General features: G+C 71.8%; 39 protein-coding genes (1 of these 39 running past the window's edge). 20 read left to right on the forward strand and 19 right to left on the reverse strand.

The features are described from left to right. Nucleotides 1-491, forward strand: partial view of a glycoside hydrolase family 28 protein gene (locus ETD85_RS04360; RefSeq protein WP_138688278.1) — the 3' end only. Its footprint begins 937 nt before the window's first position; only the last 491 of its 1,428 coding nucleotides appear in the window; its start codon lies beyond the left edge, outside the window; its stop codon occupies nt 489-491. Nucleotides 492-670: 179 nt separating this feature from the next. Next, entirely contained in the window at nt 671-3,568 is a 2,898-nt protein-coding gene (locus tag ETD85_RS04365; RefSeq protein WP_170246491.1) for an AfsR/SARP family transcriptional regulator, read from the forward strand. A gap of 175 nt (nt 3,569-3,743) precedes the next feature. On the opposite strand, the gene ETD85_RS04370 is transcribed toward ETD85_RS04365, so the two are convergent. The 3 genes from ETD85_RS04370 to ETD85_RS04380 form a co-directional block, all read right to left on the reverse strand. After that, nucleotides 3,744-4,649: a hypothetical protein gene (locus ETD85_RS04370; protein WP_138688280.1), complete on the reverse strand. Its 906-nt coding sequence runs from the start codon at nt 4,647-4,649 to the stop codon at nt 3,744-3,746. Nucleotides 4,650-4,739: 90 nt separating this feature from the next. After that, nucleotides 4,740-5,099 carry a nucleotidyltransferase domain-containing protein gene (locus ETD85_RS04375; RefSeq protein WP_206058069.1) on the reverse strand — a complete coding sequence of 120 codons (360 nt, stop codon included), beginning with the start codon at nt 5,097-5,099 and terminating at the stop codon, nt 4,740-4,742. Nucleotides 5,100-5,137: 38 nt separating this feature from the next. Further along, on the reverse strand, nt 5,138-7,099 hold the full coding sequence (locus ETD85_RS04380) for an oxidoreductase (RefSeq protein ID WP_206058070.1): 1,962 nt from the start codon (nt 7,097-7,099) through the stop codon (nt 5,138-5,140). Nucleotides 7,100-7,221: 122 nt separating this feature from the next. Here ETD85_RS04380 and aroQ point away from each other — a divergent pair, with 122 nt between their 5' ends. From aroQ to ETD85_RS04410, 6 genes are all read left to right on the forward strand, one after another. Continuing rightward, on the forward strand, nt 7,222-7,659 hold the full coding sequence (aroQ, locus tag ETD85_RS04385) for a type II 3-dehydroquinate dehydratase (RefSeq protein WP_138688282.1): 438 nt from the start codon (nt 7,222-7,224) through the stop codon (nt 7,657-7,659). Continuing rightward, nucleotides 7,659-8,504, forward strand: a complete 846-nt coding sequence (locus tag ETD85_RS04390) for a shikimate dehydrogenase (RefSeq protein WP_138688283.1) — start codon at nt 7,659-7,661, stop codon at nt 8,502-8,504. Before aroQ ends, ETD85_RS04390 begins: the two co-directional genes overlap by 1 nt. An 18-nt stretch (nt 8,505-8,522) precedes the next feature. After that, on the forward strand, nt 8,523-10,358 hold the full coding sequence (locus ETD85_RS04395) for a bifunctional sugar phosphate isomerase/epimerase/4-hydroxyphenylpyruvate dioxygenase family protein (protein ID WP_138688284.1): 1,836 nt from the start codon (nt 8,523-8,525) through the stop codon (nt 10,356-10,358). 9 nt (nt 10,359-10,367) lie between these two features. Further along, on the forward strand, nt 10,368-11,036 hold the full coding sequence (locus ETD85_RS04400; RefSeq protein WP_138688285.1) for a TetR/AcrR family transcriptional regulator: 669 nt from the start codon (nt 10,368-10,370) through the stop codon (nt 11,034-11,036). Between the two features lie 115 nt (nt 11,037-11,151). Next, the gene (locus ETD85_RS04405; RefSeq protein ID WP_276617167.1) at nt 11,152-12,453 is read left to right on the forward strand and encodes an MFS transporter; all 1,302 of its coding nucleotides are present in this window, start codon (nt 11,152-11,154) and stop codon (nt 12,451-12,453) included. After that, nucleotides 12,450-13,226 (forward strand): N-acyl homoserine lactonase family protein, encoded by a 777-nt coding sequence (locus ETD85_RS04410; RefSeq protein ID WP_138688287.1) that lies wholly within the window; start codon nt 12,450-12,452, stop codon nt 13,224-13,226. Before ETD85_RS04405 ends, ETD85_RS04410 begins: the two co-directional genes overlap by 4 nt. Before the next feature lie 6 nt (nt 13,227-13,232). On the opposite strand, the gene ETD85_RS04415 is transcribed toward ETD85_RS04410, so the two are convergent. The 7 genes from ETD85_RS04415 to ETD85_RS04445 all read right to left on the reverse strand — a co-directional run bounded on the left by ETD85_RS04415 (nt 13,233) and on the right by ETD85_RS04445 (nt 23,294). Then, complete coding sequence (locus ETD85_RS04415) at nt 13,233-15,296, reverse strand: outer membrane protein assembly factor BamB family protein (RefSeq protein ID WP_138688288.1); 2,064 nt, start codon at nt 15,294-15,296, stop codon at nt 13,233-13,235. Nucleotides 15,297-15,448: 152 nt separating this feature from the next. Then, nucleotides 15,449-16,162, reverse strand: coding sequence for an ABC transporter ATP-binding protein (locus ETD85_RS04420; protein ID WP_138688289.1), 714 nt, complete (start codon nt 16,160-16,162; stop codon nt 15,449-15,451). Beyond that, the gene (locus ETD85_RS04425; RefSeq protein WP_138688290.1) at nt 16,159-17,955 is read right to left on the reverse strand and encodes a branched-chain amino acid ABC transporter ATP-binding protein/permease; all 1,797 of its coding nucleotides are present in this window, start codon (nt 17,953-17,955) and stop codon (nt 16,159-16,161) included. Before ETD85_RS04425 ends, ETD85_RS04420 begins: the two co-directional genes overlap by 4 nt. Continuing rightward, complete coding sequence (locus ETD85_RS04430; RefSeq protein ID WP_138688291.1) at nt 17,952-18,821, reverse strand: branched-chain amino acid ABC transporter permease; 870 nt, start codon at nt 18,819-18,821, stop codon at nt 17,952-17,954. Before ETD85_RS04430 ends, ETD85_RS04425 begins: the two co-directional genes overlap by 4 nt. A 1-nt stretch (nt 18,822) precedes the next feature. After that, nucleotides 18,823-19,965, reverse strand: coding sequence for an ABC transporter substrate-binding protein (locus tag ETD85_RS04435; protein WP_138688292.1), 1,143 nt, complete (start codon nt 19,963-19,965; stop codon nt 18,823-18,825). Between the two features lie 156 nt (nt 19,966-20,121). Further along, complete coding sequence (locus ETD85_RS04440) at nt 20,122-21,849, reverse strand: thiamine pyrophosphate-binding protein (RefSeq protein ID WP_138688293.1); 1,728 nt, start codon at nt 21,847-21,849, stop codon at nt 20,122-20,124. Further along, entirely contained in the window at nt 21,846-23,294 is a 1,449-nt protein-coding gene (locus ETD85_RS04445) for an aldehyde dehydrogenase family protein (protein ID WP_138688294.1), read from the reverse strand. The genes ETD85_RS04440 and ETD85_RS04445 overlap by 4 nt, the downstream gene beginning before the upstream one ends. A 204-nt stretch (nt 23,295-23,498) precedes the next feature. On the opposite strand from ETD85_RS04445, the gene ETD85_RS04450 reads away from it, so the two are divergent. From ETD85_RS04450 to ETD85_RS04460, 3 genes are read left to right on the forward strand one after another with little or no spacing between them, the layout of a single operon-like run. Further along, complete coding sequence (locus ETD85_RS04450) at nt 23,499-24,257, forward strand: IclR family transcriptional regulator (protein ID WP_138688295.1); 759 nt, start codon at nt 23,499-23,501, stop codon at nt 24,255-24,257. A 15-nt stretch (nt 24,258-24,272) separates the two neighbouring features. Then, entirely contained in the window at nt 24,273-25,436 is a 1,164-nt protein-coding gene (locus ETD85_RS04455; protein ID WP_138688296.1) for a CaiB/BaiF CoA transferase family protein, read from the forward strand. Continuing rightward, complete coding sequence (locus ETD85_RS04460) at nt 25,433-26,200, forward strand: citryl-CoA lyase (protein ID WP_138688297.1); 768 nt, start codon at nt 25,433-25,435, stop codon at nt 26,198-26,200. The genes ETD85_RS04455 and ETD85_RS04460 overlap by 4 nt, the downstream gene beginning before the upstream one ends. Before the next feature lie 49 nt (nt 26,201-26,249). Here the strand turns inward: ETD85_RS04460 and ETD85_RS04465 are convergent, their stop codons facing one another. Then, nucleotides 26,250-28,379: an outer membrane protein assembly factor BamB family protein gene (locus ETD85_RS04465; protein ID WP_170246492.1), complete on the reverse strand. Its 2,130-nt coding sequence runs from the start codon at nt 28,377-28,379 to the stop codon at nt 26,250-26,252. Nucleotides 28,380-28,552: 173 nt separating this feature from the next. Between ETD85_RS04465 and ETD85_RS04470 the strand changes: the two genes are divergently transcribed. Continuing rightward, nucleotides 28,553-29,494, forward strand: a complete 942-nt coding sequence (locus tag ETD85_RS04470; RefSeq protein ID WP_138688299.1) for a ThuA domain-containing protein — start codon at nt 28,553-28,555, stop codon at nt 29,492-29,494. A 27-nt stretch (nt 29,495-29,521) separates the two neighbouring features. Here ETD85_RS04470 and ETD85_RS04475 read toward each other — a convergent pair whose 3' ends face one another. Then, the gene (locus ETD85_RS04475; protein WP_138688300.1) at nt 29,522-29,959 is read right to left on the reverse strand and encodes a MarR family winged helix-turn-helix transcriptional regulator; all 438 of its coding nucleotides are present in this window, start codon (nt 29,957-29,959) and stop codon (nt 29,522-29,524) included. 94 nt (nt 29,960-30,053) lie between these two features. Between ETD85_RS04475 and ETD85_RS04480 the strand changes: the two genes are divergently transcribed. The 7 genes from ETD85_RS04480 (at nt 30,054) to ETD85_RS04515 (ending at nt 39,967) form a co-directional block, all read left to right on the forward strand. Then, nucleotides 30,054-30,416, forward strand: a complete 363-nt coding sequence (locus ETD85_RS04480; protein WP_138688301.1) for a VOC family protein — start codon at nt 30,054-30,056, stop codon at nt 30,414-30,416. A gap of 145 nt (nt 30,417-30,561) precedes the next feature. After that, nucleotides 30,562-32,799 carry a GH92 family glycosyl hydrolase gene (locus ETD85_RS04485; RefSeq protein WP_276617168.1) on the forward strand — a complete coding sequence of 746 codons (2,238 nt, stop codon included), beginning with the start codon at nt 30,562-30,564 and terminating at the stop codon, nt 32,797-32,799. Beyond that, nucleotides 32,796-34,070: a glycosyltransferase gene (locus ETD85_RS04490; RefSeq protein WP_138688303.1), complete on the forward strand. Its 1,275-nt coding sequence runs from the start codon at nt 32,796-32,798 to the stop codon at nt 34,068-34,070. The genes ETD85_RS04485 and ETD85_RS04490 overlap by 4 nt, the downstream gene beginning before the upstream one ends. Nucleotides 34,071-34,142: 72 nt before the next feature. Continuing rightward, the gene (locus ETD85_RS04495; protein WP_138688304.1) at nt 34,143-34,622 is read left to right on the forward strand and encodes a formylglycine-generating enzyme family protein; all 480 of its coding nucleotides are present in this window, start codon (nt 34,143-34,145) and stop codon (nt 34,620-34,622) included. Nucleotides 34,623-35,447: 825 nt separating this feature from the next. Continuing rightward, nucleotides 35,448-37,601: a transglycosylase domain-containing protein gene (locus ETD85_RS04505; RefSeq protein ID WP_170246493.1), complete on the forward strand. Its 2,154-nt coding sequence runs from the start codon at nt 35,448-35,450 to the stop codon at nt 37,599-37,601. Nucleotides 37,602-38,059: 458 nt separating this feature from the next. Next, complete coding sequence (locus ETD85_RS04510; RefSeq protein WP_138688307.1) at nt 38,060-39,451, forward strand: ATP-binding protein; 1,392 nt, start codon at nt 38,060-38,062, stop codon at nt 39,449-39,451. A gap of 174 nt (nt 39,452-39,625) precedes the next feature. Continuing rightward, entirely contained in the window at nt 39,626-39,967 is a 342-nt protein-coding gene (locus tag ETD85_RS04515) for a hypothetical protein (RefSeq protein ID WP_138688308.1), read from the forward strand. Here the strand turns inward: ETD85_RS04515 and ETD85_RS04520 are convergent. Beyond that, entirely contained in the window at nt 39,936-40,727 is a 792-nt protein-coding gene (locus ETD85_RS04520; RefSeq protein ID WP_138688309.1) for an SAM-dependent methyltransferase, read from the reverse strand. The genes ETD85_RS04515 and ETD85_RS04520 overlap by 32 nt on opposite strands. Nucleotides 40,728-40,863: 136 nt before the next feature. Here ETD85_RS04520 and ETD85_RS04525 point away from each other — a divergent pair, with 136 nt between their 5' ends. Next, a complete protein-coding gene (locus ETD85_RS04525; RefSeq protein WP_206058072.1) occupies nt 40,864-41,415 on the forward strand; it encodes a CGNR zinc finger domain-containing protein in 552 nt (183 codons plus the stop codon). A gap of 178 nt (nt 41,416-41,593) precedes the next feature. Here ETD85_RS04525 and ETD85_RS04530 read toward each other — a convergent pair whose 3' ends face one another. From ETD85_RS04530 to ETD85_RS04555, 6 genes are all read right to left on the reverse strand, one after another. Beyond that, entirely contained in the window at nt 41,594-42,460 is an 867-nt protein-coding gene (locus ETD85_RS04530) for a hypothetical protein (RefSeq protein WP_138688311.1), read from the reverse strand. Nucleotides 42,461-42,594: 134 nt separating this feature from the next. Further along, complete coding sequence (locus ETD85_RS04535) at nt 42,595-44,190, reverse strand: FGGY family carbohydrate kinase (protein ID WP_138688312.1); 1,596 nt, start codon at nt 44,188-44,190, stop codon at nt 42,595-42,597. Further along, complete coding sequence (locus tag ETD85_RS04540; protein WP_138688313.1) at nt 44,183-45,136, reverse strand: transketolase family protein; 954 nt, start codon at nt 45,134-45,136, stop codon at nt 44,183-44,185. Before ETD85_RS04540 ends, ETD85_RS04535 begins: the two co-directional genes overlap by 8 nt. Further along, nucleotides 45,133-46,023: a transketolase gene (locus ETD85_RS04545; RefSeq protein ID WP_206058073.1), complete on the reverse strand. Its 891-nt coding sequence runs from the start codon at nt 46,021-46,023 to the stop codon at nt 45,133-45,135. The genes ETD85_RS04540 and ETD85_RS04545 overlap by 4 nt, the downstream gene beginning before the upstream one ends. Next, entirely contained in the window at nt 46,020-47,033 is a 1,014-nt protein-coding gene (locus tag ETD85_RS04550; protein ID WP_138688314.1) for a sugar phosphate isomerase/epimerase family protein, read from the reverse strand. The genes ETD85_RS04545 and ETD85_RS04550 overlap by 4 nt, the downstream gene beginning before the upstream one ends. 55 nt (nt 47,034-47,088) lie before the next feature. Continuing rightward, nucleotides 47,089-48,198 carry an aldo/keto reductase gene (locus ETD85_RS04555; RefSeq protein WP_138688315.1) on the reverse strand — a complete coding sequence of 370 codons (1,110 nt, stop codon included), beginning with the start codon at nt 48,196-48,198 and terminating at the stop codon, nt 47,089-47,091. Nucleotides 48,199-48,252 lie beyond the last annotated feature (54 nt).

The following is a 48,252-nucleotide window of genomic DNA, read 5'->3' on the forward strand; positions in this document are numbered from 1 at the left end:
CCAGCGAGTACATCCTCGTCGAGGGCTGCACCTTCCGCGACGGGCACGGCGGCATGACGATCGGCAGCGAGATGTCCGGCGGCGTGCGCGAGGTCTTCATCAGGGACTGCGCGATGTCCAGCCCCGACCTCGACATCGCGCTGCGGTTCAAGACGAACTCCGTGCGCGGCGGCTTCATCGAGGGCTTCCACGCGAGGAACCTGGAGATCGGCCAGGTCGGCGGCTCGGTCATCGACGTCGACTTCTCCTACGAGGAGGGGCCGGGGCACGGCTTCAACCCGGAGGTGGGCGGGATCGACGTGCGGGACGTGACCGTACGGACCGCCAGGCGGGCGCTCAACCTGCGCGGTTACGCCGACGCGCCGATCCGCGAGGTCAGGCTGACCGACGTGGACTTCGGCACGACCGCGGAGCCGAGCGTGGTGCAGCACGTCGAGAGCCTGGTGCTGGAGAACGTCCTGGCCAACGGCGTGCCGCTGGTCGTGCCCTGACCGGCGTGCCGATCGCGCTCGCCGAGGGGATTCGTCCGATAGTCCGGGCATTGCCGGATGTGCGTCCCCTATGATGCATCACCTGATCAGGTAACGCCTTCGCGAGCGGGATGCGGTTCTCGCCGATTCGCGGCAGGCGACAGTCCGCGGAGGAGACGAGCGCGTCGCCGTGTTGCCCGATGAGTGACCCTGAGCTGCGATTCTCCGTGCTGGGCCCGGTACGCGCGTGGCGGGGAGAGTCGGAGCTGGAGCTCGGCTCACCCCAGCAGCGGCTGGTCCTGGCGGTCCTGCTGCTGGCCAGGGGCCGGGTGGTGGGCCACGAGCACCTGCTCGACGCCCTCTGGGGAGAGGATCCGCCCCGCACCGCCACCAGCACCCTGCGCACGTACGTCTCCCGCCTGCGAGCCGTGCTCGGCGCGGACGCGGTCGTCTCGGCCGGCAACGGGTACGCCCTGCCCACCGGAGCCTGCGACCTCGCGGTCCTGGACGAGCTGTCACGCGAGCACAGCTATGCCGCGGCACTCGCGCTCTGGCAGGGCGAGCCGCTCGCCGGGCTGGCCGGCGGCTACGCGCACGCGCAGCGGACCCACCTCGCGGAGCGGCGGCTGGCCCTGCTGGAGCGCAGGCTCGCCGAGGACGTCGAGGAGGGCAGGCACGCGGAGGTCGTCGCCGAGCTCACCGTGCTCTGCGCCGAGCACCCGACCAGGGAACGCCTCGCGGGCCTGCTGATGCTGGCGCTGTACCGGTCAGGCCGGCAGGCGGAGGCGATCGGGGTGTTCACCGACACCCGTGATCTGCTGGCCGAGCAGCTCGGCATCGACCCGTCCCCGGACCTGGCCGAGCTCCACCGCAGGATCATCACGGCGGACCCCGGGCTGGAGGCGGAGCCGGAGCAGGGCGGGGCCACGGCCGGGCAGCCGGTGCCGCGCCAGCTCCCCGCCGACATGACGGACTTCACCGGCAGGGAGCCGGACATCGAGCAGGTGCTGCGGGCGCTGCGCTCGGGGAACGGATCGGCGCTCGTCATCTCGGCCGTGGCGGGCGCGGGGGGCATGGGCAAGACCACCCTGGCCGTCCACGTGGCGCACCGGCTCGCCCCCGGCTACCCCGACGGCCAGCTCTTCGTGGACCTCCAGGGGGCGGGGCCGCACCCGCTGGCGCCGGAGGCCGTGCTGGGCGCGTTCCTGCGCTCCCTGGGCGTGGACGTCACGGCCGTCTCCGAGGATCTGGGCGAACGGGCCGCCCTGTACCGGTCGGTGCTGGCGGAGCGGCGGGTGCTGGTGCTGCTGGACAACGCGGCGAGCGCGGTGCAGGTGCGCCCGCTGCTCCCGGGGGCCGCCGGCTGCGCGGTGCTGGTGACCAGCCGGGCGCGGCTGGCCGGGCTCTCCGGCGCGCACCACCTCGACCTGCGGGCCATGCATCCGGACGAGGCGCTGGCGCTGCTGGCCAAGGTGGTGGGCGAGGAGCGGGTGGCGGCCGAGCGGGAGGCGGCGTACGACCTGATGAGGGCGTGCGCGTACCTGCCGCTGGCGATCAGGATCGTGGCCTCGCGGCTCGCCGCGCGGCCGGGCTGGAGCCTGGCCAGGATGCGCGACCGGATGGCCGACGAGCGCCGCCGGCTGGCCGAGCTGCGGGTGGACGACCTGGCCGTGGAGGCGACGTTCGCCCTCGGGTACGACCAGCTCGACGCGGCGAACGCGGCGGCGTTCCGGCTGCTGTCGGTCCCGAACGCGCCCGACCTGTCGTCGTCGGTGGCGGCGGCCGTGCTGGACGTGGACGAGGAGGAGGCCGAGGAGCTCTGCGAGGCTCTTGTCAACGTGCACATGATGGAGCCGTCCGCGCCCGGCCGCTACCGCCACCACGACCTGCTGAAGATCTTCGCCAGGTGCCGGCTGGAGGACGAGGACGACGAGAAGGTCCGGCGGGCGGCTCTCGACCGGCTGCTCGGCTGCTACCGCGGCGCGATGGCGGCGATCTACCGCATGATGTACCCGGGCGACCCGATGTTCGACGCGGTCAGGACGGCCCGCCCGGAGCCGTCGTTCGCGGATCTCGACGCCGGGCTCGACTGGGGGCAGGCCGAGGAGCAGGGCATGCTCGCCTGCCTGCACCAGGTCGCCGAGACGCCGGGCGGGGCGCTGCACGACGCGGTGTCGCTGATCGACATGATGTCCCAGATCTTCGACTTCGAGTCGGACACCACCGGCTACGAGCACGCGGCCGACCGGCTCGTCGAGACCGCGGCCCGTGCCGGGGACCTGGCCGCCGAGGTGTACGCCCGGCGCAAGCGCGGCGAGATCCTCTACGCCCGCAAGGCGACCGAGGAGGCGATCGAGGAGGCCCGGGTCGTACGAAGCCTCAGCTCCGCCGGCGACTTCGCGGTGGATCACGCCTACGCGGTCAACCTGCTCGCCATGATCGCCCACGACAAGCGGTCGTACGACGAGGCGATCGCGATGTACAACGAGGCGATCGGCGTCTGGCGCGCACTCGGCCACCGCTCGTCCGAGGCCGTCGTGCTGGGCAACCTGGCGCTCGTGCTGGGCGAGGCCGGCCGGGGCGACGCGGCGGTGGAGGTCGCGGAGCTGGCCGTGGGCATCACGCGCGAGCTGGGCGGCGGCCGGCCGAACCCGCAGATCCTCTACCAGCTGGCGGTCGCGCTGGACGCGTCCGGCCGCCACGAGGAGGCGCTCGCCCGTTTCGTGGAGGGCCGCAAGGAGTTCCGGCGGCTCAAGCAGTACACCTGGGAAGGGCTCACCCTCCGCAGGATGGCCGAGACCTACCTCGTCACGGGCCGCCCGGACCACGCCGCCGACCACGCCGAGGCGGCCCTGGCCATCCTGACGGAGGCGGACCAGGTGTGGATCCGCGGCAAGGTGCTCACCGTGCTCGGGCGGGCGCTCGCCGAGCTCGGCCGGTGCAGCCGGGCCAGGGCCTGCCTCACCGAGGCTCTGGCGATCCTGGGGCGGCAGGACCTCCCCGACGCGGACGACGTACGGGCCCTGCTGGCGGAGGAGCCGCCGGACCTGCCCGTGACCGGCGCCACGAGCAGCCCCCGCGGCGCCACCTCGGCCTAAGGACTTCCCCAGCGACACCAACCCGCTGCTCGTCTGCTGAGCCCCGCCGCGACCCACCCCTGTCCGTGATTACGGCTCCGTCCACAGGACGGAGCCGTAATGCGGCCGACGGCACGTGCGGCGTATCTCGCCCGGCCATCGGCAGGGCGCCCGTCCCCGGCGCGGTACGCGGGCTCTAGTCGGCAGCGAGATCGCCGCAGGTGTAGCCCTCCTCCCGCTCGGGGTCGAGCTGGAGGGCGGAGAGGTTGGTCGTCTCCATGGGCCGGCGGAAGGTCTCGAGCTTGTCGCAGTCGTAGAAGATGTACGTGCCGTCGCTCTCGCCGAGCAGCATCATCCAGCGGCCGTCGTAGAGCGGCTTGTCGTCCTCGGCGTTCTTGATGATGGTCCACTGGTCCTGGAAGCCGACGAACGAGAGCAGTTCGTTGGCCTGGCCGGTCTCCCGCACCTCGACGGCGCCCTGGACCATCGCCAGGATCAGCAGGAAGCCCAGGCCGATGCTGGTGAGGGCGCTGACCAGGACCTTCGTCGCGGCGCGCCCGACCGGCCGGCGGCGCATCAGCCGCAACGGGACCAGGAACGTCAGCACGCCGAGCCCCACCGCGATGACGACCATGATGAACAGATCGGGGCTGCCGAAGATGACGAACAGTCCCCGGTACGTCGCGCCGCACCACAACGCGGCGAGCAGGGCGGCGAGCCACGGCCGCCGCCGGATGGCTCCGACCAGCCGGCCGAGCGCGCCGCCGGTCAGCTTGTCGGCCACCCAGCACAGCCCGACGATGAGGCCGAGCGTGGGCAGGATGACCAGCAGCATCAGGATCAGGGTGCCCATGAGCCGGCCCAGGAGGACGGACTGGTCGACGCCGGCCTGCTGCGGGTTGATGCCGAACACGCCGTACATCTCGGAGACGCCGAGATAGAGCACCGCATAGAGCGTCACGCCGATGGGGACGATGACGGAACTGATGCGTTCGAGCAGCGCGAGCACGCTGCCTCTGTCTTCTCCGTCCTCCGGGGAGGGGTCGCGCTCGGTGCGCGGGGATATATCGGTGCGTTCTTCCGCAACCTGTTGACTGGACATGGCGCACGAAGATAGGGCCCGGATGTTGACAGATCATTGACGGAAAGTAGACGCGCCCTGTCCGCCACCGCGCGGGGCCCGTCGCGAGGGTCAGAAGTGGGTCGCGATCCCGAAGACGCGGCGCAGCCGCGCCATGTCGTGCCGGTCACGGTCCGACGGCTGATAGCCCTGGTGGAAGTGGACCTGCTGCGCGGCCGACAGGCACGGGACGCTCGCGCCCTCGATGGTGCCGGAGACGAAGCAGGAGGCGGGATAGGCGAACGGGCGCTGCGGCTCCGGCGCGGCCTGCTCCGCCGACCCGTCGGCGGCGAAGACCAGCGGATGCAGGTCGATCTCCCGCCCGTCCGGCGCGGTGACGACGAACCGCACGGGCCGCCAGTCCAGCGTCTCCACGAAACCCTCGCGGGACAGGGCCGCCAGCACGGCCGCCTCCTGGTCCTGCCGGTGCATCAGGTCCCGTCCGGCGTCGTCTGGCTCAAGTGCACAGGTCAGAACGTAGCGGCCGGGCCCCCGGCGGGCAACGCGCCGCCGGCCAGGGCTTCGGCGATCGAGCGGGTCACCGCTTCGGCCGTGACGAAGCAGTCGTACAGGGAGCCGCCGCCGCCGGCGTCCCCGACGACGTACACCCCGAGCCGGGGCTCCCTGGCCCGGCAGGCGGCGAGCAGGCCGGTCCGTGGGACGACGCCCTGCGACACCAGCAGCGGGCCGGACGCCGGCACCCACTCCTCGCGGCCGCCGGTGCGGACGAGCAGCCGGTCGGGCTCGACGGCGACGACCGCCGACTCCAGGAGGACGCGTACCTCCGGGTTCGCCAGCAGCCGGGGCACCGACAGGATCTTGGCGCGGCGGCCCACGTCGGGAGCGAGCTCGGGCTGGGCGCCGATGAGCAGCACGCGGGAGCCGTCGCTCGCGAGCCGGCCGGCGACGGCGACGCCCTCGCGGTCGGCACCCCAGACGACGCAGCTTGCAGGAGCGGGCTCGCCGCGGGCGAGCCAGTCCCGTACGTCGATGACGTGCGGGAGCCCGATGCCGGGCAGGTCGGGACGGTGGCACTCGCCGCCCGTGGCCAGGACGAGGGCGTCCACGTCGTGCCGGGACAGGGTTTCCCCGGCCACCGGGGTGCCCGTGCTGACGGTGACGCCGAGCCGGTCCAGCTCCGCGGCGCACCATTCCAGGATGCGGCGGTACTCGGGATGGTCGTGCAGGCCGGCGGCCAGAGCGAACCGGCCGCCCACGTGCTCCGCGCGCTCCAGCACCCGCACGCGGTGGCCGTGCCCGGCCAGGAGCCGCGCCGTCTCCAGGCCGGCCGGGCCCGCGCCGATCACCAGCACCGACGCCTTCTCGGCCGGCGCGCCCGGCGGGCCGAGATGCTCGCGGCCCGCCTGCGGGTTGACTGAACAGGGGATGGGCTCGCCGCTGCCGAGCCGGTCGATGCAGTAGTTGCAGGCGATGCAGGGCCGGTACGGCTCGCCGGCGAGCACGCGACGCGGGAAGTCGGGGTCGGCGTGCAGCGTGCGGGCCATGGAGACGAAGTCGGCCCGGCCGCCGGCCACGATCGCCTCGGCGCTCTCCGGGGTGCTGATCCGCCCGGCGACGCCGACCGGCAGGCCCAGCGCGCGGTAGGGCTCGGCGTACGGCGCGAGCAGGCCGCGCTCCCACTCGCCCGGCTGGATGATCCACTGCCCGGCCTCGTAGGAGCCCGCGGAGACGTCGAGGAAGTCCAGCAGGTCCAGCCGGGCGCCGGAGATCAGCTCGAAGGTGCGCTCCGCGCTCAGCCCGCCGTCGAATCCCTCGAAGGCGGAGATCCTGAGGCCGACCGCCACGTCCCGTCCGGCCCGCTCCCGCACCGCCTCGACGACCAGGTCGAGGAAGCGGGCCGGGTCGGCGAACTCGTCGGTGCGCAGGTTGCGGGCCGGTGACAGGAACTGGTGCACCAGGTAGCCGTGCGCGCCGTGGATGGAGAGCACGTCCACGCCCGCCTCGCGGCAGCGTCCGGCGGCCGCGCCGTACGCCTCGACCAGGTCGTACACCTCCTCGGTCGCCAGCTCCAGCGGCAGCTCGCCGCCGGCTGGCAGGCACGGGACGGGGGAGGGCGCGACCGGCCGGAAGCCGCTGACCGCGCCCTGGGCGGTCCGGCCGCCGTGATTGAGCTCCACGCCGAACAGCGCGCCCTCGGCGCGGACGGCGGCGGCGAGCCGGGCCAGCCCGGGGATGCGCGCGTCGGTGTCCACGCCCATCTGGCGCAGCCGGCCCTTGCCGTCGCCCCGGACGTAGCTCGCCTCGGAGAACACCAGGGCGGCGCCGCCGCGCGCCCGCCGGCTCAGATAGGCGACGTAGCGATCGGTGACGGTGCCGTCGATCTCGCAGTAGTTGCGCTCCATCGGGGCGGAGACCAGGCGGTTGCGCAGGCGTGCGGGTCCCAGGGTCAAGGGGGAGCCGATCGCCGTCACGGGGACTCCGTTCATAGGGTACGAACTAGATAGTCCATAAAGTTCCGCGAGTACGCTCGCAAAGTCAAGAGGGTCTTACGACGTCTAGCCACCTAACTCACTAGTACGTACATTAGGGAATCATGTCGCGCGTACTGGTCCTGAACGGGCCCAACCTCAACCTCCTCGGCCGCCGCGAGCCGCACCTGTACGGGGGCGCCACGCTGGCGGACGTCGAAGCGCTCTGTTATGACACCGCCGCGGCCCACGGGCTGACGGCGGACTGCCGGCAGAGCAACCACGAAGGCGTGCTGATCGACGCCATCCACGAGCCGGGCTGGTCCGCGATCGTGATCAACGCCGGCGGCTACACGCACACCTCCGTGGCCCTGCGCGACGCCCTGGCCGCCGTGGCGCTGCCGACGATCGAGGTGCACCTGACCAACATCCACCGGCGTGAGTCCTACCGGCACCGGTCGTACGTGTCGGAGGTCGCCGACGTCGTGATCTGCGGCGCGGGCGCCCAGGGGTACGCGCTGGCGCTCACGCATCTTTCGCACCTGCTGGAAAGGAAAGACTGATGGCCTCGTTCCTGGTGGGGTTGATCGGCGCGGGCATCGGCCCTTCCTTGAGCCCGCCGCTGCACGAGCAGGAGGCCGCCCACCACGGGCTGCACTACGTCTACCGGCTGCTCGACACCGACCGGCTGGGGCTCGACGTGGGCGACCTGGTCCGCACGGCCCGCCGGTTCGGCTTCGACGGCCTGAACATCACCCATCCGTGCAAGCAGAGCGTCATCCCGCACCTGGACGAGCTGTCGCCGGACGCCCGCATGCTCGGCGCGGTCAACACGGTCGTCTTCGACGGCGATCGGGCCGTGGGCCACAACACCGACTGGACGGGGTTCGCCGAGTCGTTCGCCCGCGCCCTGCCCGACGCGCCCACGCATCGGGTCGTGCAGCTCGGCGCGGGCGGCGCGGGGGCCGCGGTCGCGCACGCGCTGCTCACCCTGGGCGCCGACCTGGTCACCGTCGTCGACGCGGACCCTGCGCGAGCCCGCGCCCTGGCCGGCGAGCTGGCCGGCCGCTTCGGCGCGGGACGCGCCCGCCACGCGCTCCAGGCCGAGCTGCCCGCGCTCCTCGCCGCGGCGGACGGCCTGATGCACGCCACCCCGACCGGGATGGCCCACCATCCGGGGCTGCCGCTGCCCGCCGAGCTGCTGCATCCGGGCCTGTGGGTGGCCGACATCGTGTACCGGCCGCTGGAGACCGAGCTGCTGCGGCACGCGCGGGCGCTCGGCTGCCGGACGCTGGACGGCGGCGGCATGGTCGTCTTCCAGGCCGTGCACGCCTTCCGGCTGTTCACCGGCCGGGAGCCGGACGCCGAGCGGATGCTCGCCCACCTGACCGATCTCGTCGCCGTCTGACCTCTGAAGGAGCATGCGATGCGCAAGTCCATCGCCACCGTGTCGGTGAGCGGCACGCTGACCGAGAAGCTGGCGGCCATCGCCGCCGCCGGATTCGACGGAGTGGAGATCTTCGAGAACGACCTGCTGGCCTGCCCGCTGCCCCCCGAGGCGATCCGGGCCCGCGCCGCCGACCTGGGCCTGTCGATCGACCTCTACCAGCCCTTCCGCGACTTCGAGTCGGTGCCCGCCGACCTGCTGGCGCGGAATCTGCGCCGGGCCGAGCACAAGTTCCGGCTGATGGAGCGCCTCGGCGCGGACCTGCTGCTGGTCTGCTCCAACGTCTCGCCGGGCGCGATCGGCGGCGACGACCTGGCCGCCGAGCAGTTGCGGCTGCTGGCCGAGCTGGCCGCCGGGCACGGGATCCGCATCGCGTACGAGGCGCTGGCCTGGGGCCGGCACGTCAACGAGTATCTGCACGCCTGGCGGGTGGTGCGCATGGCCGATCACCCGAACCTGGGCGTGTGCCTGGACAGCTTCCACATCCTCTCGCGCGGCTCCGACCCGATCGGCATCGAGGCCATCCCCGGCGAGAAGATCTTCTTCCTGCAGCTCGCGGACGCCCCGCTGCTGGCCATGGACGTGCTCCAGTGGAGCCGTCACTACCGCTGCTTCCCCGGCCAGGGCAACTTCGACGTGTCGGGGCTGGTCGGCCACACGCTCAACGCCGGGTACGCGGGCCCGCTGTCTCTGGAGGTGTTCAACGACCACTTCCGGCAGGCCGACACCAGGCGCACGGCGCGGGACGGCATGCGCTCGCTCATCGCCCTGGAGGACACGCTGGGGGACCCGGCGGCGGCCCGGCTGGGAAGCCCGCCAGGAGGCGCCGCGCGCGGATTCGCGCATCCGGCCATCCCGTCCGGGTTCGCCTTCGCCGAGCTGGCGGGCACCGGCTCGCCGGGCGGCGGCACGTCGGGCACGGGCTCGTCAGGCACCGGATCGACGGGCGGCGGCTCGCTCGGCGGGGTGCTGGCCGCGCTCGGCTTCGCGCGTACCGGGACGCATCCCACGAAACCGGTCGAGCTGTGGGAGCAGGGCGGCGCGCGGCTGCTGCTGAACGCCACGGGCGAGGCTCCCGCGCTGGTCGCGATCGGCCTGGACAGCCCCGATCCGGCCGGCGCGGTCAAGCACGCCGAGTCGCTGCTGTCGCCGGTGCTGCCGCGCGAGCGGGCGCCGGAGGAGGCCCGGCTGGACGCCGTCGCCGCGCCGGACGGCACCGAGATCTTCTTCTGCGACGGCTCGTGGCTGTCCGACTTCGCGCCGGAGGCGCCGGTCCCCGGGAAGATCACCGGCATCGACCACGTGGCGCTCACGCAGCCGTGGCACTACTTCGACGAGGGGGAGCTGTTCTACCGGACCGTGCTCGGGCTGAGCCCGCAGGGCAGCCTGGAGCTGCCCGACCCGTACGGGCTGCTGCGCAGCAAGGCCATGTCGGCCCCCGGCGGCGCCGTGCGCATGGTGCTGAACATCGCGCAGGTCGGCGCGGGCGACATCCCCTGGCAGCACGTCGCGCTGGCGTGCGACGACCTCGTCGCGGTGGCCCGCAGGCTGCGTACGGAGCACCCCGAGCTGCTCCTGCCGATCCCCGGGAACTACTACGACGACCTGGACGCCCGTTACGAGGTCGATCCCGAGCTGCGCGACCTCGGCGTGCTCTACGACCGGGACGAGCGCGGAGGCGAGTTCCTGCACCTGTACACCGTCACCGTGGGACGGGTCTTCTTCGAGATCGTCCAGCGGATCGGCGGATACGACGGGTACGGCGCCGCCAATGCGCCCATCCGCCTCGCCGTACAGCATTCCGGCGGTAACTAGGATGACCGTGTGACTGTTTCCGCCTCGCCCCCGTCAGGTGCCGCCGATCGCCAGCGCGACGCCGATCGCACCAAGGCGGAGATCCTCGAGGTGGCGCAACAGGAGTTCGCCCGGCACGGATACGCGGGCGCGCGAGTCGACGAGATCGCCGCCCGCATGCGCACGACCAAGCGCATGATCTACTACTACTTCGGCAGCAAGGAGCGGCTCTACATCGCCGTGCTGGAGAAGGCGTACGCCGAGGTGCGGGCGGTCGAGCGGACGGTCGACGTGCAGCACCTGGCCCCGGTCGAGGCCATCCGCACGCTGGCCGAGCTGACGTTCGACCACCACGACGAGCATCGCGACTTCATCAAGCTGGTCGCCATCGAGAACGTCCACCAGGCCGAGCACATCCGCAAGTCCGAGGCCCTGGCGAACCTCGGCACGCCGGTGCTCGACGTGATCTCCCGCATCCTCGACGCCGGGCAGGAGTCCGGCGACTTCGTGACCGAGGCCGACGCGATCGACGTGCACATGCTGATCAGCTCCTTCTGCTTCTTCCGGGTGGCCAATCAGCACACGTTCGAGGCGTTGTTCGGGCGCGACATGACCGCGCCGCGGCACCGCGCCCGGCTGCGCAGGATGGTCGGGGAGATGATCGTCGCCTACCTGCGCGGCCAGGGCGGCGGCAACTGAGAGCGGATAGACCAGGTGACCGTGCGGCAACACTCTTGTAATGTACGAACCAGTGAGTTAGTTTCCTGACACCGCACTAACCCCCCATTTCCACCGTGAGGAGCATAGCGTGACGGTGCAGGGCAAACCTCGCAAAGCGGCAATAGCGGCCTGGATCGGTAGTGCCTTGGAGTACTACGACTTCTTCATCTACGGCACCGCCGCCGCTCTGGTCTTCAGCAAGATCTTCTTCCCGTCCAGCTCGCCTGGCACCGGCACGCTCCTGGCCCTGGCCACCTTCGGCGTCGGATACCTGGCCAGGCCGGTGGGCGCCTTCGTGCTCGGGCACGTGGGCGACCGCTTCGGCCGCAAGAAAGTGCTCGTCACCACGCTGGTGATGATGGGCGCCTCCACGTTCCTGGTGGGCTGCCTGCCCACCTACGACGACGTCGGCATGCTGGCGCCGATCCTGCTCGTGACCCTCCGCCTGCTGCAGGGCTTCTCGGTCTCCGGCGAGCAGGCCGGCGCGAACTCCATGACGCTGGAGCACGCCCCCGAGGGCCGGCGCGCGTACTACACGAGCTTCACCCTCAACGGCACCCAGGCCGGGCAGATCATCGCCACCGCGATCTTCCTGCCGATCGCGGCGCTGCCCGAGGACCAGCTCCTGAGCTGGGGCTGGCGGGTGCCGTTCTGGCTGAGCATCGTGGTGGCCGCCGTCGGCCTGGTCATCCGGCGGACGCTGGAGGAGACCCCGGCCTTCGAGCAGGAGGTCGCCACCAACACCGTGGCGAAGATGCCGCTGCTCGTGCTGTTCCGCGAGCAGTGGCGGGACGTGCTGCGCGTGGTCGTGGCCGCGGTCATCGCCTCGGTCAGCACGATCTTCACCGTGCACGCCCTGTCGTACGCGGTCAACACCATGCACCTGGAGCGCAGCCCCATGCTCTGGGTCGGCGTGCTGGCCAACGTCGCCGCGGTGATCTCGATCCCGCTGTGGGGCAGGCTGTCGGACCGGATCGGCCGCAAGCCGGTGTTCGTCGGCGGCTCGCTCGGCTGCGCGATCCTCATGTTCGCCTACCTGTGGTCGATCTCCGTCGGGAACTACGTCCTGATCTTCGTCGCCGGCATCGTGATGTTCGGGATCGTGCACAGCGCGACCAGCGCGGTCTGGCCGGCGTTCTACGGCGAGATGTTCACCACCCGGGTCCGCCTGTCGGGCATGGCGATCGGCACCCAGATCGGCTTCGCCATCGCGGGCTTCGCGCCCACGATCGCCACCGCCGTGGCCGGCACCGGCCAGGGCAGCTGGCTCGGCGTCTCGCTCATCACCGCCGCGCTGTGCCTGATCAACGTGGCCGCCGTGGCGACCGCGAAGGAGACCTACCGGATCCCCACCGAGCAGCTCGGCCGCACGCCCATCCAAGGGGTGAAGGCGTGAGCCGCTTCCGCGTCTACGCCGTGCGCTACGCCCAGCGCTACGCGAAGCGCGGCGAGCACTTCCACGGCTACGAGCCCGGCGGCGAGCGCTCCCACCCGACCGCCTACTACGTGTGGCTGGCGGTCTCCGACGAGCACACCGTGGTCGTCGACACCGGCATCGCGCCGGGACGGGCGGCCCGGGTCGAGGGCATCGACTACCGCTGCTCGCCCGTGGCGGCGCTGGCCGAGCTGGGCGTCACGGCGGAGTCGGTCGACCACGTGGTGCTGACCCACCTGCACTACGACCACACCGGCACCGCCCGCGAGTTCACCCGGGCCGCTTACGTCGTGCAGCAGGCCGAGCTCGACTACTGGAGCGGCCCCTGGGCCGAGCGGATCACCCGCGAGCGCTGGCTGCTGGAGGACGACGACCTGGCGGACCTGCGGGCGGCCGGCAAGGAGGGCCGCGTGCGGGCGGTGGACGGCGACGCCTTCGTCGTGCCCGGCCTGAGCGTCCACCTGGTCGGCGGGCACACCGCGGGCATGCAGGTGGTGCGGGTCGAGACCGCGCGCGGCCACGTGGTGCTGGCCTCCGACGCCAGCCACTTCTACGAGAACATCGAGGGCGACCGCCCCTTCCCGATCCTGCACAGCATGACCGGGATGTACGGCGCCTTCGACCGGATCAAGGAGCTGGCCGGCGGCCCCGAGCTGGTGGTCGCCGGCCACGATCCGCTGGTGCTCGAACGGTTCCCGTCGCACGGCCCCGACGTCGCGCTGATCGCGCCCTGACCGAGGTCAGGCGGGCAGGACCTCGATCTTGCCCGTCGGGCGCGGGCTGTAGGAGTCGTTGAAGAAGTACTCGCCCGGCTTGGTGAAGGTGTACTGGAACGACTCGCCCGGCTTCAGCCGCACGTCGAACAGCCCCTCGAAGAACTGCGTGGCCCCGTGCACGTTGACGTTGTCCGCGGGGTTGACGAAGGTCACCGTGGTGCCCGCGGGCACCCGCAGGTGGGTGGGCGCCATCGCGTTCACGGCCGTGGACTCGACCGCGCCCACCTGGCCGTTCTCGTACACGCGGGCGAGCACGACGGTGTTGCCGACCGCGCTGCCGTCCACCGGCTGGCCGGAGACCGGCCGCCGGACCACGGGCGCGGGCGGGGTGGCGGCCGGCGGCACGGTGCCGCCGAGCTTGAAGGCCCACAGGTGGTCGCCGCGGGCGGCCGAGTTCCCGTACGGGATGCTCGTCCCGCCCGCGTAGACCGCGAGGTACTGCTCGCCGTCGATCTCGTAGGAGATGGGGGAGCTGCTGACCGCGGCCCCGGTCTGCCACCGCCACAGCTCGCGCCCGTTCCGCGCGTCGAGGCAGAGCAGGTTCCCGTCGGGCTGGCCGATGAACAGCAGGTCGGAGGCCGTGGTGAGGATCCCGTTGCCGTGCGCCAGCGAGTACGGCAGGTTCCTCTTCCAGCGCACCCTGTTCGTGCTCGGATCGACCGCCACGACGCCGCCCGTCATGTACTCGCCCGGCGGGCGCAGGCCGTTGGACGCCTCGGTCAGGGAGTGCGCGGCGGCGACGTACCCGAAGCCCGTGTAGACCAGGCGGGTGCTGTGGCTGTAGGACTGCTGGTTCCAGTCGGCGCCGCCGCCGTGGCCCGGGATGGTGAGGATCGGCTCGTCCCAGTGCGGGGTGAACAGCGAGCCGATCCGGTAGTTCGGCACCGCCCGGTGCGGGAGGCCGGGGACCTCCGTGCCGAGCGGCTGCCGCACCGGCGTGAGCTCCGTCCAGCCGCCCTGGCGCGGGAAGGGCTGCGTCGGCCAGGTCTTCTGCCGGGGCTCCTGCGGGACGGGCACCTCGTCGATGCCCAGCGGGGCCGAGCCGTCGGCGCGGTCGAGGATGTAGTGCATGCCGGTCTTGCTCCCGTACACGACCAGCTTGCGGGTGCGGCCGTGGACGCGGGCGTCCAGCAGGACGGGGGCCATGACGTTGTCCATGTCCCAGATGTCGTGGTGGATGGACTGGAAGTGCCAGCGATAGGCGCCGGTCTTCAGGTCCATCGCCACGATCGAGTTGGCGAACAGGTTCTGGCCGCCGCGCTCGGAGCCGTCCTGGGAGGACCTGCTGCCCCTGGCGTTGCCGAACGTCCAGTAGACGAGCCCGAGGTCGGGGTCGATGGCGCAGTGCATCCACGGCGTCGCGCCCCCGACCTGCCAGGAGTCGCCCTCCCAGGTGTCGTTGCCGAACTCGCCGGGCCCCGGCGTGCCCCAGAAGTGCCAGACCAGGTCGCCGCTGCCCGCGTCGAAGGCGAGCGCGGCGCCGCGGGGGCCGTCGTTGGTGCCGCAGTAGAGCATCCCGTCGTGGTAGGTGACCGCGACCTTCTCCAGGTTGCCGAACCCGTTGTGCTGCCGTTCCCAGAGCACCTGGCCGGTTCGCTGGTCGAGCGCGATCAGCCAGTTGCCGTTGGCGCAGGTGTAGACCTTGCCCGCCCCGACCGCCACGCCGCGCCGGGTGACCGCGCCGCGGGTCTGCGCATATTTCCAGATCGTCGCGCCGGTACGCCCGTCCACGGCGACGACGTTGCCGAGGGCCGACTCGATGTAGAGGACGCCGTCCACGGCCACGGCGGTGCTCTGGCTGTTGCCCGCCATCAGGCCGCCCTCGATGTTGTTCACCCAGGCCGCCCGCAGCCGCCGGACGTTGCCCTGGTGCAGGGCGCGCAGCCCGGTGTAGCTCTGGTTCGCCAGGTTGCCGCCGATCTTGGGGAAATTCCGGTCGGCGCGGTGCGTGGCGGCGGCGGCCTCGCCCGGGCGGGTCAGCGCCGCGGCGGCGAGGGCGCCCATGAGTAACTCTCGTCGACGAACCATGACCTTCCCCTAACTGGTCCACTCTGTGGACTGTTGATTCCGAACCATGGTCGCACCATAGATCGGCTCCCGGATCCCGTCAACGGACCATCCGGTCCACCTAGTGGACCAGCATCAAGCCGTGCGGAAGCGCCCCGGCACCCCTGGGCGGGTCAGAGGCCGAGGTAGATGCGGCGGACCTGCGGGTCGTCGCGTAGCTCCGCCGAGGTCCCGGTGGCGGCGATCTCGCCGTTCTCCATGACCAGGCAGGTGGTGGTCACGTCAAAGGTGAGCTTGGCGTTCTGCTCGACGAGGAGGATGGCCAGGCCGTCGGCGTTGAGCTTCTTGAGCACGGCGGCGATGTCGCCGACGAGCTTGGGCGACAGGCCCATGGACGGCTCGTCCAGGAGCATCACCTTGGGCCGGCACATGAGGGCGCGGCCGACGGCGAGCATCTGCTGCTGGCCGCCCGACAGCGCGCCGGCCAGCCGGTGGCGCATCTCGCCCAGCACCGGGAAGAGCTCGAACACCTCGTCGATGGGGGTGCGTTTCCAGCTGCTGGTGTACGCGCCGAGCAGCAGGTTCTTCTCGACGCTGAGGCCGGGGAAGACGTGCCGCCCCTCGGGGACGTACCCGATGCCGTGCCGGACCAGGGTGTGGGCCGGGGCGCGGAGCAGGTCGTGGTCGCCGAAGCGGATGGTGGTGGCCTGGCGGGGGGCCAGGCCCATGACGGCCTTGAGGGTGGAGGTCTTGCCCGCGCCGTTCGCGCCGATGATGCCGAGCGACTGGCCCGGCTCGACGGTGAACGAGACGTCATGGGCGGCGCGGACGCCGCCGTAACGCACGGAGAGCCCCTCCACGGTGAGGGTGGTCCCTGCGGATGTCATCGGGTTGCCTCCTCCACGGCCGCCTCCTGCGTGGGCGCGGCCATCGAGTCGCCGAGGTAGGCGGCGACGACGTCGGGGTGCACGGCGACCTCGGCGGGCGGCCCGTCGGCGATCACCTTGCCGCTGGACAGCACGGTCACCTGGTCGCACAGGGACATGACGAGCCCCATGTTGTGCTCGATGACGACCACCGTGACGCCGGAGTCCCTGATGGAGCGGACGATCTCGGCGAGCTGGCGGACCTCCTCGCCGTTGAGCCCGGCCGCGGGCTCGTCCAGCAGCAGCAGGGTGGGGGACATGGCCATCGCGCGGGCCAGCTCGATGCGGCGCTGGATCCCGTACGGGAGCGAGCGGGGCTCGCCGCCCGCGACCTCGGTCAGGCCGAACCGCTCGATGAGCTCCTCGGCCCGCCCGGCCAGCGCCCGCTCGTAGCCCAGCACCTTCCAGGGCAGGCTCGGGTAGCGCCAGATCCAGGAGGTGCGGGTGCGGTCGAGGCCGAGCAGGAGGTTCTCGCGCACGCTGAGGTCCTCGAACAGGCGCAGGTTCTGGAAGGTGCGGGCGACGCCGAGCAGCGAGAGCCGGTACGGCGCCAGCCCGCTCACCTCGCGCCCGCGCAGGACCACCGATCCCTGGGTGGCCGTGTAGAAGCCGCTGATCACGTTGAACAGGGTCGTCTTGCCGGAGCCGTTCGGGCCGACGATGCCGCGGATCTGTCCCGAGGGCACGGTGAGCGACACCCCGTCGAGCGCGACCAGCCCCTTGAACCGCTTGGTCACCTCCCGGACCTCCAGCGCGTCCTGCTCGGCGGCCGGGGGAGCGGAGTCGTAGGGCCGGAACGGGCCGAGCTGGGCCCGCGCGCCGCTGCCGCGTCCGCGCAGCAGGGACCGGAGCTGGCCGGGCAGCCCCGCCAGCCCCTTGGGCGCGAACACCACCACGAGCACGACCACGAGGCCGTAGCCGAGCTGGGCGTAGCCCGAGGCGTCCAGCAGCGCCTCCCTGACCAGGGACAGCGCGACCGCGCCGACCACGCAGCCGAGGATGCTGGAGCGGCCGCCGATGATGACCATGGCGAGCAGCAGGAACATGTTGGCGATGTTGAAGGTCTCGGGCGCGACGAAGCGGATGAGCCCGGCGTACAGGACGCCGGCCAGGCCGCCGTACAGGCCGGACAGCACGAAGGCGGTCATGCGCAGCAGCGGGATCTCCGCGCCGAGCGCGCCGGCGGCGAGGTCGTCGTCGCGCATGGCGCGCAGCCTGCGGCCGAGCGGGGAGCGGGTGACCAGCAGCGCGAAGGCCAGCGCGATCGCGAAGACGATCAGCTCGACGTAGTAGAACAGGTAGCCGCTGGACAGGTCGATGCCGAACATCGGCGGGACCGGGATGTCGCTGATGCCTTCCGCGCGGCCGGCGAGGTGGGCGTTGGTGACCCAGTTGGTGAAGGCCAGGGCCAAGCCGAGGGTGACGATGCCGAGATAGTGCGACTGCATCCGCAGCGCCGGGATGCCGACGAGTACGCCGAAGACCACGGCGACCAGCACCGCGAGCAGGGCGGCGGTCCAGAAGCCGAAGCCCGCCTCCGTGGTGAGGATGGCCACGGTGTAGGCGCCGACGCCGAAGAAGGCGACCTGGGCCAGGTTGATCTGGCCGGCCACGCCCATGGTCAGGCCGAGGCCGACGGCCAGGATGGCGAAGATGATCGCCACGTCGACGACGTGCATGGAGTAGCCGCCCAGGCCGTAGGGCAGCAGCCAGGCCGCGATCGCGGCGAGCGCGATGAGCGCCAGTCGTTTCATGCGCGGTTCACCGTGGCCTCTCCGAAGATGCCGGTGGGGCGGATCATGACGATGAGGGCGAAGACCAGGAAGGTGACGAGTTCGGAGTACTCCTGGAAGTTGCCGGCGGCGAAGGAGTCGAGCAGGCCGAAGGCCAGGCCGCCGACGATGGCCCCGGGCATGCTGCCGAACCCGCCGAGCATGGCGGCGGCGAAGCCCTTGATGCCGAGCGTGCCGCCCATGGTCGGGTTGACGTAGAGCATGGGGCCGATCAGGCTGCCGGCCAGCGCGGCCAGGCCGGCGCCGATGGCGAAGGCCATGGCGTTGCTGCGGCCGACGTGGATGCCGACCGCGGTGGCGGCCTGGTGGTCCATCGCGACCGCCTGCATGGCCGCGCCGCGCTTGGTGCGCTGCAGGAACAGCGCCAGCAGGCCGGTGGCCGCCGCCGCGACCGCGATGACGAGGAGGTTGTAGGTGGGGATGCGGACCCCGGCGACGTCGATCGGCTCGGTGGCCAGCGGGGAGGGCACGGCGTGCCCGGTCGCGCCCCAGATGAGCACCGCGCCCGCCTCCAGGACGGCGCCGAAGCCGATCGTGCCGATCAGCATCAGCGTGAAGTCCTTGTTCTCCAGCGGTCGCAGGAACCGCTCGATGACCAGGCCGATGAGGCCGGTGACCGCGATGGCGACGATGATCGCCACGGCGAAGGGCAGCTGGGTGGCCAGGTAGAACGTGGAAGCGGCGTACGCGCCGATCATGACGACGCTGCCGTGGGCGAAGTTGACCAGGCCCATGGTCCGGTAGACGATCGAGAACCCCATCGCCACCAGCGCGTACACCGCTCCGAACGTGACCCCGCCGATCAGGGTCTGAAGGAAGACCTGCACGTCAGCTCGCGGCCTCGGGCTCGACCTTGCCGTCCTTGACGAGGCCGATCTTGGTCTCGTGGATGCCGACGCCGTTGGCGTCGTAGTTGTAGTTCCCCAGCAGCCCGGCCCGCTTGACGCCGCGGATGGCGTCGGCCAGCTTCTGCCCGCCCTCGCCGTTGGTCTGCTTGAGCGCTTCGATCAGGATCGACGCGCCGTCGTACGCCTTGGCGACGTGCATCCTGGCGTCCTCCTTGTAGGCGGTCTTGTACTTCTCGGCGAAGGCCTTGATCTCGGGGGTGGCGTCGTTGCTCAGGTAGGGGGAGCTGACGATGGTGCCCTCGGCGTTCTTCAGCCCGGCCGTGGTGGCGTACACGTCGGTGCCCACCGGGGCGCCGCCGGCGAAGACGGCCTTGATGCCGAGCTCGCGGGCCTGCTTGGCGATCAGCCCGGACTGCACCTCCTCGGCGCCGATGAACAGCACGTCGGGGTCCTGCTCGCGGATCTTGGCGAGGTTGGAGTTGAAGTCCTTCTGGTCGGGGGTGACGACCTCGTCGGCGGACGGGGTGACGTTCCTGGTCTTGAGCGAGTTGAGGAACGCGTCGTGCTCGCCGGCCCCGTAGGCGCCGTTGTTGCTGATCAGCGCGATCTTCTTCATGCCCTTGTCGTCGACCAGGTATTTGGCCAGCGTCTCGTCGAAGGTGACGCTGGTCGGCGCGTTGAGGAAGAGGAACGGGCTCTTCAGCTCGGCCAGCTTGGGCGACTGCCCGGACGTGATGTTCGGGATCTTGGCGTCCTTCAGGATGGGCGCCATGGCGAGCGTGACCGCGCTCTCCGCGGTGCCGAGCATCGCGATGTAGCCCTCGGCGGCGATCTTCCTGGCCACGTTGGTGCCCACGGTCGGGTCGCCCTGGTCGTCGAAGAGGTCGAGCTGGATCTGCCGCCCGTTGAGACCGCCGGCCTTGTTGGCCTCGTCGATGGCGAGCTTGACGCCCTTGTGCTCCCACTGGCCGAGCGAGCTGAGCTGGCCGCTCTGCGCGTTGACATTGGCGATCTTGATGGGGCCGGTGGCGGTGGCCCCGCTCTCGGCCTGCTGGCCGGGTGGGGCGCAGGCGGCGAGGGCTATGAGGGCCGCGGCAGCGATGGAGAATCTCGTGAAATGCACGGTTCACCTCGTAGGGGGGTAGGTGAGAACTAATTCACGGACTAGTACGTTCGTTATAAGCGACGGGCAACGTTGAGGGAATCTCGAACGTGCAACGTTTCTGCCAGGTCAGCGAGGTCGGCGGCGTGAGCCGGCCAGGCCGCCAGGTCAGCCGGGTCAGTCGGCGAACAGGCCCTGGTAGATGTCCTTGATGTTCCAATGGCCCGGTGTGGGCACCGGTTCGTTGACCATCGGGACGTCGATCACCGCGGGCCGCCGGTTCGCGACGGCCGCGCGTAGTGCCGCGCCGAACTCGGCGGGCGTGGTGACGGTGTGGCCGTCGGCGCCGCAGGCCCTGGCGAGCGCGGCGAAGTCGGGGCTGTAGGGCTGTCCCGCGGGGTCGGTGAAGTCGCAGCCGTAGCTGCGGCCGAAGTGCGCCGACTGCAGGTCGGAGATGGTGCCGTGCGAGCGGTTGTTCATCACGACGAACACGACGGGCGCGCCCTGCTCGACCGCGAGCGGCACGGCGGGCAGCTGCGCGCTCATGCCGCCGTCGCCGATGAGCGCGATCACGGTCCTGCCCGGCTGGGCGAGCTGGACGCCGACCGCGGCGGCCGGGCCGAAGCCCATGGTGGAGGCGCCTCCCGGGGTGATGAACCGGCCCTCGGGCGGCAGCTCGTAGCACTGGGCGACGCCGTTCTTGTTCCAGCCGACGTCGGTGACGAGGACCGCGCCGGCCGGGACGCAGTCGCGCAGGTCGGCCAGGATGCGCTCGGGACGCAACGGGAAGTCCGCGCTCCTCCCGCGCTCCCGGCTGGCCGCGAACAGCTCGGTGCGCGCCTCCGAGATCTGCTCGCGCAGCTCGGGCCGGCTGCGCGGGGCGTGCGACTTGGCGGCGTCGGCCAGCGCCTTGACCGCCAGCCCCACGTCGGCGACCGCGCCGATCTGCACGGGGTAGTTGCGGCCGAGCTCGGCCGGGTCGAGGTCGATCTGGATGAGTGTGCTGCCGGAGAAGTCCCAGGTGAAACGGGGATCCCAGGAGCTGGAGTCGGTCTCGGCGAACCGGGTGGCCAGCGCCAGCACCACGTCGGCCTCGCGGGTGTAGGAGTTGGTCAGCTCCAGCCCCCAGAACCCGGGCATCCCGAGCACCAGCGGATGGGCGTCCGGCACGGTGCCCTTGGCCATGAGCGAGTGCGCGATCGGGATGTCCAGGTGCTCGGCCAGCGCGATCAGCGACTCGGCGTCCTCGCGCAGGCCGCCGCCGACGTAGATCAGCGGGCGCTCGGCGGCCGCCAGCCGGGCCGCGATCAGCTCCGCCGTGGTCTCGGGCAGGGCTGGCGGCGCCGCGTGGCTGCCGGCCGGATAGGGCTCGGCGGGCCGGGAGAAGATGTCCATCGGGACGTTCACCAGCACCGCCCCCGGCCGGCCAGACGTGGCGGTCCAGAAGGCGCGCTCCACGGCCCGGCCCAGGTCCTGCGCCCGGTGCACGTTCCAGGCCCGCTTGACGAACGGCCGGAAGATCGACGCCTGGTCGGCGTCGGCGTGCAGGTTGACCTCCTGGTGCGGGTGGCGCCCGTGGTAGTAGGAGGGGATGTCGCCGCTGATCACCACCATCGGCACGGAGTCCAGGGCGGCGGTCATGACGCCGGTGGCGGCGTTGGTCAGGCCGGGACCGACGTGCACGAGCAGCACGCCCGGCTTGCCCGACGCGCGGGCGTAGCCGTCGGCGGCGTGCGCGGCGGCCTGCTCGTGGCGGGCGATGACGAAGCGGATGGGGCTGGCGGCCAGCGCGTCCAGGACGGCGATGTTGGTGTGCCCGCAGGTGCCGAAGACGTATTCGACGCCGAGTTCTTCAAGCTGGGCGACGAGGGCGTGTGCCGCCGTGCCCGATTCTGGCGTGGTCAATGCTCTCCCCAGATGGTCAGGCCCTTGAGCATGAGGGTCTTGGTCACGGTGAAGTCCTCGATCATCCAGCGTGGCGACTCGCGGCCGATGCCGGAGTCCTTCACGCCGCCGAACGGGACGTGGTCGAGGCGGAAGTTGGAGGAGCCGTTCACGATCAGGCCGCCGACCTCCAGCTCGCGCCAGGCGGTGACGATGCGCCGGATGTCATGGGTGAACAGCCCGGCCTGCAGCCCGTACGAGCTGCGGTTGCACTCCTCCAGGACGTCGTCGAAACCGTCGTAGGGCAGCACGGCGACGAGCGCGCCGAACACCTCCTCGCGCACGACCCTGGCCTCGGCGGGCGGGGCGGCGACGACGGTCGGCGTCATTACCGCGCCCGCGCGCGTGCCGCCGGTCGTCACCCGGGCGCCCTGGCCGGCTGCCTCGGCGGTCCAGGCGACCACCCGCTCGGCCGCGTCGTCGTCCACCATGGAGCCGACGTCGGTCGAGGGGTCCAGGGGGTCGCCGACGACCAGGGCCTTGACCTCCGTGGTGAGCGCGTCGGCGAACTCCTCGAAGCGGCTGCGGTGGACGTAGACGCGCTGGACCGAGATGCAGCTCTGCCCGGAGTTGCTGTAGCCGGTGCGGGCGCACACGCGCGCCGCCGCGCCGATGTCGGCGTCCTCGCAGACGATGGTCGCGGCGTTGCCGCCGAGCTCCAGCATCACCCGCTTCGGCCCGGCGGCGTGGGCGACGGCGTGCCCGGCCGTGACGCCGCCGGTGAAGCTCACCACGGCGATCTCCGGCGCGGCGCACAGCCGCGCGCCCACGTCGCCGCCCCCGTGCAGGACCTGCACCGCCTCCACGGGCATCCCGGCGTCGATCAGCAGCCTCACCAGGGCCGTGGACACGGCCGGGGCCTGCGGCGGCGGTTTGACTATCGTGGTGTTGCCGGCGGCGAAGGACGCGGCGAGCTTGTGCGCCAGGAGGTTGGCGGGGGCGTTGAACGGCGTGATCGCCAGCACCGGACCGGCGGGCGCCCGCTGCGTGATCGCGGTGTTGCCGATCCCGCGGGCCCAGCCCGCCACCGGCAGCACCTCGCCGCCGATCGCCCTGGCCTCGGCGGCGGCGACGGACAGCGTGTCGGCGACCCGCAGGATCTCGCCCCGCCCGTCCTTGAGCGGCTTGCCCAGTTCGAGCGCCAGCAGCGTGGCCAGCTGCTCGCCGCGCTCGGTGACCATGGCGGCGGCACGTTCCAGGATGCCGGCCCGGGTGGCGGGCGCCAGGCGGGCCACGGCCTTGGCCGAGCGCCGGGCGTACGCCAGCGCCGCGGTGATGTCGGTGAGCTGTGCGGTACGTGCCCGGCTGACGGTCTCCCGGAGATAGGGGCCAATGCGGTCGGTATGCGCGCCATCGGTCAGCCACTCGCCGGCGACTAAGCACCCCGCTTCGTGGGTTGCGTTCATGGTGACTCCCGTTGATCCGCTCAGCGGTTCTGGTAAACCGCACTGTGGATTGCCTCACGGTATGAGGACGATGAACGTTATGGCAAGGGGGCCACGTAATCCGCTTGATGGAGCATATGGACCGCCAAGCGGACTGAGTGTTAGCGTACGGACCGCGTGAGAAGGTGTGCGGCAGGTTCACCTTCGACTCTTAAGTGAGGATCCGTGCCTTCGACAGATGACGCCGGTGGCGTCCGCAGCGTCCAGCGGGCGTTCGACATCCTGTCCCTGCTCACCGAGGATCGGCGGACGCTGACGATCCGCGAGGTCGTCGACGAGACCGGCCTGGCCAAGACGACGGCGCTGCGCCTGCTGCAGACCCTGGAGCACATGGGGCTGCTGTGGAGCACCCCGAAGGGATACACGGCCGGTCCGGCCCTGTGGCGGTGGGCGCACCTGGCCCGCAGCGCGTGGGAGCTGCCGCCGGAGACCGTCCAGCTCATGCGCGAGCTGGGCGCCCGGCACCGGGAGACCGTCAACCTCTACGTCGCCAGGGACCTGCACCGCATCTGCATCGCCCAGCAGGAGAGCCCGCAGCCGCTGCGCCACGTGGTGCGGGTCGGCGACGAGCTGCCCCTGTGGGCCGGCGCCTCCTCCAAGGTCCTGCTGAAGGACGCGCCCGACCGGCTGCTCGCGCGGATCGCCCGCTCCTCTCCGTACGGCGAGGCGCACCTGGCGAGCCTGCGCGAGTGGATCGAGCAGGCGGCGCGCGACGGCTACGCGGTCAGCCACGGCGAGCGTGAGCCCGGCCTGTCCGCGGTCGCCGTCCCGGTCACGGGCGGCTCGCGGGCGACCGTGGCGGCGCTGACACTGAGCGGCCCGACGGTCCGCTTCACCGAGGACCGGGTCCAGGCTTTCGCCGCGGATCTGCGCGAGGCAGCCAAGCGCATGTCGGAGCGCGGGTTCGACCACCCTCTGACTTGACTCTATGGAGCGTGAATGCAGCAGTTGCCACTGGACGGCGTCAAGGTCGTGGACCTGACCAACGTTCTGGCCGGGCCGTACTGCAGTTATCAGCTGATGCTGTTCGGCGCGGAGGTGGTCAAGGTGGAGCTGCCCGGCACCGGGGATCTCGCCCGGCGGCTCGGCCCCGACCCCGAGCTCAACCGGGAGCGGATGGGCGCCTCCTTCCTGGCCCAGAACGCCGGCAAGAAGTCGGTCGAGCTCGATCTGAAGAGCCCGGCGGGGCGGGCCGCCTTCGAGTCGATGGTCGCCGGCGCCGACGTCCTGCTGGAGAACTTCAGGGCAGGGGTGCTGGGCCGGCTCGGCTATGACTGGGACCGCCTGCGCGAGCTCAACCCCGGCCTGGTCTACTGCGCGATCTCGGGGTTCGGGCAGAGCGGCCCGATGCGCGAGGCCCCCGCCTACGACCAGATCATCCAGGGGCTGTCCGGCATGATGAGCGTCACCGGCACGCCCGACACGGTCCCGCTGCGGGTGGGATTCCCCATCTGCGACACCATCGGCGGGCTGATGGCCGCCCTGGCGATCTCCGCCGCGCTGGCCGGGCGCAACCGCAGCGGGCGCGGCTGCCACCTGGACCTGTCCATGCTGGAGGCGTCGATCTCCGCCATGGGCTGGACGGTCTCCAACTACCTGATCAGCGGGGTCGAGCCGGAGCCGATGGGCGATCAGAACGCCACCGCCGCCCCGTCGGGCACCTTCGAGACCGCCGACGGGCCGCTCAATATCGCCGCCAACCAGCAGGCGCAGTTCGAGACGCTGTGCCGGCTCATCGGGCGGCCCGACCTGCCCGCCGATCCGCGCTTCGCCGAGCGCGAGGCGCGCAAGACGTACCGGCAGGCTCTCAACCACGAGCTCAACCAGGCACTGCGGGCCAAGACCGCGCTGGAGTGGGAGGAACTGCTCTCCCGCGAGGGCGTGCCCGCCGCCCGCATCCTCACCGTCCCGCAGGCGCTCGCGCTGGAGCAGGTGCGGGGGCGGGGGTTCCTGACGGAGGTGCCGTTCGCCGGGGGCGGCGAGCGGCCCGGGACCGTCACCGTCACCGGGAACGGCGTGGTCGTCGACGGGGCCGCCCTGCGCCCGCGCGGGCCCGCCCCGCTGCTCGGCGAGCACAACGACGAGTTCGAGGCGGCGTCATGAGCGGGCGCGCCGATGAGGGCGACGCCGTGCGCGGGGTGGCCGATTGGTGGGCGACCGCAGTGTCGCGGATCGAGCCGGACGTCATCGAGCTGCGCGGGCAGCCGGTCCAGGACCTCATCGGGCGGATCGGCTTCGCCGAGCTGATCTGGCTCATGCTCCGCGGCGAGCGGCCGGACGCGCGGCGGGCGGCGCTGCTGGAGGCGGCGCTGGTCTCCTCGGTCGACCACGGACCGCACGCCCCCTCCATCGCCGTCGCGCGGATGGCCGCCACCTGCGGGGTGGGGCTCAACAACGCCGTCGCCACGGGCGTCAACCTGCTCGGCGACGTGCACGGCGGCGCGGGGGAGCAGTGCGTGGGCCTGCTCGACGAGGTGGTCCGCGACGGGGACGCGGCCGCCGTGGTGGCGCGCCGCCGGGCCCGCGACAAGTACCTGCCCGGCTTCGGGCACCGCTTCCACACCCGTGACCCGCGCCGCGACCCGCTGCTCGGCCTCGTGGCGGCGGCGGTCGCGGACGAGGTGGTGCCGGGCGCGCACCTGCGTGCCGCGCTGGAGGTCGAGCGGCTGATCGCGCCGGTGCCCATGAACATCGACGGCGCCACCGCCGTGGTCTACGCCGAGCTGGGCTTTCCCGCGCCGCTGGCGCGCGGGCTGTTCGTCCTCAGCAGGAGCGTCGGGATCCTGGCCCACGCCTGGGAGGAGACCGGTCAGGGGCGGCGGAACAAGGGCCCGATGCCGCCGTCCATCCTGCCGACCTGGATCTGAGCGTGCGGGGAGCCCCATCCGGGATGGGGCTCCCCTCATCGGGCCTGCCTCAGTAGACGACGATCTTGCCGGTGCTCTGCGGGTAGATCGCGTCGTTGTAGAAGTACTCGCCCGGCGTTGTGAACGTGTGGGTGAAGGACTGGCCGGGCATCAGGACGCCGCTGTCGAATTCGTACTCGAAGAACGAGACGGCGGCGTGCGCGCTGGCGTTGCCGGCCGGGTTGACGAAGGTGACCGTCGTGCCCGCGGGCACCCGCAGGTGCTGCGGTGACATGGCGTTCTGGGCCACGGTGTTCTCGGTGGCGCCGGGCCGCTGGCCGGCCGCGTCCCAGACCCGGCCGAGCGTGACCGTGGTGCCGGTGACGGCGGCGGTCCTGATGTCGTTGCGCTTCTTCGGCGGCGTGGGCGTCGCGGCGGGCGGCACCTTGCCGCCCAGCTTGAAGGCCCACAGGTGATCGCCCCTGGGGATGTCCGGGTACGGCAGGCCGTTGCCGCCGGCCAGCACCGCGATGTACTGCTCGCCGTCGATCTCGTAGCTGATCGGGCTGGTGTGCACCCCGGCGCCGCACTGGAAGCTCCACAGGACCTTGCCGTCGGTGTCGTCCATGGCGTGCAGCAGACCGTCGGGCCCGCCCTGGAACATCACCCGTCCCGCCGTGCTCAGGATGCCGTTGCCGTGCGCCAGCGACCACTCCCGATCCAGCGTCCACACGGGCGTGTTGGTACGGGGATCGACGGCCGCGATGCCGCCGGCGAAGTGCTCGCCGAGTGGCCGCGAGGTGTTGACCCGGCCGTCACGGCTGTTGGAGAACCCGGAGTTGATCAGCCCGTAGCCGACGTAGATCCAGCCCGTGTGCGGGTTGTACGACACGTGCGCCCAGTCGGCGCCGCCGCCCGCCCCGGGGAAGATGATCGTCGCCCGGTCCCAGTGCGGCGTGTAGAGCCCGCCCCAGGCGTAGAACGGGACCGGCCGGGTGGCCTTGCCGAACTCGGGGGCCTGCGTGATGAACGGCTCCCCGCCGGGGAACGGCTGCGTGGCCGCGGTCTTCTGCCGCGCGTCCTGGGGGACCGGGCGCTCCTCCATGCCGTGCAGCGCCTCGCCGCTCTCCCGGTCGAGCACGTAGAACATGCCGGCCTTGCTGCCGTAGACCACCGCCTTGCGCGTGCGCCCCTTGACCTTGACGTCCACGAGCACCGGCGCCATGACGTTGTCGAGGTCCCAGATGTCGTGGTGCACCGACTGGAAGTGCCACCTGCGCAGGCCGGTCTTGGCGTCGATGGCCACGATCGAGTTGGCGAACAGGTTGTCGCCGCCCCGGCTGGAGCCGTCCAGCCGCGGGTAGGAGCCGCCGAAGGTCCAGTAGACCAGCCCGAGGTCGGGGTCGATGGCCGGATGGATCCACGGGACCGCCCCGCCGGTCTTCCAGGACTCCCCTTCCCAGGTGTCGTTGCCGAACTGGCCCTCGCCCGGGCACGACCAGAACGTCCAGACGACCTCGCCGGTGGCGGCCTTGAGCGCGTACGCCCGCCCGCGCGCCCCGCCGGTGCTGCCCTGCATGCCGACGTAGATCAGGCCGTCCCAGTGGACGACCGCCCCGGCCAGGGTCCCCGTCAGGCCGCCGCACTGCCCGTTCTGCGGATCGCAGCCGCCGGTGTCACCGCCGCCCTCGTCCTCGGTGATGAGCTGGCGCTGCCAGACGACCTGGCCGGTCTCCTTCTCCAGCGCGTAGACGATGTTGGCGCCGGAGGTGGAGAAGACCAGGCCGTCGCCGAGCGCGACGCCGCGCATGTTCGTCTGCTTGGTGCCCAGGTTCGTCTTCCACTTGATCGCGCCGGTCCGGCCGTCCACGGCGAAGACGTTCTGCTGGGTGGTCTGGACGTACAGGACGCCGTCCTCCACGACGCAGGTGCTCTGCTGCGCGGCGGAGGTGCTGCCGCCTTCGAGGTTGACGTGCCAGGCGCCGCCGAGCCGGCGCACCGTACGGGCCGTGATCTGTCTCAGCGGCGAGTAGTTGTGATTGCCCAGGTTGCCGCAGACCTTCGGGAAGTCCTTGCCCGTCACGCCCAGGGACGCAGGCTGCCGTTCCAGCGGTTCCGTCGCGGCCTGGGCGGGTTCTGCGATCGCGGCGGAGGCGCCCAACGCCGCGGCCGCACCGAGGAGGAAGTTACGTCGTTCCACTGGCACCAACCTTCAGTGGTCCGTCTAATGGACCACTAGATCCACTTAACGGACGCACCTTAAGTCCGATCGCGCGGTGAAGGCAAGGCTTGTCCCGGCGAAGATCCGTGGTTACGCTCAAACCCCTGAGTGGACCAACCGATCCGTCTAGCGGATCGCAGCGTGAGGTGCCCATGCGTAGCAAGCTCTCCATCGCCGCCGCCACCGGCGCGGCCGCACTCCTGCTCACCGCCACCGCTCCCAGCTCCGCCGCCGCTCCGCAGGGGGCGCAGAACCTCGGCGATCCCGACTACGGCGTCTGCCGCGGCACCGATCCCCGCTGCTACCACGACTGGGGCAACTTCGACCCGGCCAAGGGCTACCGCCTGCTCGTCTACAGCCGCACCGCCGGCCCCCGCCACGCCCACCTCGGCACCCCGCTCGCCCCCGGGCTGAACCCGCCGCTCAACGACGACAACGTGGCCGTCAAGGCGGTCGTGCGGCTGGGCCAGGAGAACGGCTTCGCCGTCGACTACACCGAGGACGTCACCCAGCTCTCCTCCGCCGGGCGGCTGCTGAACTACAACGCGGTGATGTTCCTCAGCACCACCCGCGACACGCTCGACGACGCCGCCCAGACCGCGCTGCGCCAGTACGTCCGCGCCGGCGGCGGCTTCGTCGGCGTGCACAACGCCTTCGGCACCGAGTACAACTGGCCCTGGTACGAGGGCCTGCTCGGCAACGCCAACTTCTACGACCACAGCGCCAACCAGCCCGGGACCGTCGTCACCGTCGACCGGCGCGACGCCTCCACCCAGGGGTTACCCCGGACCTGGGCCTTCTCCGACGAGTGGTACAACCTCGTCCCGTACCCCACCCGCGTGCGCGTGCTGGCCGAGGTGGACGAGAGCACGCTGGCCCGGGGGGTGCGCGGCAACCTCGGGCACCCCGGCCACGGCGACCATCACCCGGTGAGCTGGTGCCAGTACTACGACGGCGGCCGGGCCTGGCTCACCACCCTCGGCCATGACGTCAAGGCGTGGACGGACGAGCCCATGGAGGGCGACGGGTACTTCGTCCAGCACTTGCTGGGCGGCGTCAAGTCCGTGCTCGGCATGGCCCCCTTCTGCCGCTGACCCTTCTGTCGCTGACACCGGCCGGGCTCACCTCCTGCCGTCGGCGGCCAGCGCGTCGATGCAGGCGGCGAGCGCGCCCGCCAGGCGGGCCCGGGCCTGGGGCGCGAGGCCGGCGAGCATGCGTGACTCGACGCCGTCGACCGCGGCGCCGGCGGCGTCGAGCAGGTCCCGGCCGCCGGCCGTCAGCTCGGCCTGCAGCACCTTCCTGTGCTGCGGGTGCGGCCGGCGGCTCAGCAGCTTCCGCTCCTCCAGCTCGCGCAGCACCACGTTCATGCTCTGCGGGGTCACGAACGCCCGGCGGGCCAGCTCGGCGTTCGACAGGCCGGGCTCCTCGCCGAGCGCCGTGAGCACGGCGTACTGCGGCACGGTGAGCCCGTGCGGGGCGAGGGCGGTCACCATGGCCTCGTGCAGCACGATCTGGGCCCGCTTGATCAGATAGCCCGGCCGGGCCGTGGTTCCGCTCATCGCATCTCCTTGCATGTATCAGTCTGTCTGATACAGTGTCAGGCAGACTGATAACACCTTACCAGTCGTCCCCGATCATTCACAGGAGCATGCGTTGCCCGCCATCGGCCCCGACTTCATCGCCCTTCAGGTCCGCGACCTGGAGGCCTCCGCCGCCTTTTACACCACTCATCTCGGCCTGGACCGGGCGCCGGTCAGCCCGCCGCACGCCGTGGTCTTCGCCACCGAGCCCATCGCGTTCGCGGTCCGCGAGCCGGCCGTCGATCTCGACGCCGTCGACCGGCTCGGCTGGGGCGTGGCGCTGTGGCTGGCGGCCGACGACCCGCAGCGGCTGCACGACGAGATGGCCGCGGCCGGCGTGCCGATCCTGACCGAGCCGTTCGACGGGCCGTTCGGGCGCACGTTCGCCTTCGCCGACCCCGACGGCTACTCCGTCACGATCCACGGCCGGGGGTGACCGCCGGCGAAATTCGATGAAGTGCGGGTCGCAGGTCTGGGTATTGAGTAACTGGGCGCCTTTTCTCTTTCACTCGGACGCTTGACCAAGGAATTCATCTCGTTGAAACCTATGCAGACCTCGCGCTGGGTAGAGTCCCGCCATCCTGAACAACGTTGACCCCTTCATCGGCACCGCGGCGACCGATCTGCCTGGCGCGCGCGGTCTGGCCGCCACTTGGTGGTGGCCGAAACCCCAGGTAGGCAACACGCACCCCGGTGCCACGTCGCCGCTGGGCATGGTGTCGGCCTGCGCCTATTCCGGCGCGTACCCCACCGGGTACGGCCGGTACACGAAGAACACCGAAGGCGTGCCCGAGGAAATGTTCGAGCGGGTGCAAGCGTCCGGATTCACCCATTTCCAGCAGTCCGGCACCGGCGCGATCCGCAAGTACTACAACTATGTCCGGGTCACCCCGATGGTGCAGCCGCTGGACGCGCTCGGAGACGCCTGGCAGCTGCGTGACGAGGTGGCGGAGGCGGGCTATTACGCGGCCACCCTCGACACCGGGGTGCGCTGCGAGCTCACGGTCGGCCCCAAGGTCGCGGTGCACCGGTACACGTTCCCCGAGCACAGCAGCGCCCGCGTGGTGATCGACCTGTCCTGCGGCGGCCTGGCCAGCGAGCTCGGCCGCACCGTGCCGGTCCGGGCCCAGGTGGAGAGCATGGGCCACGGCCGGGCGCAGGGCACGGTGGTGATGGAGGGCGTCCCGCTGTCGGTGTACCTGGACGTCGACAGCCCGGGCTGGCGGCAGATGCTCTGGTACGACCGGCGTCTCATCGACGGCGGCACCCGCCTGGACTTCGACAGCATCCGGCACACCACGCTGCGCCCCTTCGGCATGCTCTTCATGGGCCCGGCCGCGGCGGGGCAGACCATCGAGGTGCGGCTCGGGTTCTCGCTGCGCGGGTGCGAGCAGGCCCGCCAGAACCTGGAGCGCGAGTGCGGGCACGCGCAGCAGGCGTTCGACACCGTACGCCTGCGCACCCGGGCCCGCTGGGGCGAGCACCTCGACCGGGTCCAGGTCGAGGGCGGCACCCCGGCCCGCCGCACCGTGCTCGCGACGTCGCTCTACCACGCGCTGATCAAGCCGTGCGTAGCCGACGACGAGAGCCCGTTCTGGCCGACCTCGGGGCCGTTCGCCTTCGACGTCTGCACCATGTGGGACATCTACAAGACCCAGCTCCCGCTGCTGGCCGCGATCGTCCCCGACCGGGCCGCGGACCTGCTGGAGTCGCTGATCAGGGTCTGCGAGGAAGAGGGCAACTTCCCCATCGGCTACCGGATGTCCCGCGGCGCCGACCGGTTCTTCCGCCAGGCCAGCGCGCTCGCGCACACCATGCTGGCCGACGCCCACGCGCTCGGCTGGGCCCGCCTGGACTGGAACTGGGCGCTCGTCCACATGGCCGGCGACCTGCGCCGCATGTACGGCGAGGACTTCTACGAGCACGGAGTGGTGCACCCGATCACCCACACCCTCGACCTGGCCTACGCCCACCACTGCACCGCGCAGGTCGCCAGGGCGCTCAACGACCGCCGCCTGGCCGACGACCTGGAGGAGCGCGGTAACCAGTGGCTGAACGCCTTCGACCCGGACACCGGGCTGCTGCGCGACTCGGAGTTCTACGAGGGCGGCAAGTGGAACTACTCCTTCCGGCTGCTGCACGACATGGCCGCGCGGATCGCCCTGGCCGGCGGCGACAAGTCCTTCATCGACAAGCTGGACCGCTTCTTCGGCTTCGGCGCCGCACCGGTGCGGCAGCCGGGCCGGCGCCCGCGGACGACGGAGATGCTGGCCGGGTACGCGCTCAACCGGTTCGAGGGGCTGAACAACGAGCCGGACATGGAGGCCCCGTGGGCCTACCACTACGCGGGCCGGCCCGACCGTACCGCTGAGGTGGTGCAGGCGGCGCTGACCTGGCAGTTCGGCACCGGGCCCGGTGGCCTGCCCGGCAACGACGACTCCGGCGGCCTCAGCTCGTGGTACGTCTGGGCGTCGCTGGGCCTGTTCCCGATCGCCGGCCAGAACCTGTTCCTGATCAACGCGCCCGCGTTCGAGCGGGCCGTGCTGCGGGCCGGCGGCAACGAGTTCGTCATCGAGACCAGCGGGCACCGCGAGACGCCGATCGGGGTAGAGGGCCTCGACCGTGACCCGCCGGTCCAGTACGTCCAGTCGGCGACCCTCGACGGCGAGCCCCTGCACGCGACGCACCTCAGCGCCGCCACCGTGCACCGCGGTGGCCGGCTGCACCTGAAGCTGGGCCCCGAGCCGTCGGCCTGGGGCCGGGAACGCCGCCCGCCGTCCCTATCCGATCCGCCCACGACACCGGAGGAAGCGCGATGACTCACCCCCCTCGTCGTCTCGTCATCGTGGTCAGAGCCGACCCGGTCATCTGCGGGCACTCCGGTGAGGCCCGCAACCTCGCCGAGGTCGCGCTGACCCGCGGGTTCTCCGACGTACGGCTGCTGACCTGGCCGATCCCCGCGCTGCAGGCGGCCGGGCTGCCGCTCAAGCCGCTGGACCGGCTGCTGCCGTACAGCCCGGGGATCACCGTGGAGCGGCCGGAGCCGGTCGGGGACTACCGGGTGCCGGACGGACGCCATCAGGCCGGGCTCACCGGGCGGCTGGTCGAGCTGCTCGCCGAGCCGTTATCCACGGTCTGCCTGTCGATGTACCTGATGCCGCACACCTCGGTGGTCATCGACGCGGTCGCGGCCGCGCGCATGGCGGGATACACCCCCGACGTGCACACCGTGGCGAAGGCGGTCGGCTCCGACGTGACCAACGTGATCCGGTCGTGCCTGCGGGAGGGCCGGTTCGGCGCGGCGACCGTGCTGTTCACCACGTTCCTGGCCAACGACGAGGTCGTCGCGGTCTCCGAGTACACCCGTGAGGAGATCGTCGCCTCGGCCGAGCAGGTGGACGCCGTCTGCGGCACCACGTTCGCCGAGCAGTGCCGGCGCCGCGTGAGCGTCAGCTACCCGCCGATCGACTCCGCCGCCTTCCTCGACCCCGACCCGGCCCAGGTGGACGCCGCGCTCGCGCGCCGCGGCCTGGAGCGTGACGGATACGTCCTGTTCCTGTCCCGGGTGACCAAGGCCAAGGGGATCGACGACCTGCTGGCCGCCTTCCGCCGGATGCGCTGCAGGTCGCGCGTGAAGCTGGTCGTCGCGGGCACCGGGCCGATGCTGGCCCAGGCGCGGGCGATGGCCGCGGACGACGACCGGGTGGTCTTCCTCACCGACGTGGACGACCGGGAGAAGCCGCTGCTCATGCGCGGCTGCGCGGCCTACGCCCTGCCCACCAAGCCCGAGCCCGACTTCGTCGAGACGTTCGGCATCGCGCTGGCCGAGAAGATGCTGGCCGGCGGGGGACCGATCGTCACCACGACGACGGGCGGGACCCTTGAGGCGGTCGGCGACGCCGCCGTCGTCATCGAGCCTGGGGACGTCGCCGCGCTGGTCGCGGCGGTGGACCGGGTGGTCCTGGACATGTCCGCGGCCGAACGGCACGACCTGGAGCTCCGCGCCCGCACCCGCGCGCTGACCTTCGACCGGGCCGTGGTGTTCGACGGCCTGTTCCCGCAGGAGGAGCCCGCCGTCGGGGTCCTGTAGCACCGGACGTCCCGGCGTCAGCCGCCCGGCGATCGGCTGTCCTGGCTGCGTCAGCCGCCCAGCGAGCGGCTGATGAGCCGGGCCGCCCGCAGCACGTCGTCCTCGATGCGGTCCATCTCGGCGTCGCTCATCCGGCTGCCCGCCCGGCCGACCCTCGGCGACCACCCCCGTGGTCCAGGTCTCGTGGCACGACGCCCCACCCGCAACACGCTGGACGACGGCTACCTCACGACCGCGCCCGTCCGCACGTACCGGCCCAACGGGTACGGTCTGTGGCAGGTCTTGGGCAACGTGTGGGAGTGGTGCGCCGACTGGTCCGACCCCGGCTACTACGACAGGTCGCCATCCGGCAATCCCAGGGGGCCCGCGGCAGGCGCCGCCCGGGTGCTGAGGGGCGGGTCGTACCTGTGTCACGACTCCTGCTGCAACCGTTACCGGGTCGCCGCCCGATCGGCCAACACGCCCGATTCCGCCATGGGCAACGCGGGCTTCCGCACGGCCGGGGACACGGTCGGGGACACGGCGGGGGATATGGCCGCAGCCGCTCGGTAGGACGCGAATGCGGGGAAACTCCGCGTCTGAGTTGTTGATGTCTGCCAAGGTTGTCGTTGATATACCTGTTGGTCTCTTTCGTCCTCGGAACAGGCGACCCGCCGAACCGGTCCGGCTCCTCGCCGGCAGGTTCCGGGGACACGGTCCATTCCGGGAGCCGGGCCCCAGCGTGAGGGGGGTGCGCTCTCCGCCTGCCGATGGCGTCTTAGACCACATCGCCGGATGACTGAACAAGGACCCGTGAGTAACAGCAGCTATGACCCGGAGCAGACCGGCCGCCCCGAGGACTCCGAGGGGCGGCCCGGCCCATCGGCTCGTCCGGGGAGGCGTCATCGCTCGTCCCAGGGAACCACGCCCAGCCACGACTCCTCCTCCCGCGCCGAGACTCCACCCCCGAACCAGCCCCCGGACCGGGCGCAGAGCCAGCCCCCGGACCGGTCGCAGCACCGGGCGGAGCGGGGCCGGCCGAGCTCCTCGGTTCCACCGCCGGCCCGTCCGGACGGACCCGGGCGGAGCGGTGGGACTCCGGGAAGTTCACGGGGAGGGCGGCGCCGCGCCGTGCAAGGCGAGGACGCCCCGGCGAGGGCTCAGCGCCAGCAGCCGGGTCCCGGCCGCCGCAGGAGCGGCTCCGGGGGCACCGGCGGACCGGACGGCCCCGGCAGGCCCAGCGGCCGTGGCGGGCCGGGCGGACCGGGTGGCGAGGGTCCCGGTGGTCCCGGTTCCGGCGGTCCTGGTGGTCCCGGGGGCCCTCGCGGAGGATCGGACGAGGAGGACGGCCGCCCGATCCGTACCGGCTGGAAGCGTTTCATCCCCAGCTGGAAGATCGTGGTTCTTAGTTGCACGGTCCTGGCGGCGGGTCTGTTCGGCATGATCATGGTGGCGTACGCCAACACCCCGCTGCCGCTGCAGACCCAGCAGCAGGCCGTCGAGCAGGGCAGCATCATCTATTACCGGGACGGCAAGACCGAGATCGCGCGGCTGGGCACCAAGCGCGAGATCGTCCCGATCTCCAAGATCCCGCGGCATGTCCAGGACGCCTTCATCGCCGCGGAGAACCGCACGTTCCGCACCGACCCGGGCATCTCGGTGTCGGGCATCCTGCGGTCGGTGTGGAGCACGGTGACCGGCCAGCAGGTCCAGGGCGGCTCGACGATCACGCAGGAGATGGCGCGGGGCTACTACGACGGACTCAGCCAGGAGCGGACACTCCAGCGGAAGGTCAAGGAGATCTTCGTGGCGATCCGCGCCGGCAAGGAGATGTCGAAGGACCAGATCCTGGCCAACTATCTCAACACGATCTACTTCGGCCGGGGCGCGAACGGGATCCAGGCCGCCGCCCAGGCGTTCTTCGACAAGGACGTGGACAAGCTGACCCCCGCCGAGGGCGCCTACCTGGCGGGCCGGATCCAGAGCCCGGACGCGTTCGACCAGGCGGAGGCGAAGAAGAACTGGGCGCCGACCCGGGAGCGGTTCACCTACGTCGTCGGCGGCCTGGCGATCGTCGACCCGGCCGCGTACGGGCAGCTGCCGAAGACGGCGAAGTTCCCCAAGCTCGCCAGGCTGGAGAAGAAGGAGACGCTCAAGGGCATCAACGGCTACATGGTCGACATCGTCCAGCGGGAGCTGGAGAAGCGGAAGATCTCCAAGGAGAGCCTGCGCAGCGGTGGCTACCGCGTGACGACGACGTTCGACAGGAAGCTGATGCTGGCCGCGAAGAAGGCGGTCGAGACCAACCTCGCCGGCGTCGGCGACAAGCACATCCGCGCGAACATGGCCGCCGTGGACCCGCGCAACGGGCGGGTGATCGCGTTCTACAGCGGCCGCGACTACCTGAAGAGCTTCACCAACAACGCCTTCGACGCCTACAAGCAGGCCGCGTCGGCCTTCAAGCCGTACGTGCTGGCCGCCTGGCTGGAGAACGGCTACAGCCTCAAGAGCTACGTGTCCGGGAAAGGGCCGGTCACGCTGCCGGGCACCAAGCCGATCGGGAACTCGCACGACGTGGGCGCGGCCGTGCAGATCGACCGGGCCACCGCCGACTCGGTGAACACGGCCTTCGCCACGATGGCCCAGGAGGTCGGCCTGAGCGAGGTCGAGAGGATCGCCGAGGGCGCCGGGATCGACAAGCAGGACCTGGAGAAGGCGATCAAGGACCACGCGTACGGCATGTCCATCGGCGCCGGCCTGGTCACCCCGGTCGAGCAGGCCGCCGGATACGGCATCTTCGCCAACGGCGGCCTGCACTACGACGCGCACGTGGTCGCCTCGGTCAAGACGTTCCAGGGAGCGACCGTCCTGAAGGAGACCGGCCAGTCGAAGGCGGTCATCAGCCCGGAGAGCGCCGCCGACGCCACGTACGCGATGCAGCAGGTGGTCAAGTACGGCACGGCCAGGGGGACCGCGCTGCCCGGCGGACGTCCGATCGCCGGCAAGACCGGCACCAACAACGAGAACAAGGAAGCCTGGTTCGTCGGCTACACCCCGCAGCTCTCCTCGGCCGTCGGGATGTACAAGGAGATCCCGCAGACCAACCCGAAGACCGGGAAGGTCATCAGGGACGCCAACGGCTACCCCCTGCCCAAGGAGGTCTCCCTCGGGAACATCCAGGGTGCCGGCACGCCCACCAAGATCTGGCGCGACTTCATGACGATCGCGATGGACGGCAAGCCGGTCGAGCCGTTCCCGGCACCGGCCTTCGGCGGCCAGACGCACGACCTGGTGCAGAAGCCGGCGCCCAAGCCGACCCAGGACCCGTCCGAGGGCGACGACGACGTCAGCGGCGACCCGGCCTGCGCCGCCGACCCCGCCTGCAGCAGCGGTGACCCGGACACCGACGGCTCGGACGGCTCCGACGGCTCCGACGGCGACACCGCCACGGACGACGACCCGCTCGGCGACGACGGAGACGTGACGCTGAACGACGACGGCTCCAACGGCACCACCACCTCGGACACCACCCAGCCCTCCGGCGGCGGATGAGGGCAGCCTTCCTTCCGGACGGCACAGCACGCGACCCAGCGGGCGGCGCAGCGACAGCTTGACGCCACGGCCGCAGCGGCAGCTTGACGCCACCCCGCCGGGTCGCCGCGCTCCTCGTGCCGCGCCTCGTACCGCGAGACCTGCGGGGACGCGCAGAGGGGGGCGCGGGTGGTGAGGGTCCTGCCGGTGGCGTCGGCCGACTTTCGCGGCCAGGGTCGCCGCCGGCGCCTTGCCGCGCTCGGCCCATCCACCAGCGCGCCCAGCGGGTTCGACGGCGCACGGGCCGGAGAGGATCGCGGATCGACGGAGAACCTGGCCGGGTCCGCGGCTCCCCGGATGGACGAAGCGTTGCCGGGCCCCGATATACGTCCCGTACACGCTGGTGAAACGGCCTGCTTGGGGCCTTCGGTAGGGTCGCGGTCAGGACTCGCGTACGCCTTGGGGGGAGGTGCCGCGCCATGCGGCTGTTCGGGCGGGAAGCCGAGCTGAAGATCCTGACCGAGCTCATCGACGGGGCCGGGGACCACAGCGGCGTTCTCATCCGGGGCGAGGCCGGCATCGGGAAGTCCACGCTCGTGGCGGAGGCGGTCGCCGCGGCGCGGGCCGCTGGGCTGCGGGTGCTGACCACGACGGGCGTACCGGCCGAGCACGACCTCGACTACGCAGGGCTGCACCAGCTGCTGCACCCGGTCAGGGCAGGCGTGGACGCGCTGCCGGCGCCGCAGCGCGCCGCCCTGCGCAGCGCGCTCGGCCTCGCCGAGGCGACCGATCCCAGCCTGTACCTCGTCGCCATGGCCGCGCTCACCCTGCTGGCCGAGGTGGCCGCCGACCGGCCGCTGCTGGTCGTCGCGGAGGACGTGCACTGGCTCGACCGCGCCAGCGTGGACGTCCTCGCCTTCGTGGCACGCCGGATCGAGTCCGAGCCCGTCGTCCTCGTCGCGACGCTCAGGGAGGGTGAGCGCTCGCCCATGCTGGACGCCGGGCTGTTCCCGATGGCCGTCCAGCGGCTCTCCGACGAGGCCGCCGCCGAGCTCCTGGACACGGCGGCTCCCGGCCTCCCCGCGCCGACCCGTACCGCGCTGCTCGTCGCGGCGCTCAACCAGAGCGACTCGGCCGCGGAAACGCTCGCGGCCACGCGGCTGATCCTGAGGTCGGCGGCCGAGCCGGGCGCCGTCGGGCCGGGTGCCCACGCGTTGGACGCACTCGCGCTGGACGTCCTTGCGCCGGCCGTCGATGCGCGGTTGATCGAGCTCGGCCTGGGTGCGGTGACGTTCCGGCACCCCCTCATGCGCTCGGCCATTCCGGCGGCAGCCACGCTCGCCGAGCGCCGTCGTGTGCGCGCACGCGCGCCACACCACCGAGGACCTCCTCCGGGCGGTGGTGCCAGCCGGGCGGGCGGAGGAGCTGTTCGACTGGCTCGGCGCGCAGCCGTACGTCGAGACGGCCACCACGGCCTGGAGATCAACGGGGTGCTGCGCGAAGCCCTCGACCACCACCTGAGGTGGCGCGACCCCGCGGGGTACGAGCGGATGCACCGGCGGATCCGCCGCTACGTCATGGGCGAGCTCCTGCGCGACGCCCGCGAGCCGCACGCGAGCGCGGCGGTCATGCGGACGATCGGCCATCTGCGCCGCCGGGGCGGGGTCGCGCACCGGTACGTCTCCAGGGCGGCGAGGAGGACGTACGCGCGGCCAGGGCTACCCCGGCCGACCACGACGAGCTCGTCACCATGGCGCACGAGACCCACGGCGAGCTCGCCGCCGCGTCCGTCCGGTTCTGGCTGGACCGCAGCCCGGAGGCGTTCCACCTGCTCAGATGCCGGAAGAGCAACCGGCTGCGCGCCTACCTGAGCTGGCTGACCCTGCGGCGGCCGGAGCCGGAGGAGCTGGCGGCGGACCCGGTCGTGGCGGACATCTGGCACGACGTGAGCCGCCGGATGACGGTCCCGGCCGGCGCGCACGTCGCGGTCGCGCGGCACCTGATCTGCCCGGCCTACGAGGCGAAGCCGTCCCCCCATCACGGACATGTTCCAGGCGCGGATCATGCGGGGCTGGCTGCACTCGCCGGGGCTGGCGGCGTCGTACCTGGTGGTGTCGAACGGGCCGCTGTGGCGGCCGTGGATGGACTATCTGGGCCAGTACGAGCTGGAGGGCGGCCGCGCGGACTACCCGTACGCGATCTTCGGCCACGACTGGCTGGCCGGCCCGCCGGCGGAATGGCGCGATCAGCACCTGGACGAGGAGCTGTGGGTGGACCGCCACCCGCCCTGTTCGTGCGCCAGGACGGGTCCGCCCGCTGAGCCGCGGGTGACCCCGCCGCCCCACCCGCTTCGGGTCAGGGCTTGCGGGCGATGCCGCCGAACATGAGACGCTGCCCCACCGTCAGCTCCTCCGGCACGGCGGTCTCGGGACGCCACGCGGGCAGCGGCACGACCCCCGGCTCCACCAGCTCGTACCCGTCGAAGAAGGACGTGATCTCCGCGACGGTGCGGAACCTGCCGGTGCCGAGGAGCGCGAGGTACTTCTGCTCCGCCTCCCGCGACTCCTGGCTGGAGGCGCAGAAGTGGGTGATGAACAGGTGGCTGCCGGACGGGACCGCGGCCATGTAGGCGTCGACGATGCCCTGCGGATCCTCGTCGTCGTGCAGGTGGTGCAGGATGCCGACCAGCAGCACGCCGACCGGCCGGCCGAGGTCCACGAGCCGCTTGACGGCCTCGTCGCCGAGGATCGCCGCCGGGTCGCGCAGATCGGAGGTGACCACGGCGGTGTGCTCGTTCTCCGCCAGCAGGGCCTTGCCCTGAGCCCGCACCATGGGGTCGTTGTCGACGTAGACCACGCGCGCGTCGGGGTTCGCGCGCTGCGCCACCTGGTGGGTGTTCTCCACGGTCGGCAGGCCCGAGCCCAGGTCGAGGAACTGCGTGATGCCCTGCTCGATCAGGAACCGGACGCCGCGGCCCAGCATCTGGCGGTTGTAGGTCGCCACGTCGTAGATCTCGGGGACGACCTTGACGATCTCCGCGACGAAGGCGCGGTCCACCTCGAAGTTGTCCTTGCCCCGCAGGACCACGTCGTAGGCCCTGGCGATGCTGGGTCGGGTCGTGTCGATCTCGTCTGACGTGCCGGCCACGGGGGTGCCCTTCGTCGAGGGGGTCGATCAAACGATCATAAAGCGACCGTGGCCGGGGGCAAGAGCAAGGCGAGTATCACCGGCTCAAGTGGTGACGGCGATTGCGGGACTTGGCGTCACCTGTCAAGCTGGTGATGTGAAGCATGTGTTCCTGTGTGGCAATCCCGCGCTCGACCTCGCCTGCACGCTGCGCGCGCGCCGCACGGCGCCCTTCGAGACGCTCGACGCCCCGGACCGGCTCGGCGCCTGGTACGTGGAGTCCGGCCTGGTGGACGCCCTCGCCCCCTGTGAGGAGTCGGATCTCGCCCTGGCGGTGGAGGTGCGGGAGGCGATCTACGAGCTGGTCACCGCGCGGCTCGCCGGCGACGGGTACGACGCCGAGGCCCTGTCCCTGGTGAACGAGACGGCCCGCAGGCCTCCGGCGGCACCCCAGCTCACGGCGGAGGGACGGTGGGTGGAGGCGACCCCGGCGCAGGCGCTGTCCACCGTGGCCCGGCACGCCGTCGAGCTGCTCAGCGGGCCGGAGGTGCCGCTGATGAAGGAGTGCGCCAACCCGGAGTGCACCAAGATCTTCATCGACCGCTCGCGCGGGGGGCGCCGGGAGTGGTGCGGCATGGAGTCCTGCGGCAACAAGGTCAAGGCGGCGGCCTACCGGGCGCGCAAGAAGGAGGCCCAGACAGCAGGCTGACCCGCCGGCCGCCGATGCCTGGACCAGCGGCTATGCGGTCGGGCCTTAACCCGGTCCGGTCGGCTGTCCCGGGGGCGCGCGGTCGGCGCTGACCTGCACTATCGTGGAGCTGAGTCCGGCACACTGATCCTGTGCCGGACTCAGCTCACGATCGCGGGCCGAGCGTCCTGCGGATCGCCTAGCTCTTGCTCCAGATCGACGCGATGACGCCGTCCTCGGCGCTCAGGATCTGCGGCCGGTAACCCAGCGCCTTCAGCTGTGCCGACTTGACCGTGTAGGTCACCTTCGACAGGCTCAGGTACTCCTTCAGGCCGGTCGTGCTGCCCTTGCTCCACACGGTGCTGTAGAGCTTGCCGGGCCCGACGGCCATGAGGACCGGGCGCAGGCCCTGCCGGGTCTTCGCCAGCAGCTCCGCCCCGCGCTGCTCGACGGTCTGGCCGAGGGTCACCTGGACGGTGCCCGCGACGGCGCCGGTCACCCAGACGGCCGCGTAGAGGGGCCGCTCCACCGTGCCGTACACGTCCAGCGAGGCGATGCTGTAACCGGCGGCGGCGAGCTCGGCGTTGACCTTCGCGAAGGTCTCCTTGGTCAGGCTGAGCTCGGACTTGACCAGCTGCGTGGTCCTCTCGAAGACCGCCGCGAAGACCGCGCCCGGGCCCGAGCCGGTGGCGGTGATCAGCTTCGGCTGGTAGCCCGCCTTCAGCTGCTCCTGGATGCGCGCGGGCAGGTCGGTGGCGGACAGGCCCTGCAGGACGTTCACCTTGCGGGCGGTGTCCTTGACCCACAATGACGTGTACTGCGGGTTGGCCGCGTTCGTCACGTTCAGTGCCGAGGGCACGTAGCCCTTGCCCAGCAGCTCCTTGACCCGCTGCACCAGCTTGGTCCCGCTGAGCGCGTCAAGGGAGAGCCAGTGCAGCGCCTGGGTCTGAACGGCCTGGGGGGTCGTGGCGGGCTGGGCCATCGCCGGGGTCGAGAGGGCCAGCAGGGGTGCGGTCGCGGCCGCCACCGCTGCGGTAAGGACGGCTGCCTTCTTGGTGCTCCTCATGCTCCTCCTAGGGAAGTAAAGGTCATCCCAATTGCGGACAAGACGGGACCATAACAGAGCATGAGTGGGAGGCAACCTACCGTTACCGTGATCGTGACAAGGCTGTGTCAAAACTCTTCACATTTGAGGATTACTCATCTTTGTTGGAGCGAGCCGGCCCGGTGCGGCGCCGCCGGGCTGGGGAGTGAGCGGCTGACCGCGGCCCTCCAGGCGGCCCTCCTGGCGTCGCGGTCGGCGGAGGCGGTCGCGGGCCGGAACGTGTCCGCCGGCGGCCGCCGTTCCTCCAGGCCGGCGCGGGTCCAGAGGCCGGCCGCGAGACCGGCGGCGCAGGCCGCGCCCAGGCAGGACAGGTCGTGCTCGCCGGATCTGGCCACGGTGCGGCCGCTGAGGTCGGCCTGGAGGCGCATCATCCGGTCGCTGCGGGTCAGCCCGCCGTCGGCCAGCAGCACCTCCACCGGCCCCGAGACTCGTTCGACGGCTTCGACCACGTCCTCGACCTGGAACGCGACCGCCTCCAGCGCGGCGGCGACGAGCTGCGGCCGGCCGGTGCCCAGCGTCAGGCCCGTGACCAGGGCCTCGGCCTCCGGCTCCCACCAGGGGGCCCCGAGGCCGCCGAACGCGGGCACGAAGCGCACCCCCTCGGGCGCGCCGTCCGGGGAGGCGTCCAGCTCGGCCAGCAGCGCGTCGGACGTGGTGCGGAACAGCTCGGCCAGCCAGGTCAGGGTGCGGCCGGTCGCGCGGATGTTGCCCTCCGCGGCCGGCACCGGCCCGTCGCCGACGTCCCACGCCACACTCCGGCACAGCCCCGCCGTCCCGCCCGCGTCCTGGCCCGCGCCCCTGCCCGGCCCGGCCGCCCCGTCGGCGTCCTGCCTCGCGTCCCTGTCCGGCTCCGGATCCGGGAACCGGCTTGGGGTGGCGATGGACATGACCGAGGAGCCGGTTCCGTACGTCACCTTGACCACGCCGGGCCGCCAGCCGCAGTGCGCGAACATGGCGGCGTGCGAGTCGCCCAGGACCGCCAGCACCGGCACCCCGTCCGGCAGCGGCGGCAGGCCGCGGGCGGCCGGGAAGGGCCCGCACGAGGGCACGATCCGGGGCAGCACCGAGCGCGGGATCCCGAACAGGGCGAGCAGTCGCTCGTCCCAGCCGCCCGTGGAGACGTCCATGAGCTGGGTGCGCGAGGCGTTGCCGACCTCGACCACGTGCTCGCCGCCGAACCGGCTGAGCAGCCACGAGTCGACGGTGCCCAGGCACAGCTCGCCGGCCAGGGAGCGCCGCCGGTCGGGGTCGCAGGCGTCCAGCAGCCAGCGTCCCTTCAGCGCGGAGAACATCGGATCCAGCGGCATCCCGCTGACCGCCCTGACCAGGTCGCCCGCGCCCTCGGCGGCGAGCTCGGCGCAGTCGGCGGCGGTCCGCTGGTCCTGCCAGCTCACGAGGGGCCGTACCGGCCGCCCAGTGTGGCGCTCCCACAGCACGAGCGACTCGCGCTGCGTGCTGAACGCCACGCCCGCGACGCGCCCGGCCAGGGCGGGGTCCACGCAGGCGGCGACGGCCCGGCGCACGCTCTCCCACAGCTCGTCCGGCGACTGCTCCACCCAGCCCGGCCGCGGGTGGCTCTCGGTCAGCGGCGCCGCGCCCCGCGCGACGACCGCGCCGCGGCCGTCGACGAGCAGCGCCTTCGTCGAGCTCGTCCCCTGGTCGACGGCCAGGATCAGCGGGCCGCTAGCCACGGCGGAGCAGATCGCGTACGGCCGCCGCGATGCCGTCGGCGGACAGCCCGAAATAGTCGAGCAGGAACCCGTTGTCCCCGGTGGGAGCGAACACCCGGGGCACGCCGAGTATCCGCATCGGCCCGGGATGCAGGGAGACGACCGCGGCGGCCACGGCCGCGCCCAGGCCGCCGCTGGTGGTGGCCTCCTCGGCGGTGACGATGCCGCGCGTCTGCCGGGCCGCCGCGACGACGGCGTCCTCGTCCAGCGGGTCGAGGAAGGGCATGTTGAGCACCCGTACGGACACTCCCTCGGCCTGGAGCCGGTCGGCGGCCAGCAGCGCCCGCGAGGTGAGCGAGCCGATCGCGATGACGGTGACGTCGTCGCCGCCGCGCATGACGACCGCCCGGCCGGGGGCGAACGGCGCGTCGGCGGGCGTCACCTCGGGCACCTTGAAGCGGGGGATGCGCAGGTAGGAAGGACGCCCCGAGGCGGCGGCCCAGCGGACGGCGGCCCGGGTCTGTACGGGGTCGCACGGGACGATGACGTCGAGCCCGGCGATCGCCCGCACCCACGACAGGTCCTCGATGGAGTGGTGGGTGGGGCCCAGCTCGCCGTAGGCCATGCCGGGGCTCTGGCCGCACAGGACGACGTGCGCCTCGCTGTAGGCGACGTCCGCCTTGATCTGCTCCAGCGCCCGCCCGGTCAGGAACGGCGCGGCGGCGCACACGTACGGGATCTTGCCGGCGTTCGCGAGACCGGCGGCGATGCCGACCATGTCCTGCTCCGCGATGCCCACGTTGAACATCCGGTGCGGGAACTCCGCCCGGAAGCCCGCCAGGTTGCTGGAGCCGACGGAGTCGTTGCAGACCGCCACGACCCGCTCGTCCTGCCTGGCCAGCGCGATGAGCTCGCCGGCGAACGCCTGCCGGCAGTCGAACACGGCCTGCTCCTCGGTCACCGTCATCCGGCCAGCTCCGCGAGCGCGGCCCGGACCTGCGCGGGATCGGGCACCTTGTGGTGCCATTCGACCCGGTCCTCCATGAAGGACACGCCTTTCCCCTTGATGGTGTTCGCGATGACGGCCACGGGCCTGCCGGTCGCCGAGCCGGCCAGCGCCTGGCGCAGCGCGAGGTGGTCGTGGCCGTCGACCTCGCGCACCTCCCAGCCGAAGCTGTGCCACTTGCCGGCCAGGGAGTCGAGCCGGTTGGTCTCCTCGGTCCTCGCACCCTGCTGGAGCCGGTTGCGGTCCACGACGGCGGTCAAGCCGGCCAGCTCGTGGTGCGCGGCCGCCATGGCGGCCTCCCAGTTGCTGCCCTCCTGGAGCTCGCCGTCCCCGAGCACGACGAACGTGCGCCACGGGACGCCGTCCAGCCTGGCGGCCAGCGCGCAGCCGGTCGCGACGGGCAGCCCGTGGCCGAGTGCGCCGGTGTTGGTCTCGATGCCGGGCACCCTGACCCTGTTGGGATGGCCGTTCAGCGCCGACAGCGGCGCCATGAACGTCTCCAGCTCGGCGGGTGCGAAGAAGCCGCAGTGGGCGAGCGTGGAGTACAGCGCCGCCGCGCAGTGGCCCTTGCTGAGGACGAAACGGTCGCGGTGCTCCCAGCGCGGACGCTCGGGATCGACGGACATGACGCCGTAGAAGCAGGTCACGAGGATGTCGGTGACGGACAGGTCCCCGCCGATGTGGCCGAGCCCGGCCCGGTCGATCATCGTGACGATGCTCCTGCGCACGTCGGTGGCGATCCGGCCCAGCTCGGCGGCGGCCTGCGGCGCGGCGCTCTCGCGGATGCGCCTGGCGGTCTCCCGGTACGCGGCCGCCGCGGCCGGATCCGCGGGCAGCAGCGCCATCATTCCTCGCCCATGACCGTGAGCAGGGCCTTCTGCGCGATCCGCTGCGCGCCCAGCGCGTCCTGCGCCCGCTGGGCGGCTTCGAGCGCCTGCCGGTCCACCTGGGCGAGCGCGCGATGGATGGCCTTCATCACGCGGATCCCGGCGCGGGCCGCCTCGACCGAGTCCTCGCGGAACGGGAACTGGTCGAGCTGCCAGACCCCGTCCCAGCCGGCGTCGGTGAGCGCGTGGAAGAACTCGAACGTCTCGGTCAGGTGCACCGAGCCGACCACCATGTCGTCGTCCCAGCCCCGGTAGTTGTCGTTGACGTCGATGGCGAACAGCCGGCCGCGCGAGATCGCCAGCCGGGCGGCGTCGGCGGGGGACTCGCCGCCGTACAGGGAGTGCCCGAAGTCGAGCAGGACGCCGACGTTGGGCAGGCCGATCTCCTCGATGCCGAGCAGCGTCTTGGCCATCGAGGAGAACACCATGCGGTTGCGCGGCTCGCGCGGCTTGTACTCGATCGCGAAGCGCAGGTCGGGGAAGGCCGTCGCGAGCTCGCGCACCGCGTCCAGCGACCATCGCCACAGCTCGCCGTGGTCGGCCTGGAACGGGTAGTCCCAGCCGTCCTGCCCCGGCCACAGCTTCACGTAGTCGCAGCCGAGCCGCCTGGCCGCCTCGGCCCCCTCCGAGACCAGCTCGACCGCCGCGCGGCGCACCTGCGGGTCGGGGTTGGTGAACGCGCCACGGGAGAAGCGCCGGGTGTAGATCTCGGGCGTGACCGCGATGGCGCGCAGGTCCTGGCTCTTGAGCGCGGCGGCGACCTCGTCCACGGTCAGGCCGGGCGGGTCGAAGGGGTAGGTCAGGTCGACCACGGACAGCTCGCCGACCTGGCCGGCTCGCTCAATGGCCTGCAACGTCGTCACGGGCGGGCCGTATCCGTCGGTGGCATAGCGATCCACGTAGCGGCCGAAGTGCCAGATGCCGGCGCCGAACTTCGGGTACTGAATATCTATTCCACTCTGATTAGCCATACTGAGAAGTTATGTCGGCCCCGGGGTCCTGTCAATGAGGTGTTCGGGGGTCGAGTCAATCGCTGTTCTCCGGTGCCCAGTTGCGCACGGGTGGGGCGTATCCGGCGGGCTTGTCGCCGACCTTGACGCCGGGGTTGACCAACCAGCTCTGATAGCCGGGCGTGAACATCCGGTAGACCGACGCGGGCGGCACGGTGCCGGCCTCGTCGAGCCGGGCGCGCAGCTCGGCCGGCAGCTCGAAATCGAGCGCGCCCAGGTTGGCGTCGAGCTGGCTCGCGCTGCTCGCCCCCACGATCGCCGAGGCGATCCCCGGCTGGGTGGCGACCCAGTTCAGTGCGGCCTGCGCCATCGTCACGCCGAGCTCGCCCGCGACGCTTTCGAGCGCCGCCAGCAGCCGCCAGTCCCGATCCGTCCACGCTGGCCCGGCCTGGCCCGCGTCGCCGAGCCGTCCCTCTCCGGCCAGGCCCCGGTCCGCAGGCCGGTACTTGCCGGTGAGGAAGCCGCCGCCGAGCGGGCTCCAGGCGGTGATGCCGAGCCCCAGGGTCTGTCCCATGGTGACGTGCTCCTGCTCGATCGTCCGGTCGATGAGGGAGTACGGCAGCTGCAGGCTGACGACGGGCGCGAGGGCGTGGGCCTCGGCGTAGGTCTGGGCCCTGGCGGCGTACCAGCTGGGCACGTCGGACAGGCCCGCGTAGCGGATCTTGCCGGCGGTGGTGAGGTCGTCGAACGTTCGCATGACCTCCTCGACGGGGGTGATCCGGTCCCAGGTGTGCAGCAGGAACAGGTCGAGGTAGTCGGTGCGCAGGCGGCGCAGTGACGCCTCCACCGCTCTGATCATGTGCTTGCGGCCGTTGCCTCCCGCGTTCGGGTCCCCGGGGGCGACGCTGTTGGTGAACTTGGTGGTCAGCACCACCTTGTCGCGCACCTTGGCCTCCGCGACGAGGTTGCCGAGGATGGTCTCGCTCTCGCCGGCGGTGTAGAAGTCCGCGGTGTCGATGAAGTTCCCGCCTGCTTCGAGGTAGCGGCGGAAGATGGGGCGCGCTTCGTCCTCGGTCTTGCCGTACGCGGCGTGGAAGCCGCCGGTGCCGAAGTTCATCGTGCCCAGCGACAGCCGGCTGACGCGCAGGCCGGAGCGGCCGAGCAAGTAGTAGTGGTCCAGCGACATGAGGGTGTCACTCCGTTCTGAGATGGGTGGCCCTCCCTGCTCTCGCGGGCGGGC

The sequence above is a fragment of the Nonomuraea zeae genome (assembly GCF_005889725.1).
GTDB classification, from domain to species: Bacteria; Actinomycetota; Actinomycetes; order Streptosporangiales; family Streptosporangiaceae; genus Nonomuraea; species Nonomuraea zeae.

Bases quoted from the DNA above. Each gene is read 5' to 3' on its own strand.
- ETD85_RS04445 (WP_138688294.1), bottom strand. From the start codon at position 23,294: ATGAACGCAACCCACGAAGCGGGGTGCTTAGTCGCCGGCGAGTGGCTG.
- ETD85_RS04425 (WP_138688290.1), bottom strand. From the start codon at position 17,955: ATGAAACGACTGGCGCTCATCGCGCTCGCCGCGATCGCGGCCTGGCTG.
- ETD85_RS04455 (WP_138688296.1), top strand. From the start codon at position 24,273: ATGCAGCAGTTGCCACTGGACGGCGTCAAGGTCGTGGACCTGACCAAC.
- ETD85_RS04510 (WP_138688307.1), top strand. From the start codon at position 38,060: ATGCGGCTGTTCGGGCGGGAAGCCGAGCTGAAGATCCTGACCGAGCTC.
- ETD85_RS04415 (WP_138688288.1), bottom strand. From the start codon at position 15,296: ATGGTTCGTCGACGAGAGTTACTCATGGGCGCCCTCGCCGCCGCGGCG.
- ETD85_RS04395 (WP_138688284.1), top strand. From the start codon at position 8,523: ATGCGCAAGTCCATCGCCACCGTGTCGGTGAGCGGCACGCTGACCGAG.
- ETD85_RS04460 (WP_138688297.1), top strand. From the start codon at position 25,433: ATGAGCGGGCGCGCCGATGAGGGCGACGCCGTGCGCGGGGTGGCCGAT.
- ETD85_RS04540 (WP_138688313.1), bottom strand. From the start codon at position 45,136: ATGACGGTGACCGAGGAGCAGGCCGTGTTCGACTGCCGGCAGGCGTTC.
- ETD85_RS04490 (WP_138688303.1), top strand. From the start codon at position 32,796: ATGACTCACCCCCCTCGTCGTCTCGTCATCGTGGTCAGAGCCGACCCG.
- ETD85_RS04545 (WP_206058073.1), bottom strand. From the start codon at position 46,023: ATGATGGCGCTGCTGCCCGCGGATCCGGCCGCGGCGGCCGCGTACCGG.
- ETD85_RS04515 (WP_138688308.1), top strand. From the start codon at position 39,626: ATGTTCCAGGCGCGGATCATGCGGGGCTGGCTGCACTCGCCGGGGCTG.
- ETD85_RS04420 (WP_138688289.1), bottom strand. From the start codon at position 16,162: ATGACATCCGCAGGGACCACCCTCACCGTGGAGGGGCTCTCCGTGCGT.
- ETD85_RS04370 (WP_138688280.1), bottom strand. From the start codon at position 4,649: ATGTCCAGTCAACAGGTTGCGGAAGAACGCACCGATATATCCCCGCGC.
- ETD85_RS04475 (WP_138688300.1), bottom strand. From the start codon at position 29,959: ATGAGCGGAACCACGGCCCGGCCGGGCTATCTGATCAAGCGGGCCCAG.
- ETD85_RS04470 (WP_138688299.1), top strand. From the start codon at position 28,553: ATGCGTAGCAAGCTCTCCATCGCCGCCGCCACCGGCGCGGCCGCACTC.
- ETD85_RS04555 (WP_138688315.1), bottom strand. From the start codon at position 48,198: ATGTCGCTGGACCACTACTACTTGCTCGGCCGCTCCGGCCTGCGCGTC.
- ETD85_RS04375 (WP_206058069.1), bottom strand. From the start codon at position 5,099: ATGCACCGGCAGGACCAGGAGGCGGCCGTGCTGGCGGCCCTGTCCCGC.
- ETD85_RS04390 (WP_138688283.1), top strand. From the start codon at position 7,659: ATGGCCTCGTTCCTGGTGGGGTTGATCGGCGCGGGCATCGGCCCTTCC.
- ETD85_RS04495 (WP_138688304.1), top strand. From the start codon at position 34,143: ATGAGCCGGGCCGCCCGCAGCACGTCGTCCTCGATGCGGTCCATCTCG.
- ETD85_RS04550 (WP_138688314.1), bottom strand. From the start codon at position 47,033: ATGGCTAATCAGAGTGGAATAGATATTCAGTACCCGAAGTTCGGCGCC.
- ETD85_RS04365 (WP_170246491.1), top strand. From the start codon at position 671: ATGAGTGACCCTGAGCTGCGATTCTCCGTGCTGGGCCCGGTACGCGCG.
- aroQ (WP_138688282.1), top strand. From the start codon at position 7,222: ATGTCGCGCGTACTGGTCCTGAACGGGCCCAACCTCAACCTCCTCGGC.
- ETD85_RS04530 (WP_138688311.1), bottom strand. From the start codon at position 42,460: ATGAGGAGCACCAAGAAGGCAGCCGTCCTTACCGCAGCGGTGGCGGCC.